The 56631-nt window shown below is 65.7% G+C and carries 49 protein-coding genes, 1 tRNA gene, 1 rRNA gene and 1 riboswitch (1 of these 52 only partly in view); of the genes, 29 read left to right on the forward strand and 22 right to left on the reverse strand.

The window, feature by feature from the left end; translation table 11 throughout:
* Positions 1-307 precede the first annotated feature (307 nt).
* The 3 genes from rrf to DXK94_RS05505 all read left to right on the forward strand — a co-directional run bounded on the left by rrf (position 308) and on the right by DXK94_RS05505 (position 2084).
* A 5S ribosomal RNA gene (gene rrf, locus DXK94_RS05495) occupies positions 308-424 on the forward strand.
* A gap of 329 nt (positions 425-753) precedes the next feature.
* On the forward strand, positions 754-1335 hold the full coding sequence (locus DXK94_RS05500; protein ID WP_115524178.1) for a dihydrofolate reductase family protein: 582 nt from the start codon (positions 754-756) through the stop codon (positions 1333-1335).
* Positions 1336-1559: 224 nt separating this feature from the next.
* On the forward strand, positions 1560-2084 hold the full coding sequence (locus DXK94_RS05505; RefSeq protein ID WP_115524179.1) for a hypothetical protein: 525 nt from the start codon (positions 1560-1562) through the stop codon (positions 2082-2084).
* Here DXK94_RS05505 and DXK94_RS05510 read toward each other — a convergent pair.
* Both DXK94_RS05510 and DXK94_RS05515 read right to left on the reverse strand, forming a co-directional pair.
* A complete protein-coding gene (locus DXK94_RS05510) occupies positions 2081-3130 on the reverse strand; it encodes a LacI family DNA-binding transcriptional regulator (RefSeq protein WP_115524180.1) in 1050 nt (349 codons plus the stop codon). The genes DXK94_RS05505 and DXK94_RS05510 overlap by 4 nt on opposite strands.
* 2 nt (positions 3131-3132) lie before the next feature.
* A complete protein-coding gene (locus DXK94_RS05515) occupies positions 3133-4878 on the reverse strand; it encodes a glycoside hydrolase family 13 protein (protein WP_115524181.1) in 1746 nt (581 codons plus the stop codon).
* A 184-nt stretch (positions 4879-5062) separates the two neighbouring features.
* Here DXK94_RS05515 and DXK94_RS05520 point away from each other — a divergent pair, with 184 nt between their 5' ends.
* The gene (locus DXK94_RS05520; protein WP_115524293.1) at positions 5063-6433 is read left to right on the forward strand and encodes an FAD-binding oxidoreductase; all 1371 of its coding nucleotides are present in this window, start codon (positions 5063-5065) and stop codon (positions 6431-6433) included.
* Between the two features lie 2 nt (positions 6434-6435).
* Here DXK94_RS05520 and DXK94_RS05525 read toward each other — a convergent pair whose 3' ends face one another.
* From DXK94_RS05525 to DXK94_RS05540, 4 genes are all read right to left on the reverse strand, one after another.
* Positions 6436-7854: a DUF4032 domain-containing protein gene (locus DXK94_RS05525; RefSeq protein ID WP_079597876.1), complete on the reverse strand. Its 1419-nt coding sequence runs from the start codon at positions 7852-7854 to the stop codon at positions 6436-6438.
* A gap of 166 nt (positions 7855-8020) precedes the next feature.
* Complete coding sequence (locus DXK94_RS05530) at positions 8021-9103, reverse strand: ABC transporter ATP-binding protein (protein WP_013599924.1); 1083 nt, start codon at positions 9101-9103, stop codon at positions 8021-8023.
* Between the two features lie 217 nt (positions 9104-9320).
* On the reverse strand, positions 9321-10154 hold the full coding sequence (gene otsB, locus DXK94_RS05535; protein ID WP_115524182.1) for a trehalose-phosphatase: 834 nt from the start codon (positions 10152-10154) through the stop codon (positions 9321-9323).
* Positions 10144-11646 (reverse strand): trehalose-6-phosphate synthase, encoded by a 1503-nt coding sequence (locus DXK94_RS05540; RefSeq protein ID WP_079597874.1) that lies wholly within the window; start codon positions 11644-11646, stop codon positions 10144-10146. Before DXK94_RS05540 ends, otsB begins: the two co-directional genes overlap by 11 nt.
* 180 nt (positions 11647-11826) lie before the next feature.
* Here DXK94_RS05540 and DXK94_RS05545 point away from each other — a divergent pair, with 180 nt between their 5' ends.
* The 5 genes from DXK94_RS05545 to DXK94_RS05565 all read left to right on the forward strand — a co-directional run bounded on the left by DXK94_RS05545 (position 11827) and on the right by DXK94_RS05565 (position 17062).
* Positions 11827-12702, forward strand: a complete 876-nt coding sequence (locus tag DXK94_RS05545; protein ID WP_079597873.1) for a thioredoxin domain-containing protein — start codon at positions 11827-11829, stop codon at positions 12700-12702.
* Between the two features lie 188 nt (positions 12703-12890).
* Positions 12891-12967 (forward strand) — tRNA-Thr (locus DXK94_RS05550).
* Between the two features lie 96 nt (positions 12968-13063).
* Positions 13064-13486, forward strand: a complete 423-nt coding sequence (locus tag DXK94_RS05555) for a ChaB family protein (protein WP_115524183.1) — start codon at positions 13064-13066, stop codon at positions 13484-13486.
* Positions 13487-13627: 141 nt separating this feature from the next.
* Positions 13628-15796, forward strand: a complete 2169-nt coding sequence (locus DXK94_RS05560; protein WP_115524184.1) for an elongation factor G-like protein EF-G2 — start codon at positions 13628-13630, stop codon at positions 15794-15796.
* 12 nt (positions 15797-15808) lie between these two features.
* Positions 15809-17062: an MFS transporter gene (locus DXK94_RS05565; RefSeq protein ID WP_115524185.1), complete on the forward strand. Its 1254-nt coding sequence runs from the start codon at positions 15809-15811 to the stop codon at positions 17060-17062.
* Positions 17063-17092: 30 nt separating this feature from the next.
* On the opposite strand, the gene DXK94_RS05570 is transcribed toward DXK94_RS05565, so the two are convergent.
* Positions 17093-17440, reverse strand: a complete 348-nt coding sequence (locus DXK94_RS05570; RefSeq protein ID WP_115524294.1) for a hypothetical protein — start codon at positions 17438-17440, stop codon at positions 17093-17095.
* A gap of 141 nt (positions 17441-17581) precedes the next feature.
* On the opposite strand from DXK94_RS05570, the gene DXK94_RS05575 reads away from it, so the two are divergent.
* From DXK94_RS05575 to DXK94_RS05585, 3 genes are all read left to right on the forward strand, one after another.
* Complete coding sequence (locus tag DXK94_RS05575; RefSeq protein ID WP_115524186.1) at positions 17582-17764, forward strand: hypothetical protein; 183 nt, start codon at positions 17582-17584, stop codon at positions 17762-17764.
* A gap of 113 nt (positions 17765-17877) precedes the next feature.
* Positions 17878-18180: a DUF4193 domain-containing protein gene (locus DXK94_RS05580; protein WP_079597890.1), complete on the forward strand. Its 303-nt coding sequence runs from the start codon at positions 17878-17880 to the stop codon at positions 18178-18180.
* A 273-nt stretch (positions 18181-18453) separates the two neighbouring features.
* Positions 18454-19005: a hypothetical protein gene (locus DXK94_RS05585; RefSeq protein WP_115524187.1), complete on the forward strand. Its 552-nt coding sequence runs from the start codon at positions 18454-18456 to the stop codon at positions 19003-19005.
* 107 nt (positions 19006-19112) lie between these two features.
* Here DXK94_RS05585 and DXK94_RS05590 read toward each other — a convergent pair whose 3' ends face one another.
* Positions 19113-20666, reverse strand: a complete 1554-nt coding sequence (locus tag DXK94_RS05590; RefSeq protein ID WP_115524188.1) for an APC family permease — start codon at positions 20664-20666, stop codon at positions 19113-19115.
* A 223-nt stretch (positions 20667-20889) separates the two neighbouring features.
* On the opposite strand from DXK94_RS05590, the gene DXK94_RS05595 reads away from it, so the two are divergent.
* On the forward strand, positions 20890-21369 hold the full coding sequence (locus DXK94_RS05595) for a Dps family protein (RefSeq protein ID WP_079597866.1): 480 nt from the start codon (positions 20890-20892) through the stop codon (positions 21367-21369).
* Positions 21370-21469: 100 nt separating this feature from the next.
* Here DXK94_RS05595 and DXK94_RS05600 read toward each other — a convergent pair whose 3' ends face one another.
* Complete coding sequence (locus tag DXK94_RS05600) at positions 21470-23035, reverse strand: MFS transporter (protein ID WP_079597865.1); 1566 nt, start codon at positions 23033-23035, stop codon at positions 21470-21472.
* A gap of 83 nt (positions 23036-23118) precedes the next feature.
* Here DXK94_RS05600 and DXK94_RS05605 point away from each other — a divergent pair, with 83 nt between their 5' ends.
* The 5 genes from DXK94_RS05605 to DXK94_RS05625 all read left to right on the forward strand — a co-directional run bounded on the left by DXK94_RS05605 (position 23119) and on the right by DXK94_RS05625 (position 30571).
* Positions 23119-23655 (forward strand): TetR/AcrR family transcriptional regulator, encoded by a 537-nt coding sequence (locus DXK94_RS05605; protein ID WP_115524189.1) that lies wholly within the window; start codon positions 23119-23121, stop codon positions 23653-23655.
* Between the two features lie 92 nt (positions 23656-23747).
* Positions 23748-23845: riboswitch (glycine riboswitch) on the forward strand.
* 184 nt (positions 23846-24029) lie between these two features.
* On the forward strand, positions 24030-26906 hold the full coding sequence (gcvP, locus tag DXK94_RS05610) for an aminomethyl-transferring glycine dehydrogenase (protein WP_115524190.1): 2877 nt from the start codon (positions 24030-24032) through the stop codon (positions 26904-26906).
* Between the two features lie 8 nt (positions 26907-26914).
* Positions 26915-28063, forward strand: coding sequence for a glycine cleavage system aminomethyltransferase GcvT (gcvT, locus tag DXK94_RS05615; RefSeq protein WP_115524191.1), 1149 nt, complete (start codon positions 26915-26917; stop codon positions 28061-28063).
* 591 nt (positions 28064-28654) lie between these two features.
* A complete protein-coding gene (gcvH, locus tag DXK94_RS05620) occupies positions 28655-29065 on the forward strand; it encodes a glycine cleavage system protein GcvH (RefSeq protein WP_115524192.1) in 411 nt (136 codons plus the stop codon).
* A gap of 63 nt (positions 29066-29128) precedes the next feature.
* Positions 29129-30571, forward strand: coding sequence for an L-serine ammonia-lyase (locus tag DXK94_RS05625; RefSeq protein WP_115524193.1), 1443 nt, complete (start codon positions 29129-29131; stop codon positions 30569-30571).
* 33 nt (positions 30572-30604) lie between these two features.
* On the opposite strand, the gene DXK94_RS05630 is transcribed toward DXK94_RS05625, so the two are convergent.
* Complete coding sequence (locus DXK94_RS05630) at positions 30605-31150, reverse strand: TspO/MBR family protein (protein WP_115524194.1); 546 nt, start codon at positions 31148-31150, stop codon at positions 30605-30607.
* Positions 31151-31275: 125 nt separating this feature from the next.
* Between DXK94_RS05630 and DXK94_RS05635 the strand changes: the two genes are divergently transcribed.
* From DXK94_RS05635 to DXK94_RS05645, 3 genes are all read left to right on the forward strand, one after another.
* Positions 31276-32409, forward strand: coding sequence for a peptidoglycan bridge formation glycyltransferase FemA/FemB family protein (locus DXK94_RS05635; protein ID WP_115524195.1), 1134 nt, complete (start codon positions 31276-31278; stop codon positions 32407-32409).
* Between the two features lie 123 nt (positions 32410-32532).
* Complete coding sequence (locus tag DXK94_RS05640) at positions 32533-33849, forward strand: peptidoglycan bridge formation glycyltransferase FemA/FemB family protein (protein ID WP_115524295.1); 1317 nt, start codon at positions 32533-32535, stop codon at positions 33847-33849.
* 67 nt (positions 33850-33916) lie between these two features.
* Entirely contained in the window at positions 33917-35419 is a 1503-nt protein-coding gene (locus DXK94_RS05645) for a threonine/serine exporter ThrE family protein (protein ID WP_115524196.1), read from the forward strand.
* 53 nt (positions 35420-35472) lie between these two features.
* Here DXK94_RS05645 and DXK94_RS05650 read toward each other — a convergent pair whose 3' ends face one another.
* Positions 35473-36312, reverse strand: coding sequence for a siderophore-interacting protein (locus DXK94_RS05650; RefSeq protein WP_115524197.1), 840 nt, complete (start codon positions 36310-36312; stop codon positions 35473-35475).
* 14 nt (positions 36313-36326) lie between these two features.
* Positions 36327-37097, reverse strand: a complete 771-nt coding sequence (locus DXK94_RS05655) for a uracil-DNA glycosylase (RefSeq protein WP_115524198.1) — start codon at positions 37095-37097, stop codon at positions 36327-36329.
* 140 nt (positions 37098-37237) lie between these two features.
* On the opposite strand from DXK94_RS05655, the gene DXK94_RS05660 reads away from it, so the two are divergent.
* From DXK94_RS05660 to groL, 5 genes are all read left to right on the forward strand, one after another.
* Entirely contained in the window at positions 37238-37579 is a 342-nt protein-coding gene (locus tag DXK94_RS05660; protein WP_079597854.1) for a DUF3263 domain-containing protein, read from the forward strand.
* Between the two features lie 47 nt (positions 37580-37626).
* Positions 37627-38286: a LytR C-terminal domain-containing protein gene (locus DXK94_RS05665; protein ID WP_115524199.1), complete on the forward strand. Its 660-nt coding sequence runs from the start codon at positions 37627-37629 to the stop codon at positions 38284-38286.
* A 170-nt stretch (positions 38287-38456) separates the two neighbouring features.
* Entirely contained in the window at positions 38457-38663 is a 207-nt protein-coding gene (locus tag DXK94_RS05670) for a cold-shock protein (protein WP_015936110.1), read from the forward strand.
* The gene (locus DXK94_RS05675; protein WP_115524200.1) at positions 38660-39931 is read left to right on the forward strand and encodes an ABC transporter substrate-binding protein; all 1272 of its coding nucleotides are present in this window, start codon (positions 38660-38662) and stop codon (positions 39929-39931) included. Before DXK94_RS05670 ends, DXK94_RS05675 begins: the two co-directional genes overlap by 4 nt.
* A gap of 288 nt (positions 39932-40219) precedes the next feature.
* Positions 40220-41848 (forward strand): chaperonin GroEL, encoded by a 1629-nt coding sequence (gene groL, locus DXK94_RS05680; protein ID WP_079597850.1) that lies wholly within the window; start codon positions 40220-40222, stop codon positions 41846-41848.
* 145 nt (positions 41849-41993) lie between these two features.
* On the opposite strand, the gene DXK94_RS05685 is transcribed toward groL, so the two are convergent.
* A complete protein-coding gene (locus tag DXK94_RS05685; RefSeq protein WP_115524201.1) occupies positions 41994-43313 on the reverse strand; it encodes an ABC transporter substrate-binding protein in 1320 nt (439 codons plus the stop codon).
* A gap of 247 nt (positions 43314-43560) precedes the next feature.
* Here DXK94_RS05685 and DXK94_RS05690 point away from each other — a divergent pair, with 247 nt between their 5' ends.
* Positions 43561-44628: a ribonuclease HI family protein gene (locus DXK94_RS05690; protein ID WP_115524202.1), complete on the forward strand. Its 1068-nt coding sequence runs from the start codon at positions 43561-43563 to the stop codon at positions 44626-44628.
* A 108-nt stretch (positions 44629-44736) separates the two neighbouring features.
* On the opposite strand, the gene DXK94_RS05695 is transcribed toward DXK94_RS05690, so the two are convergent.
* From DXK94_RS05695 to DXK94_RS05730, 8 genes are all read right to left on the reverse strand, one after another.
* Positions 44737-45024, reverse strand: a complete 288-nt coding sequence (locus DXK94_RS05695) for a WXG100 family type VII secretion target (protein WP_079597847.1) — start codon at positions 45022-45024, stop codon at positions 44737-44739.
* A 108-nt stretch (positions 45025-45132) separates the two neighbouring features.
* Complete coding sequence (locus tag DXK94_RS05700; protein ID WP_115524203.1) at positions 45133-46611, reverse strand: cell wall metabolism sensor histidine kinase WalK; 1479 nt, start codon at positions 46609-46611, stop codon at positions 45133-45135.
* Positions 46612-46613: 2 nt separating this feature from the next.
* Complete coding sequence (locus tag DXK94_RS05705) at positions 46614-47324, reverse strand: response regulator transcription factor (RefSeq protein WP_079597846.1); 711 nt, start codon at positions 47322-47324, stop codon at positions 46614-46616.
* Between the two features lie 187 nt (positions 47325-47511).
* A complete protein-coding gene (locus tag DXK94_RS05710) occupies positions 47512-49479 on the reverse strand; it encodes a collagen binding domain-containing protein (protein WP_147294356.1) in 1968 nt (655 codons plus the stop codon).
* A gap of 450 nt (positions 49480-49929) precedes the next feature.
* Positions 49930-50430 (reverse strand): DUF427 domain-containing protein, encoded by a 501-nt coding sequence (locus DXK94_RS05715; protein ID WP_115524205.1) that lies wholly within the window; start codon positions 50428-50430, stop codon positions 49930-49932.
* A 49-nt stretch (positions 50431-50479) separates the two neighbouring features.
* Positions 50480-52126 carry a DNA repair helicase XPB gene (locus DXK94_RS05720; protein WP_115524206.1) on the reverse strand — a complete coding sequence of 549 codons (1647 nt, stop codon included), beginning with the start codon at positions 52124-52126 and terminating at the stop codon, positions 50480-50482.
* Positions 52127-52139: 13 nt separating this feature from the next.
* Positions 52140-54638 carry a helicase-associated domain-containing protein gene (locus DXK94_RS05725; protein ID WP_115524207.1) on the reverse strand — a complete coding sequence of 833 codons (2499 nt, stop codon included), beginning with the start codon at positions 54636-54638 and terminating at the stop codon, positions 52140-52142.
* A gap of 10 nt (positions 54639-54648) precedes the next feature.
* The gene (locus tag DXK94_RS05730; RefSeq protein WP_079597841.1) at positions 54649-54882 is read right to left on the reverse strand and encodes a hypothetical protein; all 234 of its coding nucleotides are present in this window, start codon (positions 54880-54882) and stop codon (positions 54649-54651) included.
* Between the two features lie 207 nt (positions 54883-55089).
* Between DXK94_RS05730 and DXK94_RS05735 the strand changes: the two genes are divergently transcribed.
* Entirely contained in the window at positions 55090-55473 is a 384-nt protein-coding gene (locus DXK94_RS05735) for a cold-shock protein (protein ID WP_009358151.1), read from the forward strand.
* A gap of 6 nt (positions 55474-55479) precedes the next feature.
* Positions 55480-56136 (forward strand): DUF3027 domain-containing protein, encoded by a 657-nt coding sequence (locus DXK94_RS05740; RefSeq protein WP_115524208.1) that lies wholly within the window; start codon positions 55480-55482, stop codon positions 56134-56136.
* Between the two features lie 106 nt (positions 56137-56242).
* On the opposite strand, the gene serC is transcribed toward DXK94_RS05740, so the two are convergent.
* Positions 56243-56631: the end of a phosphoserine transaminase gene (gene serC, locus DXK94_RS05745; RefSeq protein WP_115524209.1), read on the reverse strand. 742 nt of this gene lie beyond the right edge of the window; only the last 389 of its 1131 coding nucleotides appear in the window; its start codon lies beyond the right edge, outside the window; the stop codon is at positions 56243-56245.

The raw sequence follows: 56631 nt of genomic DNA on the forward strand, positions 1-56631 counted from the left end.
AGACCACTGGGTTGATAGGCCGGATGTGGAAGCGAGGACTAACGACTCGTGAAGCTGACCGGTACTAATAGGCCAACAACTTACACCACACACCCACCCCGCAAACGAACTTCAAAAGCGTTTGCACCAAAGGGGTCGGGTAAAAAGATACACAAGACTGCTTGCGTCCACTATGTGGTTCCCAAACAACAAACCCGTTTGTTGCAAGGAACACCAACTGAATAACAACACCACACTGCTCTAACACGAGCACAAATTGTTGTAACCACCAGTTTTCCCACCCCCCACGGGGGTGTGGAGCAAGGGTTACGGCGGTCATAGCGTGGGGGAAACGCCCGGTCCCATTCCGAACCCGGAAGCTAAGACCCACAGCGCCGATGGTACTGCATCCGGGAGGGTGTGGGAGAGTAGGTCACCGCCGGACATAAATTACGTAGGGCCCTGACAAGGAATGTCAGGGCCCTACGACTTTAACCACCAACCCACAACACAAACCCCGACGCCCATCACCTCCCGCGGGGAAGTCGGTGACGCCCCATCACCTCCCGCGGGGAAGTCGGTGACGCGCCATCACCTCCCGCGGGGAAGTCGGTGACGCCCCATCAGTTCCTGCAGCACAACCCGGGACGCTCCATCAGCTCCTGCAGAAGAATCAGGGATGTTCCGTCTGGCCCATGCCGGCGGTTAATTTCTTACTACGCTGAGGGCTCACGGCACGCTAATGTGGGGGCACCCGAAGCAGAGGAGGGCCCGGTGGGCAAAGTGGTCATGTACAGCTCGGTGTCGCTGGACGGCTTCGTCGCGGACGAGAATGACCAGCCCGGACCCCTGTTCGACTGGTTGTCCAACGGTGACGTCCCGTTGGACGAGAGCGGCGAGGTGAAGGTGTCGCAGACGTCCTACGACTACACTCGGCCGTACTGGGACCAGATCGCGGTGACACTTGTCGGCCGCCACGTCTTCGACCTGACGGACGGCTGGGACGGGAAGCCTCCGAGCGGGATCGACCACGTGGTCGTCGTGACGCACCGGCCGCAGCCCGAGGGCTGGGACCCTGGGGCGCCGTTTCACTTCGTCGACGGCGTCGAGGCAGCCATGGCCAAGGCGCAAGAGCTTGCGGGTGACCGCATCGTCGAGGTTGCCGCTGGTGACGTCGGTGGCCAGATGCTTGCCGCGGGCTTGGTCGACGAGGTGCGCATGGACGTCGTACCCGTTGTGTTCGGCTCGGGCAAGCGCTACTTCGGGTCGGTCCAATCGCAGCACCTGTTGGAGGGGCCCGATACGGTGATCCAGGGCAACCGGGTGCTTCACCTGCGCTATCGGGTGCGACGTTGAACGCGTCCCCCGGGAACCCGCGACAACTGATGGGGCGTCGTCCGGCAACCCGCGACAAGTGATAGGGCGTCCCCCGGGAACTCGCGACAGGTGATGGGGCGTCACCCAGGTGAGAGAGCGTCGTCCGGAAATCTGCAGGATGTGAGAGAGCGTCTCCCGTCATCGGGCGCCGAAGCGACCGCAGCTGAGAGGGCACCAGCCCCGCGCGGGTAGAGTAGAGCACCATGAGCAGCCTCTTCAGCCACGGCCAGGACCCCTTCGGCAGCGACAGCCAGTCCGCTCCAGACCCCCTGGAGCCCGTGGTGGAGACGGTTGTTGTTCCCGGCAGCGTGGCCCATGCCTTCGCTGGCTTCACCGACCATACACACCTGTGGTGGCCCCTGGACTCGCACGGCGTCTACGGCGCTGGCTCCTACGTGGAGTTCGAAGAGAACCTCATCCTGGAAACCGCCGATGACGGACGCACCAGCATCTGGGGAACCCTCGATGACTGGCAGCCACCGCTGTCCTTCCATGCCACGTGGCACCCCGGCGCTACAGCCCTCTGGTCCACGGAACTGCTGGTCGTCTTCCGCGCGGTGGACGAAGGCGTGGAAGTGCGCGTCTTCCACGAGGGCTGGGAAGGTGCAGAGGATCCGGCCGCGGCCCGTGCGGAGTACGTCCAGGCCTGGCCGCAGATCCTTGCCAGGTACGCCCGCTTCATGGGGGCTCCTGCAGATGCGGACCGCGAGGGTAACCAGGCAGGCTAACCGTGAGCCGGCTCCGGCGGCACCGCGGTGCTCGTCCGGATCACAAACTCCGTGGGGTACTCCTGGTCGATGGCCGCCTGCGGTGCCGGAGCGCCGTCGGACTCATGTCGCGTCTCGCCCAGCAACTCAAGTGCGGTCCCGGCGGCGAGGCGCCCCTGCCCCCGGGGGTCCTGGCTGATGGTGGTCAAACCAAACGTTTCGCCCAGCTCGTGCCCGTCCATGCCCACCACTGAAAGATCATAAGGAACCTGCAGCCCGAATTCGCGGGCAGCCAGGATGGCGCCCACGGCCATCTCGTCCGAAGCCGCGAAAATGGCGGTAGGACGTTCACTTGCCGTCCCCAGCATACGGCGTGCGGCGGCATAGGCTCCCTGGATGGTGAAATCGGCGGCCACACGCCACTCCGGATGCACCGCCAGGCCCGAGGCCCTCATGGCGGCCTCATAGCCCCTTTGGCGGATGCCCGGGAGCTTAAAGTCGCGGTTCAGGTTTGCGTCCCCCGTCATGTGGGCGATCCGGGTGTGCCCAAGCCGGATCAGATGATCGGTGGCCAGCCGTGCCAGCCGCTCGTCATCGATCCTGATGGTGGATGCCCCGGGCAGTGCACCGCCAATACCAACAATCGGACGGTGGACGGCCAGCAGCTGCTGGATCTCGTCCTCGCCGAGCACCAGGGCAACGGCAATGACAGCGTCAAGCCGCTTCCGCAGCAGGAAGTCGCTGAGTACGCTGCGGCGCCGTTCCGGCTGGTCACCCACGTTGTACAGCGTGAGGTCGTAGCCCGCGTCCAGCAGTGCCTCGGATACGCCTTCCAGTACTGAGGAGAAGTACCAGCGGTTCACGGACGGGACCACCAGCCCGATGTTGTGGTTGCGGCCGGAGGCAAGGCTGGATGCGTGGTAGGACGGCACAAACCCCAGCTCCCGGGCGGCCTCCTGGGCCAGCTGCCGGCTCCTCGCGGAGACGTTCGCCTTGCCGCTGAGCGCCCGGGACACGGTGGCAACGGACAGGCCTGCCCTGCTCGCTACTTCTTTGATACCGGCCATGCTCAGTCTGCTGCGGCGTCCGGTCCAAGCTGGAGCCAGGCCGTCTCACCGGAAGCGAGGAAACGGCCGGCGCCTGACGGGTCGCTACGGAGGAGCACATGCCCGGCAGGCATCTCCAGGGGATCGTGGTTCAGGTTCATAAGCACCAGCGTAGTGCCGTTGACGTAGCCCAGGGAGGAACCGGTGCACCAGTCCTCCGCCCACGACAGCGAGCCCCGGCCGAGGTTCAGCCCGCGCCTGAGCCGGAGGATGTCCCGGTACAGCGCAAGGTGCGACGACGGCGAGGCGGCCTGGAGGTCCCGGGCCAGGGCTGCGAACGAGGAAGGAAAAGGCAGCCAAGGGTCTCTTCCGTGGCCAAAGCCAAGGTGGGTCTCGGCGGCCCGCCACGGGAGCGGGATGCGGCAGCCGTCACGGCCCAGGCGTTCCCCGCCAGTACGGGCGAAGGTGGGGTCCTGCCGCAGATGTTCCGGGATGTCGACGCCGTCGGGCAGGCCAAGTTCCTCGCCCTGGTACAGGTAGGCGGCACCGGGAAGCCCCAGCATGAAGAGGGAGGCAGCCGCCGCCCGACGTCGGCCCAGGGCGATATCCGGCTGGGGATCGGCGGGGCCGATGCCGTCCCCGTCGCGGGGACCCTGGCCGTTGTAGCCGAACCGGCTGGCGTGCCGGACCACGTCGTGGTTGGACAGCACCCAGGTGCTCGGTGCGCCGACGGCGTCCAGTGCCTCGAGCGAATCCGTGATCACCCCGCGCAGCCGGTACACGTCCAGCCCGGCATGAAGGTAGGGGAAATTGAAGGCCTGGTGCATCTGGTCCGGCCGGACCCAGTTGGCCAGCCGCGGCAGCGGATCCACATTGGCTTCCGCGCACAGGATGCGGTCCGGGCCGTACTGGTCCAGGATCCGGCGCCAGTTCCGGTAGATGTCGTGCAGGGCGGGCTGGCCGAACATGGGTGCTTCGTGGCCCGGGAACCCTTCGCTGCTGCCGCCGTCTGCGCGTCCGCCCCAGGCGGGCAGGCCGGGAGCTTTGACCAGGGCGTGGGCCACGTCCACCCGGAATCCGGACACGCCGCGGTCCAGCCAGAAGCGCAGCACGCGTTCGAACTCGGCGTGGACGGCCGGGTTGTCCCAGTTGAAGTCGGGCTGGGACGAATCGAAGAGGTGCAAGTACCACTGGTCCGGCTGACCGTCCGGGCGGGCCACCCTGGTCCAGGCCGGCCCGCCGAAGTGGGACTGCCAGTTGTTGGGCGGCTCGGAGCCGTCCGGGCCTGTTCCGTCCCGGAAGATGAACATGTCCCGCTCCGGGCTGCCGGCCGGCGCCGCGAGGGCGGCCTGGAAGGCTGCGTGCTGGTCCGAGCAGTGGTTCGGCACCAGGTCCACGATGACGCGCAGGCCCAGCCGGTGGGACTCCGCCATCATGACGTCGAAGTCGCCGAGTGTTCCGAAGATCGGGTCCACGTCGCAGTAGTCGCTGACGTCGTAGCCGGCGTCGCGCTGGGGGGACCGGTAGAAGGGGGACAGCCAGACCGCGTCCACGCCGAGGTCCGCCAGGTGCGGGAGTTCCTCGGTGATTCCCGCAAGATCGCCCACGCCGTCGCCGTTGAGGTCCCGGAAGGAACGTGGGTACACCTGGTAGATCACGGCAGAGCGCCACCAGCCGGGAGCGTTGTCCGCCTCGTGGATAAGCGTCAGCGGCCCGGCGTTCAGGGAAGTGTCGGGAGTCACAGTTTCGACAGACATGAGTGACAGCATAAGCGCGGTGGAGCATAAAAATGAAAACGCTTCCATGATTATTCTCGGTTCCCATGGCTCCCGCGGTACATAACTGCTGGTCAGGACTGGAAGCGCTTGCAGCAGCGGGACCGAAGGTTACGCAGGTCCAGTCCGGTCGCCGCCTAAACTGGGAGGACATGTCCGACGGCGGGTGGAGGCCTTGGTGGGAAGCGTTGTTGACGAGCTCGAGGGCATCCTTGCCGCGGGCCAGGTGGACGTGGCAGGGACGTCGCTGCACCGGTACGCGGTGGACCAGGCGCCGATCATCGACTTTCAGCTGCCCCTGGCGGTGGTGTTTCCCGAATCGGTAGCCGATGTGCAGTCGGTGGTGCGCGCCTGTGCGGACTACGGAGTGGCGGTGGTAGCCCGCGGTGCGGGAACCGGGGTATCCGGCGGCGCGCATGCCACGGAGAACTGCATCATCATGTCGCTCGAACGGATGGACCACATCCTTGCGCTCAACCCGGACGACGAGACGGCAGTGGTGGAGCCGGGAGTGGTAAACGCCGTGCTCAACGAGGCAGCTGCTGTGCACGGCCTGATGTACGCGCCGGACCCTGCCAGCTTCCGCACCTCGACCATTGGCGGCAATGTTGCCACCAATGCCGGCGGCTTGCGCTGCGCAAAGTACGGCGTTACCAGGGACTCCGTGCTTGCCCTCGACGTGGTGCTGGCGGACGGCTCGCTTCTCCACACCGGCCACCAGACCTTCAAGGGTGTGGCCGGCTATGACCTGACCGGGCTGTTCGTGGGATCTGAAGGAACGCTGGGCATCGTGGTGGGTGTTACCGTCCGCCTGAAGTACTTGCCGAAGGAGGTGCACACGGTGGCGGCCTTCTACCCTGACTTCCGCATGGCGGCGGCAGGAGTCCTGGCGGTAGGCAAGGCACGGGTCCAGCCGGCCATCATGGAACTGCTCGACGGCGGCACGCTTGCCCAGCTGGACGAGATCCACGGCTCGGACCTCACCGCCCGCGGACGCTCCCTGCTGCTGGTCCAGACGGACGGGTTCGGCGCCGCCGCCGAGGCGGAGGTTGTGCGGGAAGTCCTGCGGGCAGGAGGGGCTGCTGTCACCACTGAAGCCAGCGCCGAAGCTGAGCGCCTGGTGGAACTCCGGCGGCACAGCCGGGGCGTGGAGGTGGACGACGAATACCGCGTGGGGGAGGATGTGGCGGTGCCGCGCTCACGCCTGGTGGACTATGTCGCGGCCCTGGAAACCATGGCGGCACGCTACGAAGTGCACCTCAAGGTGGTGGCACACGCCGGGGACGGCAACCTCCACCCAACGTTCTGGATCGACAGGCAGGGCAGCACTGTAAATGCTGCGGCGTTGGCGCGGCTTCAGCAGGTCCTGGATGAATCCATCACCGTAGCCCTGGACATGGGCGGCACCATCACGGGCGAGCATGGTGTTGGCCAGTACAAGCTGCGGTGGCTGGGCCAGGAGCAGCCCGAACCGGTCCGGGAGCTGCAGCGCAGGATCAAGGAACTGTTTGATCCTGCCGGCATCCTGAACCCCGGCAAGGCGATCTAGCTTTAGTCGTCCGAGTCCGGATATTCGTCGATGGACTCGTCCTCGCCGTAGCGGGACTCCTCGGTCTCCACTTCAAGGATTTTCAGCAGGCCGGTGTCCGGGTTCAACATGATGGCGGCTTCGTCCCGGCGGTGCCGGAGGATGGAGTCGATGTAGGACTGCACGGCCTCGGCCAAGGGGATGTGCCGCTCCTGCTTTTCGGACATGTACCAGCGGTGCTCCAGGACCTCGTGCACCACCTCGGCGGGCTCCAGCTTCCCGGAAAGGTCCCGCGGGATGGACCTGACGATCGGCTCGAAGATCTGGCTGACCCAGAGATGGGCGCTGTATTCCTCGTCCATGTCCGGGTTGTTGTCCGCACGGAAGGAGTCCATGTCATTAAGCAGCCGCCGGGCCTGGTTTTCCTGCGCGTCGATACCCGTAAGCCGCAGGAGCCGCCGCTGGTGGTGTCCGGCGTCCACCACTTTTGGCTGCAGCTGGATGGTTGACCCGTTCTGGGTGGTCTTGATGGCGTACTCCTCGACGTCGAAGCCGAGTTCGTTGAGCCGGCGGATTCTGGCACTGACCCGCCACCGCTCACCGAGTTCGAAGGACTCCTTCTCCGTCAGCTCCGCCCAGAGACGCCGGTAGCTGTCCATGATCAGCTCGCTGGTGGCTACGGGATCCACCTTTTCCTCGATCAGCCCCCCGTCCAGCAGGTCCATAAGTTCCCCGGCGATGTTCACCCGGGCAATTTCGAGATCGTATTCACGCTGCCCGGTGGAGAGGTCCGGGTACAGCTCACCCGTTTCGGCGTCCACCAGGTAGGCGGCGAAAGCGCCCGCGTCGCGGCGGAACAGGGTGTTGGAGAGGGACACGTCGCCCCAGTAGAAGCCGATCAGGTGCAGCCGCACCATCAGCAGCGCCTGTGCGTCGATGAGACGCGTCAGGGTGTCCTTGCGGAGCATCTGGGAGAAGAGGGCGCGGTACGGCATGGAGAACTTCAGGTGCCGGGTGACCAGGACCGGGTTGAGCGGGCGCCCGTCCGGGGTGGTGCGGCCGGTAATCACCGCCACCGGTTCCACACAGGGGACGTCCAGCCGGGCGAGCTTGCGCAGCATGTGGTACTCGTGCCGGGCTACGTGCTCCGAGGTTTCCTTGATGGCGATGACCGATCCGCCAAGGTGGGCGAAGCGCACAATGTGGCGGGAGATGCCGCGGGGGAGGGCTGCCAGGTTCTCGGCAGGCCAATCCTCCAGGGCGATATGCCAGGGAAGGTCAAGGAGCTCCGGGTCGGCGGCCGCCGCGGTGATGTTCAGTGAGCTGGAGACCGAGGCGAGCTTGCCGTCGTCGGCACTGGCGGCCACAAACCGCGGCAGTTTTCCGATCTGCGCGTAGTCGGTGGGTTCATCGTGCCACTGGGCGCTGTATTCCTCGGTCATAACTCAATTCTTCCGTACTTGGGGAAGGCCAGCTAATCTTCCGCCGGCCAGTTAAAAGCCGACGGCGGCCCATCCGTCAGGAGGGCCGCCGTCAGTTGCGTGGGGTGGGCCCACGCCGGCAGGGTTCCCTAACCGAAGCGAAGCGAGGTTAGGGGGCCGGTGGGGACTAGTCGCCCAGGCGCAGGCCGGTCTTGGTGTCGAACAGGTGCACGTGGCCCGACTGCGGACGGACGTAGATGGACTCGCCCTTCATCGGGGGGCGGCGGCCGTCGACGCGTGCCACGATGTCGTGGTCCTTGCCGTCGAGCGTGGTGTGACCGTAGACGTAGGCGTCGGCGCCGAGTTCTTCGACGACGTCCACCTCAACCTTCAGGCCTTCACCGTGCGGAGCGGTTTCGAGGTCCTCGGGGCGGCTGCCCAGTGTCACGGTGGAGCCGTGTGCCTCTTCGAGGACGTCGCGCGGCACGGGGTAGACGGTGCCGCCGAACTGCACACCGCCGTCGACAACGGGCAGTTCCAGCAGGTTCATGGCGGGGGAGCCGATGAAGCCGGCAACGAACACGTTCTTGGGGCGGTCGTAGAGGTTGCGCGGGGTGTCAACCTGCTGCAGCAGGCCGTCCTTCAGCACGGCGACGCGGTCACCCATGGTCATGGCCTCAACCTGGTCGTGCGTCACGTAAACGGTGGTGACACCGAGGCGGCGGGTGAGGGATGCGATCTGCGTACGGGTCTGCACGCGGAGCTTGGCATCGAGGTTGGACAGCGGCTCATCCATGAGGAAGACCTGCGGGTTACGCACGATGGCGCGGCCCATGGCGACACGCTGGCGCTGGCCGCCGGACAGGGCCTTCGGCTTGCGGTCCAGGTACTGCTCGAGGTCAAGAAGCTTGGCTGCTTCCCGGACGCGCTCGGCGCGCTCTTCCTTGGAAACGCCGGCGATCTTCAGGGCGAAGCCCATGTTGTCGGCCACAGTCATGTGCGGGTACAGCGCGTAGTTCTGGAAAACCATCGCGATATCGCGGTCCTTGGGGGGAACATCGGTGACGTCGCGGTCGCCGATCAGGATGCGGCCTGCATTGACGTCCTCAAGGCCTGCGAGCATGCGCAGGGAGGTGGACTTACCGCAACCGGAGGGTCCAACGAGGACCAGGAATTCGCCATCGGCGATGTCGATGTTGAGCTTATCGACGGCGGGCTTATCTGTGCCCGGGTACAGACGCGTAGCGTTATCAAAAGTAACTGTAGCCACAGTTATCAATCCCTTCACCGGCAGGTACGTGCCGGACGATCCGTTGTGAATGGTTCATGTTTGTTCAGTTTTGTGTTGCAGGCTGCACCCCGGCGAAGCCAGAGTGCAAAGAGTGACGCCGCACGGTGTCTGTGCGCCACATCACAAGCAAGAGTATGTCAGATGCTTCGATTATTGTCGCAAATGTTACGGACGTCACACGTGGGCTTGCGCACGCCTAGCTTGGTGCGGCCTGCGGATCCTCTTCCGCCACGGCGACGCTCCGCTCCTGCAGGAGGGCTTCCAGCAGCTCCGCCACGTGGACCGGAGCCTCCACGCGGTACTGCGCCTGGGTGAAGTCCAGCCCCACCTTCACGCCCACGTCGCCCGGCTCGAGCCGTGCCAGGGCGTCTTCATCCGTGGTGTCATCACCGGCAAACAGCACAGCCGTGGCCCCGGTGATCTGCCGCAGGAACGTGACGCCCTCGCCTTTCGAGGCGTTGACCACCGAGGTTTCGAGGACCCGTTTCCCGTCCTTCAGGAAGACCCCCTTGCGGTCCTGGAGCAGCGAGCGTGCGGCTGCAACCGCGTCCTCAGCCACGTCGTCGGCGGCAAGGCGGGTGTGCAGCACCACGCCGGCAGGCTTGTCCTCCAGCATGGTCCCGGGGGCTTCCTCGACGATTTCCGCGAGGATGGCACGGACCTCGGCCAGCAGCGCCTTCTGCTCTTCGTCCAGGGTCAGCCCGGTTGAGCCCGGTCCCAGCCAGGCTTCGGCACCGTGGCTGCCAATCAGCAGCGAGTCCACCGGCGGCGACGCCACAGCGCGCAGGCTGGCGAGGGCGCGCCCTGAGATGAGCGCCGTCGTGGTGCGCGGCAGCACGGCGAGCCCTGCGAAGGCCGTGGCCGCGCGCGGGAGGGGGCGTGCGTCGTCGGCATGCCCCACGATGGGCGCCATGGTCCCGTCGAAATCCATGGCCACCAGCAGATGGTCGGTGCGGGCGATGCGCCGGACGGCCTCGCGGAGCTCCGGGGACAGTGCCAGCGGACTCTTGGAGCGGCCGTCAGGAGTCATCCCGCACCACCTTTTCGTTCAGTGCGGCCAGGAAGTCTGCGGACCAGTAGTCCACGTCGTGTTCCAGGATCTGCTTGCGCATGGCGCGCATCCGCCGGGCGGCGTCCCGCGGAGACATCTCAACCGCCCGCATGATGGCGCTCTTGAGCCCGTCAATATCGTGCGGGTTCATCAGCAGGGCCTGCTTGAGCTGGTCCGCGGCGCCGGCGAATTCGCTCAGCACCAGGGCGCCGTCGTTGTTGGTCCGGGCCGTGACGTATTCCTTGGCCACGAGGTTCATGCCGTCCCGCAGCGCGGTGACCAGCATGACGTCGGCGGCCAGGTACAGCGCCACCATCTCCTCCACGGGATAGCTGTGGTGCAGGTAGCGGACGGCGGTGTTCTCGATGGTGTCGTAGGTGCCGTTGATGTGGCCCACCGTGCCTTCCACCTCTTCCCGCAGCAGGCGGTACTGTTCAACGCGTTCGCGGCTGGGGGAGGCCACCTGGATCAGGGTGGCGTCTCCCACGGACAGTTTGCCGTCCGCCAGGAGTTCCTCGAACGCCTTCAGCCGGTGCCGGATGCCCTTGGTGTAGTCCAGGCGGTCCACGCCAAGCAGGATGGTCTTGGGGTTGCCCAGGTCCTGGCGGATCTGCCGGGCACGCTCGATGATTTCCGGTTTGGCGGCAAGCTCGCTGATCTGCTGGACATCGATGGAGATGGGGAAGGCCTGCGCCCGGGCGATGTGGGTAATTTCGCCGTCCTGGCCCTTGACGTGCACCTGCTGCTGCTTGACGCTGGCGCCGAGGAACCGGCGGGCCGAGCGCATGAAGTTTCCGGCATCGCTGGCCCGCTGGAAGCCCACCAGGTCGGCGCCGAGCAGGCCGTCGATAATGGCCTGGCGCCACGGCAGCTGGGCAAAGATTTCCGGCGGCGGGAACGGGATGTGGTTGAAGAAGCCGATCCGGAGATCGGGCCGGGCTTCGCGCACCAGCCGCGGCACCAGCTGCAGCTGGTAGTCCTGGATCCACACGGTTGCCTTGTGGTCCGCATGGCGAACGACGGCGTCGGCGAACCTTTGGTTGACCCTGCGGTAGGCGTCCCACCAGGTCCGGTGGAATTCCGGCGGCGCGATGACGTCGTGGTACAGCGGCCACAGTGTCGCGTTCGAGAAGCCTTCGTAATACAGCTCCACGTCATCGGTGCTGAGCTGGACGGGGACCAGGTCCATGCCGCCGTGGCTGAAGGGCTCCACTGTCTCGTCCGGCGCGCCGTGCCAGCCCACCCAGGCGCCGTCGGTCTTGGTCATCATGGGCGCGAGTGCCGTCACCAGGCCGCCGGGGGAACGGCGCCAGCCGGAGCCGTCGTCACCGTTCTCACCGGCGGCGACACGGTCAACGGGCAGTCGGTTGGAGACCACCATGAAGTCGTACTTGGTCTCACCGCCGTGGCCGGAGCCGGCGGCGCCGGGCGCAGCCTTGGCGGCTGGTTTTTCCTGGACAGGTGTTTGCATTGCGGCCCCCTGGGGTTGCTTGTGCCTCTCAGCCCACCCTAACGGGACGGAATCTTCCGTGCTATTCGTCCGTTGGTCAAGCCGGAGGAATACTTGAAAGCGCAAGCTCTCAGCTTTCTCCCCTAAAATGAGGTAGTTGCCACTGAGTGGTCCCCCCACGTCGATCGACCCAAGGAACACATGAGCCCCGCAAACGAAGTACGTAAGTCGAAAGCTGAGCGAACCGCGGAGGCGCGGGAAAAAGCGCGCCTGATCCGCGAAGCCCAGCTTAAGAAAGACAAGCGCAACAAGCTCTTGATCGGCTGGGGCATCGTGGTGGCCGTGGTGGCCATCCTGGCGGTCGTGGCCCTGGTGGTCACCACCAGCATCCGGCAGAACACCCCCATTGCAGACCAGGGACCCGTCCCCGCCAATGGCAACGTCAACGGCGGCGTCACGCTGCTCGCCAACACGGAGGTCAAGGCAACGGACGCCGCCACCGTGGACATCGCCAACGTGCCCGCCAAGCCTGAGACGCTGCCCAGCCCTGTGGTTGCCCCCGGTGCCGAGGCCGAAGAAGGGCAGCCGGTCAAGGTGGTGGCCTACATCGACTTCATCTGCCCCGTCTGCAAACGGTTCGAAGACACTTATAACGACGCCCTGACCGGTCTCCGCAACGAAGGCAAGATTTCCCTGGAATACCGGCCGCTGGGCTTCCTGGACCGCCAGTCAACCACCAACTACTCCTCCCGTGCAGCCAACGCCGCCGCGTGCGTAGCGGACAAGGCTCCCGGGAAGTACGCCGAATACGCCGATCTCCTGTTCACGAACCAGCCCGCCGAGGGCGGCGCCGGCCTTTCCGACGACAAGCTGAAGTCCCTGGCCAGCGACATTGGTGCGGACATCAACAGCTGCGTCGACGACAGGACCTTCCGTCCCTACGTCAAGTACTCCACGCAGCTGGCTTCCAATGTTGGAATCACCGGAACCCCCACCGTCTTCATCGACGGCAAGCAGTGGGACGGCAGCACCGACCTGAACGCCGAGATCCAGGCTGCCATCGACGCCAAGGCCTAGGACCGGCAGGACTTCCTGCTCAAGGCCCGTCCCGGATCTTCTTCCGGGGCGGGCCTTTTTCTGTGGCACCGGGGTGACTTGTTCCCGTCCGGGCTCCCCGCGGCAGCGGGCAGAAGGGCATTTTTACCAGCGGCGGGTGTTGGGCTACCCTTATCTAGCGCCGTTCAGGCGCCCGCCCGCAAGGGTGTGCCTCCTTAGCTCAGTTGGCCAGAGCACCGCTCTTGTAAAGCGGGGGTCGTCGGTTCGAATCCGACAGGGGGCTCCACTGCTTTCCGCACCCGTCCCGGGCGTATCCCTGAATCCGGCATTAAGCTGGTGTCATCCGAATGATCAGCCTGCTGATAAAAGGAGGACGGCTGCCATGCCCAAGACCGGCAAGAACGACCATGCCCGCAAGGATGAGCTTCCCTCGACCCTGCAGCGTTCCGAACAAAAAGCCCAGGATACGTTCGCCAAGACCTACGACTCCGCCCTCGAGTCCTACGATAACGACGAAGGCCGGGCCGCCCGGGCCGCGTACGCATCCCTGAAGCACAGCTACGAGAAGGTGGGCGACCACTGGGAGCCGAAGGAAAAGCGGGGCCCTTCGGACAAGCGTGCGGAGGAAGGCATTCAGTCCTCCGAACCCACCGCGGGCGGCGTCAACGCAAGTGCGTCCAAGGAGCACCTCTACAAGCTTGCCAAGGAGCTGGACGTCAAGGGCCGCTCGAAGATGGACAAGGACGAGCTGGTCAAGGCGCTCCAGAAGGCCAACGACTCCGCCACCCGCAAGGCAAGGAAGTAGCCCCGCCCGCAGTCGATCGCCCGGCAGGAAGGGAATGCCTGCGTCCAGGGCCGCCGGCGGTCTTGCCCTAATGCCGCCCAGGGTGTCGAATCAGAGGACACGTTAGGACGGGTTGCACGGCAAAGACGCCAGGAGGATCCCATGTCAGTAAAAGGCACCAAGGACTCAGCGAGGACACCCGGCGGCCGGAACGGAGCTGAGACACGCCGGGCGGATGCTTCTGCCGGGATCGCGGCCGAGGACCCCGCGCAGATCCGCAATATTGCGCTTGTAGGGCATTCCGGCGCGGGCAAAACCCTGCTGATCGAGGGCCTGTTGTCCGCCAACGGCATGATCACCCGCAAGGGATCCATCGCCGACGGGACCACCGTCAGCGATTCGGACCCCGCCGCGGTCCACCAGCAGCGGTCCGTGACGCTCTCGCTGGTGCCGCTGCTGATCGAAGACATCAAGGTCAACATCCTGGATACGCCGGGCTATCCCGATTTCATCGGCGAGATGCGTGCAGGGCTGCGGGCAGCGGACGCCGCCCTTTTTGTTGTCTCGGCCGTTGACGGGATCGACGCCACCACCACCGCCCTGTGGGGCGAGTGCGAGCAGGCGAGGCTGCCACGCGCCGTCGTGATCACCCGAATGGACCATCCGCGCGCAAATTACGACGTCGTCCTCGCCGAGTGCAGGAAAGCGTTCGGCGACGGCGTCCTGCCGCTCTACCTCCCGGTACGGTCCGGCGGGAACGTCACCAGCCTCCTGGGGCTGCTGTCCCGCACGGTCACCGACTACGCCTCCGGGGAGATTCCCGCCACGCGCGAGGGCACCGCCGACGAACTGGCGGCCGCGGAGGCAGCGCGCGGCGAGCTCATCGAGGGGATCATCGCCGAAAGCGAAGACGAGACGCTGATGGACCGTTACCTGGAAGGCGAGGACATCGATACCGGGGTCCTGGTTGACGACCTGGAAACCGCCGTCGCACGTGGGTCCTTCTTCCCTGTCATTCCGACGTCCGCGGTGACCGGCCTGGGTACGGCTGAGCTGCTGGAGGTGCTGGTGCGTGCGTTCCCGCCTCCCACCGAGGGGAGCCTGCCCGACGTGACGGACCTGGCGGGCAACCCGGTGGCATCGCTGGCCTGTGACCCGTCGGGACCGCTGGCGGCCGAGGTGGTGCGCACCTCCATCGACCCGTTCCTGGGCCGGATTTGCCTGGTCCGGGTGTTCTCCGGGACGCTGCGCGAGGACTCGCCGGTGCACGTTGGGGGCCACGGCCTGGCGGACCGCGGCCACCAGGACCACGACACCGACGAGCGCGTAACCCACATCTACTCCCCGCTCGGTGCCACCCTGCGGCCCGTGCCCTACTCCGTGGCCGGGGACATGTGTGCGCTGGCGAAACTGGGAAGCGCCGAGACGGGAGACACCATTTCATCGCGGGACAAGCCGCTCATGCTCACCACGTGGGAGATGCCCGAACCGCTGCTTCCGGTTGCTGTCGAAGCCGACTCCCGCAGCGACGAGGACGCACTTGCACGGAGCCTGGGCAAAATCGCGGCCGGCGATCCCACGCTGCGGGTGGAGAGGAACGCCGAAACGCACCAGCTGGTGCTGTGGTGCATGGGCGAGGCCCACGCTGACGTGGTGCTGGACAGGCTCCGGGAACAGGGCGTGAAGCTGCATACCGTGGAGGTGATAACTCCGCTTCGGGAAACATTCGCGGCACCGTCCGCCGGGCGTGGCCGCCACGTCAAGCAGTCCGGCGGCCACGGACAATATGCCGTCTGCGACATCGAAGTGGAACCACTGGACCGCGGCGCCGGTTTCGAGTTCGTGGACAAGACGGTGGGCGGCGTTATTCCGGGAACATTCATCCCGTCCGTGGAAAAGGGCGTCCGCGCGCAGATGGAGAAGGGCGTGTCCGCCGGATTCCCGGTGGTGGACGTCCGCGTGCGGCTGGTGGGCGGCAAGGCGCACAGCGTTGACTCGTCGGATGCAGCGTTCCAGGCGGCCGGGGCGCTGGCCCTGCGCGAGGCGGCGGCCGCAGGGAAAATCCAGCTGCTGGAACCGGTGTCGGAAGTGAGCATCACCGTGACGGACGAGCATGTGGGGTCTGTCATGAGCGACCTCTCCGGGCGCCGGGGCAGGCTTACCGGCACGAACTCGTCCGGGGACGGACTGACGGAAATCGCCGCAGAGGTGCCGGACCAGGAACTGCTGCGCTACGCCGTCGAACTTCGGGCACTGACCTCCGGAACAGGCCGGTTCACCCGCCGCTACCTGCGGCACGATCCTGTGCCCGCGAGCTACAGCCCGTCCTGAGCCGATAACGCCATGAACCCGGCGGCCCGGAAAATCGAGCGGGTCTACCTGACGCTGACGCTGGGCAACACCCTGGCGACATCGTTTATCTGGGGGATCAACACCCTCTTCCTGCTCGACGCCGGCCTCAGCAACCTGGAGGCCTTCGCCGCCAACGCCTTCTTCACCGCCGGCATGGTGCTCTTTGAGGTGCCCACGGGCGTGGTGGCCGACAGCTGGGGACGCCGCATCTCGTTCCTGCTGGGCACCATTACCCTGGCCGTTTCCACGTTCCTGTACTACCTGCTCTGGCAGATGTCGGCCCCGTTCCTGTGGTGGGCGGTGGTGTCCGTACTGCTCGGCCTGGGTTTCACCTTCTTTTCGGGGGCGGTGGAAGCCTGGCTGGTGGACGCCCTGCGGTTTTCCGGTTACGAAGGCGGGCTGGAAACGGTGCTCGGGCGCGGGCAGATGGTCAGCGGGGTGGCGATGCTCGCCGGTTCCGTGGCAGGCGGGGTGATCGCCCAGGCCACCAGCCTGGGCGTGCCGTTCCTGGTGCGCGTGGGCGTACTGGTGGCCATGTTCGCGGTGGCGTTCCTGCTGATGCGCGACGTCGGCTTCACGCCGGAGCGGTCACCGCACCCCCTGCGGGCCACCCGGACGGTCCTCAAAGCCTCGGTGGACGGCGGCCTGAAACATCCGCCCGTGCGGTACATCATGCTGGCCGCGCCGTTCACCGAAGGAGTGGGCTTCTACGTCTTTTACGCCCTGCAGCCGTACCTGCTGCAGCTCTTTGGGGATCCCCGGGCCTACGCTGTGGCTGGCCTGGCCGCTGCCATCGTGGCGGGAGCGGACATCGTGGGCGGATGGATGGCGCCGCGCATCCGAAAGCTGGTCCGGAAACGGACCACCGTGCTGATTGCCAGCAACGTGGTCAGCTCACTGATCCTGGTGGTGCTGCTGTTCACCAGCACGTTCTGGCTTGCCCTGGTGCTGCTGGCACTGTGGGCCGTGGTGGGCGCAGCAGGCACTCCCGTGCGGCAGGCCTACCTGAACGACATGATTGCCTCAAAACAGCGGGCAACCGTCCTCAGCTTCGACTCCCTGATGGGGTCAAGCGGCGGGGTAGTGGTGCAGCCGCTGCTCGGCCGCAGCGCAGACCTCTATGGCTATCCGGCGTCGCTCGCCGTGAGCGGTGTGGTGCAGGTGCTTGCCGCGCCGTTCATCCTGCTGAGCCGGCGGCAGCGCTCGCAGGCAGACACGGCATCTGACCTGACAGCAACACCCTAGTGGCTGCCTTGGTGCGGCGGTTGATGTGGTTCAGTCCGCGTCCATCAGCTCAAGCAGCTTCTTTGCTGCATCCCGGATGTCGTCGTGCCCGTACTGGGCAGCCCTGCTTTCCAAGGAGATGACGGCGCAGCGGTGGACTTTGCTGAAGTCGCCAAAGGGAAAGCTGACGCTGCCCTTGGTGCCGTCCGACTTTTCGTCGTCCCGCCCAAGGTGCCATTCCGCGAAGCTGCCAAAGCCGTGCTTGTCGATGAAGGCGTTTTCCTGGTCCGTGGAGGGAGCATGTTCGCTCCAGTCATCCCGGACATCACGTTCAACCTTGCCCGCCTTAATAAGCTCCCGGGCGTGGGCGAATGCAGTGCGGTTCAGCCGTGCCGCCATCATGGTTCCTTTCCTGCGGGTTCCGGCCGCCGGCAGCCGGAGGGCTTCCAGCGTAGGACCGCGCCGGGGAAACCGCCATGGTTAACGCCTGCGAGACCGCCGGGAAACGCGCCCACAACAATCACCGCATACCTTTCAGGGATGACAGCTGATTTCCTTGGCCGGCTCCGTGCATGGCTCACCGACACCTTCACCTATGAGTCCCCGGACGAGGCCGCCGATGCCATGGCCGACGCCATCCGCTGGGGCTGGCTTCCGGCCCTGAGCGGAGTGGCGGTCGGGGCGGGGCACGCCCGCGCGCACCATACTGGCCAGGAGCTCTAACCCCGCGTGCTGTCTGCTTGCACACACTCTTGCGTCCGTTACGGGATCATGCCCTAAACTGCTTCACTGAGGTGCCTGAGATGGCGCTGCGCAGCAACGAAAGTGAACACGCTATGGCTACCGATTACGATGCTCCACGCAAGCAGGAAGAAGAGACTCCGGCGGACTCGCTCGAGGCCCTTCAGGCATCACGTGGCGGCAACGCCCAGACCGCGGTCATTGACCTTGACGAGAATGACACTGCTGAAGGCATTGACCTGCCCGGCGCCGACCTTTCCAACGAGGAACTGACGGTCATCGTTGTTCCTGAGCAGTCCGATGAATTTACCTGCTCGTCATGCTTTTTGGTCCGCCACCGTTCCCAGGTTGCGCGGGAAAAGAACGGCATGAAGTACTGCCGCGACTGCGAAGGCTAGGCCTCCAGTACGAAGCCCGGCGCCGGCACCCTCCCAGGGTGGCCGGCGCTTCTTCGTCTCCCGCCGGCGTCGTTACCAGCGGTAACGGGCGGATGCAGAAAGGGCACCAAAAGGGTCAAGAAAGGCCGAAATCCGCCCCTCGTTTTATGGCGGCGTGATGCGCGCGGGAGCACCCTAACGGTTGCGCGCCGAAGCGGCCACAGCCCTCGTTTCGGGGCCTTGACGCTCCTAGGCTTGACCTATCCAATCGCTCCTTCCATGGGTGGCACCACAATGAAAAAACTCTCCATCTGGCTCACGGCTATCCTCATGGCCGTTGGGCTGGGACTCCTGGTTCCGGGGCCCGCCTCGGCAACCACATCGTATTGCGGGCTGGGCTGGGGATCCCTGGCTAAAACCAGTGAAAACCCCACCACCGCATCCGTCACCAACATCCGGACTGGGCAGCACTACTGCTTTGACCGGATGGTGGTGGACCTTAATGGCCCGGCCGCCGGGTACACCGTGCGTTACGTACCGCGGATTGTCCAGGACGGGTCCGGCTTTACCGTCCCGGTCCGTGGCGGCGCACGGCTGCAGGTCACTCTCACAGCGCCGGCCTACGACAACAACAGCGGCAGGCCCACGTATGAGCCCCGCAACCAGGCAGAACTTGCCAACGTTGCGGGTTACCAGACCTTCCGCCAGGTTGCCTGGGCCGGAAGCTTTGAAGGCTACACCAACGTTGGCCTGGGCGTCCGTGCCCGCCTGCCGTTCCGGGTTTTCACCCTGGACGGTCCGGGTGCCGGCTCCCGCCTTGTGATTGACGTAGCGCACTTCTGGTGACATCGGGCCGGCTGCCCAAGGCCGGCACACAACTGAAAGGTGCCGTGCCCCCGGATCGCGGGGGCACGGCACCGTTTGTGCGCGGGCAGTGCCGTGGAGGCCTTGGCCTACTCCGGAACTACAAGTGCGGGGGTGTCCCGCTTCAGGGTCTCGCCCCGGAAGAAGCCGGGCCGGACCCGGGCCATGATGAGCATGAACACGGCGCCAAGGGCCAGGATCCCGATGCCCAGGATAAAGACCAGCCCCACGCCGAACACCTCGGAACCGCTGCCGAACTCGGGGGCGAGGCTGTCCACGGCGGTCTGGCCGAACACCACGAACAGGCCTACTCCGCCGAGCACCGGGCACAGGAGCCGCAGGACGAAGTTGCGGACGCTGCTGAAGACGCTGTTCCGGAAGTACCAGGCGCAGGCCAGGGCGGTCAGCCCGTAGTAGAAGCAGATCATCAGGCCCAGGGCCAGGATGGTGTCATTGAGGACGTTTTCACTGACCACGTGCATCACTGCGTAGAACCCCGCCGACATGACGCCCGCCGCGATGGTGGCGAAGCCCGGCGTCGCGAACTTCCTGCTGACCCGGCTGAACGGCTCCGGCAGGGCACCGTAGTGGCCCATCGCCAGCAGGCTGCGCGACGGCGACATGAACGTGGACTGCAGGGACGCGGCGGAGCTGGACAGCACTGCAAGGGACATCAGGATGGCGAAGGGGCCCATGATGGGGGAGGCCAGGGCCGTGAAGATGTTCTCGTGGATTTCGGTATTGTTCAGGCCGTTGCCGGTATCGCCCACGCCGGCGAACATCATGGTGGCGATGCTGACCAGCAGGTAGATGGCCAGGACGATGACGGCGGTGAGGGTGCCGGCCAGGCCGGAGGTCTTCTTGCCGTTCGCCGTTTCCTCGTTCACGGTGAGGCAGACGTCCCAGCCCCAGTACACGAAGATGGACAACGAAATCCCAGCCGCAATCTGGCCGAAGGTTTCAATCTTGGTGACATCGAACCATTCCCAGCTGAAAGGGATGGCCGTTTCAGAGCTGGACCAGTTGGCGAACGCCATGGCCACGAACAGGCCCAGCACCAGCAGCTGGAACCCCACCAGGCCGTACTGCACCAGTTTGGTGGTATGCAGCCCGCGGTAGCTGACCCAGACGGCCAGGGCCACGAATACAAAGCAGGTCAGCACGTTCAAGGCTTTGTTGGCCGCCAGGTCTGCCAGTTCCGGGGCTCCGGTGAGCTGCGACAGGAAGAGGTAGAAGAAATCGACGGCAACGCCGGCAAGGTTGGACAGCACGATGATGTTGGCGGCCAGCAGGCCCCAGCCGCCCATCCAGCCCACCCAGGGTCCGAAGGCCTTGGTGACCCACGTGAACGTGGTCCCGCTGTCCGGGGAGTCGGCGTTGAGCTCCCGATAGGCGAGCGAGACCAGGATCATGGGAATGAAACCGATCAGGAAGATGACGGGCAGCTGGAGTCCGGCTTCGTTGACGGTGGGGCCCAGTGCGCTGGTGAGGGTGTAGGCCGGGGCAATGGTGGAAATGCCAAGGACGACGACGGCGAGGAGCCCGAGCTGCCCGCCTTTCAGTCCTTTGGCGGTGATGCCGGCGGCGGAATTGTTGCTGCTGGGGCCGGGGGAGGGCGTGCTGGTGCGGATTGTCTCTGTCATGGCACCACTTTCTGGGAAGACATTATGACGAAGGTCACTATATGAATGGCGTTCATTTAGTATGAGGGTGCGGAGCTGCCTGCGCAAGGGGAAATATGAATCCCGTTCGTTTATGTCCCTTCAGCGCAAATTAGTAAGCTCACTGAGAAACTGCCCCCGTCCCCGCCGCCGCGCTCTGCGGGGGCTGGTAGGTTCGGGATTACTGGACCAATGAGGAGGACGCATGAAAGCTTCACCGACACTGACCAACAATTTGCAGGCCGTGCTCACGGACCTGATCGAACTGCACCTCCAGGGCAAGCAGGCCCACTGGAACATTGTGGGTACCAACTTCCGGGACCTGCATCTTCAGCTGGATGAAATCGTGGACGCAGCGCGCCAGTTCGCCGATGACACGGCGGAGCGCATGCGTGCACTGCACGCGCTTCCGGACGGCCGCAGCTCCACGGTTGCCGAAGCCACCAGCCTGGCGCAGTTCCCCGAGGGCCTGATCAGCACCAAGGACGCCATTGAGCGGATCGTCGCAGCCCTTGAGGCTGCCGTGGGAACCATGCGAAAGGTCCACGACGAGGTGGATGAGGAAGATCCCACCAGTGCCGACCTGCTGCATGAGTTCATCGCCAAGCTGGAGCAGTTTGCCTGGATGGTGAACGCCGAAACAATGAAGCCCACCGCCAGCGTCACCGCCCCGGACGCCAAGTAGCCCCGCGGGATCAGGCAACAGTCAACAAGGCGCCCGGCGTCGGAGCAATGCTCCGGCGCCGGGCGCCTTTTCGCTGTCTGGTCTGATGTTGCGCGCCGCCTTAGACGGCCTTGGGCACTTTGCGGAGCACGACGGCGGCGAGCACTGCCGCGGTCGCCATCAGTACCAGCCCAATGGCGGCCGTGATGTGAACCCCCGAGTTGAAGGCTGCGGCCGCGGTGTCCCGGACGGCGTCCGCCAGGGGAGCGGGCAGTGCTGAGGCAACTTCCATGGCGCCGGCGAGCGTTTCGCCGGCGTTGTGCGCGGCGGAGGGCGGCGCGGCTTCCAGCAGTCCGGCCGGCAGCCGGAGGTTGTGCTGGTAGGAGGCTGTCAGGATGGAGCCCAGTACCGCCGTGCCCAGGAGCGAACCCACCTCGTAGCCCGTCTCGGAAATCGCTGCCGCCGCACCCGACTTCTCGGGCGGTGCAGCACCCAGGATGAGGTCGTTGGAAATGGTCTCGGCAGTGCCCACGCCCAGGGCAAGGATCAGGAGGGCCGCCAACAGGAGTGCCGGGCCGCCGCTGTGGTTGCCGAAGGTGACAAGGCTGTAGCCGGCGGCGCTGAAGGCCAGTCCTGTTCCCACCACGAATCCGGGCCGCACCCGCCGGACGAGCGGCACGACGACCAGGCCTGCCACTACCGTGGCCACCAGTGCCGGGATCATCGCAATCCCCGCAGAGGAGGGAGACATGCCCTCGAGGAGCTGCAGGTGCTGGGCCAGGAAGAGGATAAAGCCGTTGAACGAAAACAGGGCCAGGACGTTGGCCGCGATGGCCATGCTGAACACCCTGTTCCGGAACAGGGACATGTCCAGGAGCGGGTTCGCCAGCGTCAGCTGCCGGCGCACAAAGACGGCTGCCATCACCAGCCCGAACACCATGCTGCCCAGGCCTGCCGGTCCCGGCCCCTCGGTGGCAATGTCCTTGATTCCGTAAACCACCGGAACCATGACCAGCAGGGAGAGCAGGATGCTGGGAACGTCCACCTTCCCCGGCGACGGGTCCTTCGATTCCGGAATGAACACAGGTCCGAAGGCCAGAAGGGGCAGCATGAGGGGAACGGCGACGAGGAAGACCGCGCCCCACCAGAACTGCTCCACCAGCCAGCCGCCGAAGATTGGTCCCAGGGCGGCGCCCCCTGAGAACCCTGCAGCCCAGATGGCGACGGCCAGCCGGCGGCGGTTGGGCTCCGGGAAGATGTTGCGGATCAGCGACAGCGTGGAGGGCATCAGCATGGCGCCGAAGAATCCCAGGGATGCGCGGCCGGCGATCAGCCACTCCGGGCTCGGTGCGAAGGCGGTGGCGGCGGACAGTGCGGCAAAGCCGATGCTGCCGGTGATCAGCAGCTTCCTGCGGCCGATGCGGTCGCCCAGGCTTCCCATGGACACCAGCAGTCCTGCAAGGACCAGCGGATACGCATCCACGATCCACAGGAGCTGGACTCCGGAGGGGTCCAGTGAGCCTGCGATGGCTGGCAGGGCAAACGTCAGCGCGGTGTTGTCCACCGCGACCAGCAGCACCGGGAACATCAGCAGGCCCAGGGCAAGCCAGTCACGCCACGGCGCCCGGGAAAGCGGACTGCCGGAAGCAGATGCAGAGGTCCTGGTGGTGCCAGCGGAAATGGTCATGCCATAACTGTACCGTCTGGACGGTATAGTTACGAACCGCTGGGTTTGAGGAATGATGCATGGAGGAAGGCATGATTAGAGGCATGCCCCGCAAGCCCGTAGCCCGCGACGCCGTACTTGACGCCTTTGAAACCCTTCTGATCGACGTGGGGGAGCGTGCAGCCACCCTTGACGCCGTCGCGGCGAAGGCCGGGGTTTCCAAGGGCGGCCTGCTCTACCACTTTCCAAACAAGGAAGCCCTGATCCAGGTGCTGCTGGACCGGCTGGACGAACTGGCCGGAGCCGACGCCGATGCCATGGCCAAGGCGGAGGAGGGGGCCGCGGCATACTTCATCAGGTCCTCCGTCTGGGCTGACACCCCGCTGGACCGGGCAATCGTCGCCGCGACCCGGCTCGCAGAAGTGGCGCACGAGGAAACGCGCCGCCGCTTCGCCGCCATCCAGCAGCGCTGGCTGGACGAGATCGCCGCCGATGTGGGCCCGGCACTGGCCAAAGCAGTGCTCTACATGGGGGACGGGCTCTACTTCAATGCCATGTTGGCCGTCGGCCCCGTTCCGGAAGGCGGAGCCGCCGCGGATGTGGACAATCTCCTTGCTGCCCTGGAGCGCCTGCGCAGGTAGGCCGCCATTTGCCCCAGGGGCTGCGGCGTAGGACAATTGGAGGCTGTGAAGGCCCTCACCGGCCGTTCTCAGCAATCCAAATGAATAGCCTTTGATCTGCGGCGGGAGAGTTCTGCCGAAAGTACAAGCAGGCGCCGTAGGAGCAAACCCTCCCCAGGAATCTCACAGGCCCATGTACCGCCGCGGCGAGGCACCTCTGGAAAGCAGCAGGCAGTCCGCCTGGGCCGTCCCGGCTACGGGAGACCAAGGACTGTTGTGCTCACCGACGGTGCAAGCGGGGCCATGCGCAAGCACGGCAACGCGGAAACTCTCAGGTCCAATACAGAGCGGGGAGGAACCCGAATCGATGTGGCGTACCCTGCGCCACCTGAATTATGGAGTTCCTCGTGACCGTATCTCCGGCCTCCGCCTCCCTGGCCTCAGCTGCCACCTTCGTTGACCGTCATATTGGCGCACGGCGCCAGGCCGACGTCGACGCCATGTTGAAAGCCGTCGGCTTCGACACCGTGGACGCCCTGGTTGATACGGCGGTCCCCAAGGACATCCGTCAGGAAACCCCGCTGAAACTGTCCGCGGCCCTGAGCGAGGTGGAAGCGCTCGCCGAACTGCGCAAGCTGGCAGCCAAGAACAGGACGGCCGTGCAGATGATCGGCCAGGGCTACTTCGACACGGTGACCCCGCCCGTGATCCGCCGCAACATCCTGGAATCCCCGGCCTGGTACACGGCCTACACCCCGTACCAGCCTGAAATTTCGCAGGGCCGGCTTGAGGCGCTGCTGAACTTCCAAACCATGGTCCAGGACCTCGTTGGCCTGCCCATCGCCAACGCGTCCCTGCTCGATGAAGCCACCGCCGTGGCCGAAGCGGTACTCATGATGCGCCGCGCGAACAAGAACAAGGACGCCAGGGATGGCAAGACCGTCCTGGACGCGGACTGCCTGCCGCAGACCATCGCGATCGTGAAGGGCCGCGCTGAGGCGCTCGGCTTCGAGGTTGAAATTGCCGACCTGTCCGCGGGCCTGCCGGACGGTGCCATCAACGGCGTCGTGCTGCAGCAGCCCGGCGTTTCGGGCCGCGTCTTCGACCACTCCGCCGTTATCGCTGAGGCCAAGGAACGCGGCGCGCTCGTGACCGTCGCGGCTGACCTCTTGGCGCTGACCCTGATCACCCCGCCGGGGGAGCAGGGCGCCGATATCGCCGTCGGCTCGGCCCAGCGTTTTGGCGTCCCGCTGTTCTTCGGCGGCCCGCACGCCGCGTACATGGCGGTCCAGAAGGGGCTCGAGCGCTCCATGCCCGGCCGCCTGGTGGGCGTGTCCAAGGACGACGCCGGTGTCCCCGCCTACCGGCTTGCGCTGCAGACCCGCGAACAGCACATCCGGCGCGAGAAGGCGACGTCGAACATTTGCACCGCGCAGGCCCTGCTGGCCATTGTTGCGTCGATGTACGCCGTTTACCACGGCCCCGAGGGGCTGAAGGCGATCGCCCAGACCGCCAACCGCCATGCCCGCACGCTGGCTGCTTCCCTGAAGGCTGCCGGGGCAGAGGTTCTGCACACCTCCTTCTTTGACACCGTCACCGTCCGCGTGCCCGGCAGGGCTGCCGAAATCGTTGCGGCCGCCGAGGCCAAGGGCATCAACCTGCGGGGCATCGACGCCGACACCGTGGGCATCTCCGTTGATGAAACCACCACGACGGCGGTCGTCGCCGATGTCGTTTCCGTCTTCGGCGCCGAAGCGGTCGGATCCACAGGCAGTTTTGCGCTGGACCCCGCCGTCGAACGCTCCAGCGGCTACCTGCAGCACCCGGTGTTCAACACGCACCGCTCCGAGACCCAGCTGCTGCGTTACATCCGGAAGCTGTCCGACCGGGACCTGGCGCTGGACCGCACCATGATCCCGCTGGGTTCGTGCACCATGAAGCTAAACGCCACCGCGGAGATGGAAGCCATTTCCTGGCCGGAGTTCGCCTCGATCCACCCGTTCGCCCCGGACTCGCAGACCGAGGGCTGGCGTGAACTGATTGCTGACCTCGAGGCGCAGCTGACCGAGATCACCGGCTACGACCAGGTGTCCATCCAGCCCAACGCCGGATCCCAGGGTGAACTCGCAGGCCTGCTCGCGATCCGCGGCTACCACCTGTCACGCGGTGACGAGCAGCGCAATGTCTGCCTGATCCCGGCCTCCGCGCACGGCACCAACGCTGCCTCCGCCGTCCTGGCCGGCATGAAGGTTGTGGTGGTGGCCACCGCCGCCGACGGAACTATCGACCACGCGGACCTGTACGCCAAGATCGACGCGCACAAGGACGCCCTTTCGGCGATCATGATCACCTACCCCTCCACCCACGGTGTGTACGACGCAGACGTCCGCGAGGTCTGCGACGCCATCCACGCGGCCGGCGGCCAGGTCTACATCGACGGTGCCAACCTCAACGCCCTGGTCGGGCTGGCCCAACCCGGCAAGTTCGGCGGCGACGTATCACACCTGAACCTGCACAAGACCTTCTGCATCCCGCACGGCGGCGGCGGCCCCGGCGTCGGACCGGTCGCAGCAAAAGCACACCTCGCACCCTTCATGCCCGGCGACGCGGCGTCGTGGACCGAAGGCAACGACGTACCGATTTCCGCGTCCCGCTTCGGCTCCGCAGGCGTGCTGCCGATTTCGTGGGCATATGTGAAGCTGATGGGCGGCGAGGGCCTGACCGAGGCCACGAAGTCCGCGCTGCTGGCCGCAAACTACATCGCCTCCCGCCTCAACGAACACTTCCCCGTCCTCTACACCGGTGAAGGCGGACTTGTGGCGCACGAGTGCATCCTTGACCTCCGCGAGCTCACTGCGAAGACCGGCGTCACGGCCGAGGATGTGGCCAAGCGCCTCATCGACTTCGGCTTCCACGCCCCCACCCTCGCGTTCCCTGTCGCCGGCACCCTGATGGTGGAACCCACCGAGTCCGAGGACCTCGCCGAGATGGACCGCTTCATCGAAGCCATGATCACCATCCGGCACGAAATCGACCAGGTGGCGAACGGCGACTTCACCGTCGCCGATTCGCCGCTGCGCCGCGCACCCCACACGGCAGCCGCCGTCGTATCTTCCGACTGGGACCGCGCCTACCCGCGGGAACAGGCCGCCTTCCCGGTCCACCACCTCAAGCAGGACAAGTACTTCCCGCCTGTGGGCAGGATCGACGGCGCAGCCGGGGACCGCAACCTCATCTGCTCCTGCCCGCCGCTTGAAGACTTCGAGAACTAAGGACCAGCATGCCTGAGAAGTACACCGCTCTCTACGACGAGCACAAAAAACTGGGTGCATCCTTCACGGACTTCGGCGGCTGGCAGATGCCGCTTAAATACAGCTCAGAACTGGCTGAACACCACGCCGTCCGCAAGAGCGCGGGGCTGTTCGACCTGTCCCACATGGGTGAGGTCTGGGTGACCGGCCCCGATGCGGCCGCGTTCCTGGACTACGCCCTGGTGGGCAGGATCTCCGCCATGCCGGTGGGCAAAGCCAAGTACTCGCTGATCTGCAACGAGGACGGCGGCATCATCGACGACCTCATCACCTACCGGCGCCCGGCAGCACCGGACGGGACCGACGTGTTCCTGGTGGTCCCCAACGCCGGCAACGCAGCAGTGGTGGCCGCGGCGCTGGCAGAACGGGCCGCCAGCTTCGATGTCGAGGTCCGGGATGCCTCCGCAGCGACATCTCTGATCGCAGTCCAGGGCCCGAAAGCACAGGAGCTGCTGCTCCGGCTGGTGCCCGCCGCGAACCACAGCGCCGTCACGGAGCTGAAGTACTACGCCGCCGTGGAGGTGCCGTTCCTGGTGGCCGGCACAGGGCAAGAACTCCTGCTGGCCCGCACCGGGTACACCGGCGAGGACGGGTTCGAGATCTTCGTGGCCAACGACGCCGCGGCCGCCCTCTGGCAGGCACTCATCGCCATCGCCGACGAAGGTGAGCTCAGTCCCGCCGGGCTGGCATGCCGGGACTCCCTGCGCCTTGAAGCCGGGATGCCGCTGTACGGCAACGAACTGTCCCAGCAGGGTGACCCGTTCGCCGCCGGGCTGGGCCCGGTCGTCGCGCTCTCCAAGGAAGGCGACTTCGTGGGCAAGGCAGCCCTGGCAGCCAAGAAGGAAGCCGGCGCCGGCACCACCACCGGCCGCCGCCTGGTAGGACTCAAGGGCCTGGGCCGCCGCGCCGGCCGCGCCCACTACCCGGTCCTCAAAGACGGTGTCACCGTCGGCGAGGTGACCTCCGGCCAGCCCTCACCCACCCTCGGCTACCCCGTCGCCATGGCCTACGTCGACGTCGAACACACCGCACCCGGCACGGCCCTGGACATCGACCTCCGCGGCAAGGCAGAGCCCTTCGAAGTCGTCGAACTGCCGTTCTACAAGCGCTCAAAGTAGCCGCGCGTCCTGGCCCGGTCCGGGCTGCCAGGCCGGACTTTTCACGCGTGCTGCTCCTTCGTCGCTTTGACGCACGCTTTCGAAAAGCCCGGCCAGCCAGCCCTCGGAGGCAGGTTCCCCACTGCAGGGGCCCACGCCGTCAGGGTTCCCTGGCCGAGCTTGCGAGGTTAGGGAGACGGTGGGGAGCACGCTGCCGGAGGCCGCACCCGAAGGGGCCCCTGAACGTCACCTTGGGCTTTTGCGTGCGTGCTTTGTTGGCGCTGGGTGAACCGCTAAGTTCTGGGGATGGGCCGAGTCCTCTGCGGCCCTGGGTGGAGGACTGCCCAATTTTTTAGGAAGTCCCGCCTGCCGTTGGTTCATTCGTTCTTCCGGACCACCCGCCTCGACACGGATTGAAGATGTGCGGTTGGGCAGGGTGTTGTTGCCTTGGAACTGTTGCGCTCTCAAAGGTGACCTGATGTGGGAGGGGCCGCGGTATCCGGCAGCGTGCGTCAAAGCGACGAAGGAGCAGCATGCAGAGGATGCCGGGGCCACTCCACCCAACCCAGCCACCAAAGAGTTTCGCCAGACAAATTACGTAAGGAAAAAGAGATGCCCAAAGTAGCCGCTGAACTTCAGTATTCCGACGAGCATGAGTGGGTGGCCCGGGAGGGTGGGAACGTTGTGGCTGTGGGGATTTCCGCCGTCGCGACGGATGCCCTCGGCGACATCGTGTACGTGGACCTGCCCGAGATTGGTTCCATGGTGACCGCGGGGGAGACCTGCGGCGAGGTGGAATCCACGAAGTCCGTCTCTGATTTGTACGCCCCGGTATCCGGCGAAGTTGTGGAAACCAACCCGGCCGTCGTGGACGATCCTGCCCTGATCAACAACGATCCCTACGGCGCAGGCTGGCTCTTCAAAGTGGCAGCGGAGTCCGAAGGCCCGTTGCTGTCCGCGCAGGAATACGCGTCGAAAAACGGCGGCGACCTGGACGGCGCCGACGGGGTTGCAAGCGCGTAGCGTTGAACCGGAAGAACAGTCAGCTACCTCCCCAATCGCAGTGTTTTAGTAAGGATTTCCGTCATGGCTGTTGGTGTTTTTGATCTCTTTTCGATTGGGATCGGGCCTTCGAGTTCCCATACTGTGGGTCCGATGCGGGCTGCTGCTGTGTTTGCGGAGGAGTTGAAGGCTTCCGGGGTGCTGGCGGAGGTGGCGGGGTTGCGGGTGGATCTGTATGGGTCTTTGGCTGCGACCGGTCATGGGCATGGGACGATGACCGCGATTTTGTTGGGGTTGGAGGGGTTCCATCCGGAGTTGATTCTGCCTGATGAGGTGGAGGCCCGGCTGGCTGGGATAGCGGAGACCGGTGTGCTGCAGCTTGCCGGGGCGGTGGCGTTGCCGTACGGGGTGAAGGACATGGTGTTGCGGCCGTTGACTGTGCTGCCGCGGCACACGAACGGGATGACGTTCACCGTGACCGGTGCCGAGGGCACGGTGCTGCATTCGGCGACGTTTTTCTCGGTCGGTGGCGGGTTCATCGTGCGTGAGGGTGAGGAGGACGCGGCGCAGCAGGAGCTGGAGGAGTCGAAGAAGGAACTGCCGCTGCCGTTCCGCACCGCCGCCGAGCTCCTGGAGCACTGCCGGGAAACCGGGCTGGGCATCAGCGATGTCATGCTGGTCAACGAGAAGGCCTCCCGTCCGGAGGAGGAGATCCGCGCCGGGCTGCTGCATATCTGGTCCGTGATGGAGGACTGCGTGGCGACGTCGTTGAAGCGTGAGGGGGTGCTGCCGGGCGGGCTGAAGGTCCGACGGCGGGCCCCGGACTGGTACGAGCGGCTGAAGAAGGAAAGCTCACGCCTGGAACCTGGCACCCCGGACAGTGACGGCCAGACCCAGGACTTCCATGACCCGAAGTACTGGCAGGAGTGGGTGAACCTGATCGCGCTGGCCGTGAACGAGGAGAACGCCTCGGGCGGGCGGGTGGTGACCGCGCCGACCAACGGCGCGGCCGGGATCATCCCGGCGGTGCTGTTCTATGCGCTGCATTTCGCCCCGGGCATGGACCAGGCCGGCCAGCAGGACCGCGACGACGTCGTGGTGCGGTTCCTGCTGGCGGCCGGGGCCGTGGGGGTGCTGTACAAGGAACAGGCGTCGATCTCGGGGGCGGAGGTGGGCTGCCAGGGCGAGGTGGGGTCGGCGTCGTCGATGGCGGCCGCGGGCCTGGCCGAGGTGATGGGCGGGTCCCCGGCGCAGGTGGAAAACGCCGCTGAAATCGCGATGGAGCACAACCTGGGCCTGACGTGTGACCCGATCGGCGGGCTGGTCCAGGTCCCGTGCATCGAACGGAACGCGATCGCCGCCGCGAAAGCGATCAACGCCGCGAAAATGGCGCTCTGGGGCGACGGAACCCACCGCGTCTCCCTCGACGAGGTCATCATCACCATGCGCGAAACCGGCAAGGATATGTCCTCCAAATACAAGGAAACCGCCATGGGCGGCCTCGCCGTCAACGTCGTCGAATGCTAGCCCCAAGGGCCGCAGTCCGTTGTGGACCGCTCGCTAATTGTGGGCGGCGGCCCACCAGTTCAGCGTGGTGGCGAAAACCAGCCACGCCACGTACGGCAGCAGGAGCAGGCCGGCCGTCCTGCTGATGGGGCCGAACTGCAGGACGGTGAGGGTGACGGCGGCGATCAGGGCCAGGATGATGGCCAGCGCCAGCCACAGTGCTGCGGGGCCAAGCGTGGGATACAGGCCGAAGAAGACCGGAGTCCAGGCAAGGTTGAGGCCCAGCTGGATGCCATAAACAGTCAGCGCGGCCTTTGTCCTGCTGGTCCGTTTCCGCCACACCAGCCACGCAGCAACCGCCATTGCCGTGTACAGCACGGTCCACACCGGTCCAAAGACGCCGTTGGGCGGCGACCAGGGCGCTTTATCCGCTGTGGCATACCAGCCGTCCACGTTGTTGACGGTGGCCAGTCCACCCAGGGCGGCAACCAGGAAGGACGCCGCCAGGAAGGCGGCCAGGGCTGCCACCTGGACTCCGGCGCTGTACGCCCGGGCGCTTCCTTCAGGCAGCGGCACCAACTGTTCCCGGTTTGGCTGCATCCTCCCACCCTTGCGAACGCCCCTGCCGGAGTCAAGGCGTGGGCCCTACGGAAACATCGCCGCAGGCTGCACATCCGCCTGCGGCGGAAAGCCGGGACCGCCGCAGGCTTTAGACTTGAGGCTGCATGTCCGCACGCAGCTACGAGTACCGAAACCGCGCATCAACCCGATTGGACACGGCCCCCTTGCGAGAATTCACCGCACGTTTTGCCACAGCCGAGGAAATTGAAAACTGGGACAAGCACGTCACGGCCAATCCGAACGGCGGCAATATGCTGCAGTCGGCGGCCTACGCGTCGGTGAAGAACGGCAGCGGCTGGAAAGTCCGGTTCCTCGTGCTTGAAAGCCCGGGAACCGCCAGTTACAACCTGGTGCTGGAAAAGAAGTTCCCCGTGCTCGGCCGGCTGTGGTATCTCATCAAGGGCCCCGACCTCGCGGCGGCAGACGACCTGAAAGCAGCCCTCGACGCCTGTGCCGCGTTTGCCCGCAGCCGCAAACTGAACATCTTCACCATCAAGGTGGAACCGGACATCATTGACTCCAGCGATGCCCAGGCAAAGATTGCCGCCGCCGGACTGGTCAAGGCACCCAACATCCAGTCCAACGATTCCACCGCACTGCTGGACATCTCCCAGCCTGAAGAAGCCGTCTTCAAAGCCATCTCCTCCCGCGCCCGCAACGCCATCCGGCGTGCGGAACGGGAAGGCTGCGAGGTGGTCCGCAAGGAACATGGCCCTGAAACGTACCGGGCACTCTACGACCTGATGGCGGACACTGTTAAGGCCAAGGGGTCCATGCCGCTGCGCAGCTACGACTACTACGCCGCGTTCTGGGATGAGTTCTGCGACCGCGGCCAGGGGCACTTCTTCTTTGCCTACGAGGACGGGAAACCCAGCGTCGGCGCCTTCGTGATCAACTACGGCGCCAAGGCAACCTATAAGGACGGCGGGTCCACGCAGAACCGCAAGCAATACGGCGATTCACACCTGGTGCAGTGGACGGCCATCCGCCGCATGCAGGAACTGGGCTGCACCGAATACGACTTCTGCGGCACACCGCCGTCCTCCCGCATCAAGGACAAGAGCCACACGCTTTACGGCATGGGGATGTTCAAGACCAGCTTCACCAAAACGGTGACCGACTTTGTGGGGTGCCACGACTACGTCCTGGCTCCCCTCCGGCACAGGCTGTGGGTCAAGGGCGCTGAACGGGTGTTCCGCCGGATTGAAATGGCACGGACCGGCCAGCAGTTCTACTGACCACACGCCGAACCCCAGGCCGTCCTGGAGATCAGCCACACCGCGGCTGCGCCGCCGCCCGAACACCGTCCCGCCCCGCGACTGCCCTGCAGGCCGGAAAGAGATATGAAGAAGGTAATTCCCTTGACTCCAGTTCCTACCGCCACAGACCTTGAATTCGCGGTCCTCAGCGATGCCGACTTTGAGGCCTTCGCCCTGAAGCATCCGCAGAACAGCTTCCTGCAGTCCGTCGACTTTGCCCGGTTCCAGCGCGCCCGCGGGCAGCAGGTGGAACTCTTCGGAGTCCGGCGCGACGGCGAACTGGTGGCGGCCGGGAAGCTGAACTTCACTACCACCCGCCTGGGATACACGGTGTGTGAATGCGCCAAGGGCCCCCTGATGGACTACGACGACCCCGAACTGGTGCGCGCCGTCGTCGAACTTCTCCGCAAGCGGGCCGGCGAACGCAAGGCCGCGGAACTGCGGATCTCGCCGAACCTCAAATACATTGCCCGTGACGAGGACGGCGCGGAACACCCCGAGGTGGAAGACAACCGGCCCCTGGTGGCCCGGCTCGAAGGGCTCGGGTTCCAGCACCAGGGCCTGGACATGAACTTCGTCAACGTGAACTGGATGTTTATCAAGAGCCTCGAAGGCATTCAGGACGCGGAGGAGCTCATCATGGGCACCAGCTACCGCACCCGTAAAGCCATCCGCAAGGCAGAGAAGAATGGCGTGTTCCTGGAACAGGCCACTCTGGACGCCCTTGATGATTTCTACGGTGCCCTCAGCCACGCCGGCGACGAAAAGGGTTTCGTGTACCGCGAACGCGCGTACTACGAGCACCTGCTGCGCACCACATCACCCGAGTTCACCAAACTCATGATGGCCAAAATCGACATCCCGGCCTACCGCAAGTCCATCACAGACCGCCTGGCCGCCGAGTCAGCCACGGCCGCGGACCTCCGCCGCGAGGTGGAGGAGACGGGCAGCAAGAAGAAGGCCAACCGGCTCAAGGTGGTCCAGGACCTCGTGGACAGCTACGAACGCAGCCTGAAGGACATCGAACGCTTCCCCGACTCGGTGGGTGTGGCCACCGTGGCAGCCATCCACTTCGTCTGCTACGGCGACGAGGTGGTGTGCGTCATCGGCGGCACCGTCCAGGACTACATCTACTTCAACGGCGCCACCTCGCTGTACTGGGGCATGATGCTGCACGCCCTCGAAAAGGGGTATCCGCGCTACAACTTCTACGGGACATTCGGGATCTCCGGGCAGGACCAGGAAGGCCACGGCGGCTACGCCTTCAAAAAGGGCTTCGGCGGCGAGGTGGTCCAACTGGTGGGCGACTTCGTGCTGCCCGTCCGGCCCGCCGTCTTCCACGCCAACCGGCTGGCCCGCGCGGCCGCCGCAGCGGCCCGCACATTGCTGGGCAAGCTGCCCGGAAGGCGCTCCGCCTGACCGGCTGCCTGCACCAGCCCACTGATCACACAACCGAACAGTTCACCTGCATTGGGAGGAGGGAACCATGACAGACCTGCCCGAACACCCCGGGGCCGGGTACCCCAAAGGCAGGCCGCACACTGACGGCCTGCCCAAGACGGAGCCGCTGACTCCCGCCCAGCTGAGGCAGAACGCCGCCGCCAAGAGGATGCTGCGCCGGCTGGTCCAGAGCGAGAACCCTCCGACGGCGCCGTTGAGCATCGTGGACCGCCTCGCCGGCAGCCCCTACGCCAACCCCACCATCCAGGTGGGCGGTGTGGACACGTCCGCCCGCAAGACCCTGGACTTCGCCCTGCACCTCGCCGAAACCATGTTCCGGTACGGGGCCGGTGCCCTCGAGGTGGAGACCAGCATCATCGCCGTCACGGCCGCGCTGGGACTGAAGAACATCGAGGTGGACATCACCAACCAGTCCGTGGGCATCAACTATGCGCCCAAGGACCAGACGCCGATTGCGCTGCTGCGGGTCGTCCGCTCCTGGACCAACAACTATGCCGGACTGGCCAAAGTGCACCAGCTGGTGACCGACATCGTGGCCGGGGGAGTGGGCCGCGATGAGGCCATCCGGCGGCTTAACGAGGCCATTACCAGCCCCAAACCGTTTCCCCGCTGGATGGTCACGGTGGCCTTCGGCATTTTCGCTGCCGTGTTCGTGGGCGTCCTTGGAGGCGGGCCGGTGTCGTCGGCCATTGCGTTTGCGGCCAACATCGGCGTGAGCCTGCTGGCCCGGCAGCTGGGGCGGTGGCGGGTGCCGGACTTCTTCATCACGGCCAGCTGCTCCTTCGTGGTGACCCAGCTGGCACTGCTCCTCTGGCAGTTCGGGCTGACCACGTCGCCGGCCATCGTGGTGGTGGGCGGCATCCTGCTGCTCCTGCCCACGGGCCGCCTCGTTTCCTCCGTCCAGGACGCCATCAACGGCTTCCCGGTCACGGCGGCCGGGCGGTTCCTTTCGACGCTGCTGACGTTCGGCGCCATCGTGGCGGGCATCGCCGTGGCCTTTGTGGTGGGCGAACTGACCGGCATGGAGCGGATCGATGTCACCCAGACCTTCCCGCCCGCCTACGACCTGTGGGTGCTGATCATCTTCGTGGCCGTGGCCGTGATGGCCATCGGCATTACCGAACAGACCAGCTGGCAGCTCCTGCTGCCCACGGCAGCCGTGGGCGTCGCAGGCTACCTCGTCCTGCTCGGCGGCGGCCTGCTGGGCATCGGGGACCGGTTCTCGCCCGCTCTCGCCGCCGTGGTCATCGGGCTGCTGGCGCGCGTCGTGGCGCTTCGGATGGGTGCACCCCAGCTGGTGGTTGCGGTGCCCGCCGCGCTGATCCTGCTGCCGGGCCTCACCATCTTCCGGTCCATGTACGTGCTCACGGTTGAAGAGTCGGAAATCCTGGTTGGTGCCGGGAACATGCTGAGCGCCGGTGCGATCGTCCTGGGCACGGCGGCAGGCATCGTCCTCGGCGACACGCTCGCCCGGCCGCTGACCAGGAGCCTGGCCAGCAACGAGCGGCGCCGCGCCCGCCGCCGCTAGTCATACTTCGGCGGCGCTGTCGCACCGCCGTGGCCAGTCCCGTGGGGGACGCGTCAGATCTGCCCGACCGGCAGTTTCTTCTCGGCCTGGAAGGCGTCCTCCACCCGGTCCTGCGCCCAGTAGCCGGACAGCGACACCTGCCGGCGCTCCAGGCCCCGCTGCGTGAAGAACACGTCCCGCAGTGCCTTCATGTAGCCGCGCTCACCGTGGGCGAAAACGTCCACCGTTCCGCCGGGCCATTCGGCATCCGCTACCGCCTTGACCAGCAGGTCACTGGAACCTGCCGGGACGCCGTTGCGGGCCAGCCAGGTGATCTGCACCCCGGCCGGCGCGGCAATCAGCTGGATGTCGGCGTCGGAATCCACCTCCAGGAACGCCAGGCCGGTGGCCTCCGGCGGCAGGGCTTCCAAGGACGCCGCGATGGCCGGCAGTGCCGCCTCGTCGCCGGCAAACAGGTACCAGTCGGCGTCCGGGTTGGGGTTGTAGGCGCCGCCCGGGCCGGTGAAGGTCAGTGCGTCGCCTGGCTGGGCCTTGGCCGCCCAGGGGCCTGCCAGCCCTTCATCGCCGTGGACCACAAAGTCGATGGCCAGTTCGCGGGCCGCCGGATCAACCCAGCGGAGGGTGTAGGTGCGGGTATAGGGCCACTGTTCGCGCGGCATGGTCTCCCGGATGGTCCACAGGTCCAGGGGCGCGGGGTATTCCACTCCGGGCTGCGGAAAAACGATCTTGACGTACCGGTCCACGAAGCCGTTGTTGACGAAGTCCCCAAAGCCTTCCCCGCCTGCGACGATCCGGACCATGTGCGGAGAAAGCTCTTCCCTGCGCACTACTTCGAGGTTGATCTGCGGACGGGTCTTCTTGCTGGCGCTGGTTGCTGCGGGAACAATGCTCATAAGGCAAGCCTAAGCTAAGGGGCCGGCGGCAGTTCCCAGGTTACGTCCAGGGCGCCCTGCTCCCGCAACAGTTGATTCACCCGGCTGAAGGGGCGGGAGCCGAAGAAGCCGCGGGAAGCGGACAGCGGGCTCGGATGGGCGCTGGACACAATGGGTGTGCGGCCCAGGAGCGGGCGGACCGACTCGGCTTCCTTCCCCCACAGCAGCGCAACCAGGGGCACGGGCGACCCGTCCGGAGAGCGGCGGCCGGCAACAGCGGCGACGGCCGCCGTCGTAATTTTCTCCCAGCCTTTGCCGCGGTGGGAACCTGCCGACCCGGCACGCACCGTCATCACCCGGTTCAGCAGCAGCACCCCCTGCTCCGCCCACGCGGACAGGTCGCCGTGGACCCGCGCCGGAATGCCGAGGTCATCCTCCAGCTCCCGGTAGATGTTGGCCAGGCTGCGGGGGATGGGCCGGGTGCGCTTGTCCACGGAAAAGGAAAGGCCCACGGCGTGACCCGGCGTGGGGTAGGGATCCTGCCCCACCACGAGGACTTTCACGCCGGCCAAGGGCTGGCGGAAGGCGCGCAGGACGTTCGACGGCGACGGCAGGACCTGGTGCCCCGCCGCGACTTCTGCGGCCAGGAAGGAAAGGACCTCCCGCAGGTCACCTTCCACGCCGGCCAGCGCGTCAGCCCAGTCTGGCGCCACGAGGTCTGCCAGCGGACGCTGCGCAAGCCCGGCAAAACCGATGGCGTCGGCTGGTTCACGCTCCAGTTCGAACAAGGCGTCTGATTCAAACATCGTCCCATTCTTGCAGGGGAACGCCGCCGGGATGGTTGTCGCGTTGCTTCCTTGCCTGGACCCGGGCGCAAATGACAACGCTGTTATTCGTCCGTAGCATGGGGGTAAGACATTTGCCCCTACCAGCGGAGGAGTGTGCCGTGGCGGAACCGGCCCGGGAACACATGCCCGGACATGTGCCGGAGCAGGAGCCGCGGAACCAGCTCCTGGCCGATTTCACCCTTCGGGACTCGCCGCTGGGTGAGCGCGAGCAGCAGATGCTTGCCCTCGAGCGGCAGTGGTGGAAGTACGCCGGAGCCAAGGAACAGGCCATCCGCGAGCTCTTCGACCTCTCCGCGACCCACTATTACCAGCTGCTCAACGCGCTGATCGACAGTGAGGATGCCCTGGCGCACGATCCCATGCTGGTCAAGAGATTGCGTAGACTACGTACGTCTCGCCACCGTGCACGCACCGCACGGCGCCTGGGGTCCGACGCCTAGGACGCCCCACGCCCTTCAGCAGCAATCACCAAGGATGTCCTTCCACCATGACCAAATACGCCCGCGATGAATTCGACAAGGTCCCCGAGAACTCGTCGCGCCAAGGTGTCCACCGCACGGCTTCCGCCCCGACCCGGGTGCGGCTGTGGCCCATCCTGGCGGTGGGTCTCGTGGCCCTGGCCATTGGTGTGGTGTCCTTCCTGATCCTTCCCAAGATGGGCTTCGGCGGTACCGGCAGCCAGGCGTCAAGCCTGGCCGCCAGCCCGCTGGCGGACACCGGCGCAACGCAACCCGCCGCCCAGGAAAGCCCGGCAGAGCCCTCCGCCAACACAACACCCTCCGCCGAAGCTGTGCCGTCCGCCTCGAACGAGCCCTCGCCCAGCGCCGAGGCCGAAGCTGAGCCCACTCCCTCGGCCGATGCACCGGTTTTCCTGGACAGGACCCAGCCGGTAGCCGTCTACAACGCGGCTGGGACGGCGGGATTGGCAAGCCGCGTGGGCGGTACGGTCCAGGCGGACGGCTGGACGCTTGGACAGGTGGGCAACTGGACCGGTGCGCCGCAGCAGGGCTCCACCATCTTCTACTCGGGTGCCGGCCAGCTGGCGAATGCCCAGGCGCTGGCGGAACTGCTGGGAGTGCCCACCCTGGTGAGCAGCACGGAGTTCCAGGTGCCGCTGGTTGTGGTGCTGGGTCCGGGCTACCGGTAGGGGCATTTTCTGTGGCGCCGGTCACGCCTCAGTAACGTTTGCCGCCCCTGCTCCACGCTGACTGCGGCGCCGTCCCGGCATTGGCTAGAGTGAAATTCAGGCTTCGTTCCGGGGCCAGGCAGCAGACAGCGGCGCGGTTTCCCCGGTCTCAACGGAAAGAGTTGGTCATCATGGCATTGGGAACCGTCAAGTGGTTCAACGCGGAGAAGGGCTACGGCTTCATCACCGTGGACGGGTCCGGGGACGACATTTTTGTCCACTGGTCCGCCATCCAGGGTGAGGGCTACCGTGCACTCGACGAGGGCCAGCGGGTGGAGCTCGAAGTCGGCGAAGGCGAGAAAGGCCCCCAGGCCGAAAGCGTCCGGCCAGCCGAGTGAAGCCGCTGTTCCGCCCCGCCGCCCGGATCCGTCCGGCGCTTGCCCTCTCCCTGTGCGCCCTCCTGGCCGCGACGGCGTGTTCCGGCGTGACCGGCAATGCGCGCGTCGAAGCAGCGGAGGCGTCCGGGGACGGCATCCTGCGCGTGGGCCTGGTCCTGGACAACACCGGTGACAGCAGCTTCCTCAACGCACCCCAGCTGGCAGCGGCCAGGCTCGCAGTCAAGGACATCAACGACGCAGGCGGCCACAAGGGCCGGCCCGTGGAGCTCCTCCCCGTCGCCACGGACCAGGACGCGGCAGCCCAGGCGCACGCCCTGGTAGCCGGAAAGGCCGACGTGGTGATCGGGCCCACCGATTCCAGCAACGCCGAAGCAACCATCGACGTCCTGTCCAGGGCACGCACGCCGCTGATCTCACCGGCCAACACTGCGGCGGGCCTCACCGGCACCGACTCCGGCGGCTACTACTTCCGGACAGCGGCCGCGGACGTGGCCCAGGCTCCCGTCCTGGTCAAACTCGCCAAGGATGCCGGCGCCGCCACTGTCACCGTGCTGTACCAGGAGGGCTCCTACGGCAAGGACGTTTCGACGGCTGTTTCCGACGCCGCTGAGCAGTCCGGACTCAACGTTGCGGCGACGGAGGGGTTCACGCCGGGGGAGGCCGGCGGAGCCGCCGGTGAGGCAGCGAAAGCCGCATCCGATGCGGTGATCCTGATTGCACGCGAGGGTGCGCAGGGCGCGTTGGCAGAACTGAACAATGCCGGAGTAGCCGGGGACCGCATCATCATCAGCGACGGCGCCTTCGCCCGGTACGGGTCCACGCTGGGCGCCAGGGCACTCGACGGCGCCCGCGCGGTGGTTCCGGGGCAGCTTCCCTCCGCGGGATTCCAGGAGCGGCTGCTGGCCGTCGACGGAAAACTGAAGGACGTATCGTTCGCGGCCGAGACATACGACGCCGTTACCCTTGCTGCCCTGGCCGCCGCCAGGGCGGAGGATGATGCAGGCCGCTCCGTCACGGCGAACCTGATCAGCGTGTCCGGGGGAGTGGCTGGGGCGCAGGCCCCCGCGGCTGCTGCCTGCGCCTCTTACAAGGAATGCCTGGCCGGACTGGCATCGGCGGGCGTCATAAATTACGACGGCGAATCCGGCCCGGTCGCGTTTGACGACAACGGAGACATCACCACGGCCAACTTCATGGTGTTTACATACGGGGCCGACAACATTCCCGCGCCCAGCGGCCGGGAGACAGCGGGCCGCGCCGCGAGCTGATCGCCCTCGGCGAATACCAGGGCGGACTGCCGGTTGGGGGCCTCTTTCGCTTGCACTCTCACGTGGGGAGTGCTAATTATTGAGTTAGCACTCTGACGTACCGACTGCTAAAGCAAGGCCTGGTTCCGCCGGGCGGCGCACGGCAGCGGTCGAGGAGCGAAGAAACACCTAACTGGAGTGAGATCCCCACCCGGAGGCGTACAGAGGCCACCGGCAAAGGATCGTCCGTCGCGGGCACTGCAGCGAAGGTTCAATCTTAACGACTGTCCCGAAAGGACTACTGCCGTTATGGCCAAGATCATTGCATTTGATGAAGAGGCACGCCGCGGCCTTGAGCGGGGCCTGAACACCCTCGCCGACGCCGTTAAGGTCACCCTCGGCCCGCGTGGACGCAACGTCGTCCTCGAAAAGAAGTGGGGCGCCCCCACGATCACCAACGATGGTGTTTCCATCGCCAAGGAGATCGAGCTGGACGATCCCTACGAGAAGATCGGCGCCGAGCTGGTCAAGGAAGTTGCCAAGAAGACGGATGACGTCGCAGGCGACGGCACCACCACGGCTACCGTGCTGGCACAGGCCCTGGTCAAGGAAGGCCTGCGCAACGTTGCTGCCGGCGCCGACCCGCTGTCCCTCAAGCGCGGCATCGAGAAGGCCGTTGAGGCCGTCACCGCCGAGCTGCTGAACTCCGCCAAGGAAATCGAAACCAAGGAAGAGATCGCCGCTACGGCCTCGATCTCCGCAGGTGACGACGAAATCGGTGCCCTCATTGCCGAAGCCCTGGACAAGGTTGGCAAGGAAGGCGTCATCACGGTCGAGGAATCCAACACCTTCGGCCTGGAGCTGGAACTCACCGAAGGCATGCGCTTCGACAAGGGCTATATCTCCGCCTACTTCGTCACGGACGCAGAGCGCCAGGAAACGGTCCTCGAGGACCCGTACATCCTGATCGTCAACTCCAAGATCTCCAACGTCAAGGAACTGGTTGCTGTCCTGGAAAAGGTCATGCAGTCCAACAAGCCGCTGCTGATCATCGCCGAGGACATCGAGGGCGAGGCCCTGGCCACCCTGATCGTCAACAAGATCCGCGGCACCTTCAAGTCCGTGGCCGTCAAGGCCCCCGGCTTCGGTGACCGCCGCAAGGCACAGCTCGCCGACATCGCCGTCCTCACCGGCGGCCAGGTCATTTCCGAGGAAGTCGGCCTGAAGCTGGAGAACGCCGGCCTCGAACTCCTGGGCAAGGCACGCAAGGTTGTTGTCACCAAGGACGAGACCACCATCGTCGAGGGTGCAGGCGACGCCGACCAGATCGCCGGCCGCGTTTCCCAGATCCGCGCCGAGATCGAGAACTCCGACTCCGACTACGACCGCGAGAAGCTGCAGGAGCGCCTGGCCAAGCTGGCCGGCGGCGTTGCAGTCATCAAGGCCGGTGCCGCCACCGAGGTTGAGCTCAAAGAGCGCAAGCACCGCATCGAGGACGCAGTGCGCAACGCAAAGGCCGCTGTTGAAGAAGGCATCGTCGCGGGTGGCGGCGTGGCCCTCATCCAGGCCGGCGCCAAGGCATTCGCCAACCTGCAGCTGTCCGGTGATGAAGCAACCGGCGCCAACATCGTCCGTGTTGCCATCGACGCTCCGCTGAAGCAGATCGCCTTCAACGCCGGCCTCGAGCCGGGCGTTGTTGTTGACAAGGTTCGCGGCCTGCCCGCAGGCCACGGCCTGAACGCAGCCACCGGCGAATACGTCGACCTGCTGGCTGCCGGCGTCAACGATCCCGTCAAGGTGACCCGCTCTGCCCTGCAGAACGCGGCCTCCATTGCCGGCCTGTTCCTCACCACTGAGGCAGTTGTGGCCGACAAGCCCGAGAAGAACGCCGCTCCCGTTGGCGGCGGCGACGACATGGGCGGCATGGGCGGCTTCTAGCCTTCCTGCCGGGACCTGTCCCGCTGATACGACAAATGCGGCCCCCTCTGCGGAGGGGGCCGCATTTGTCTTTTATGCGGTCAGCGGTTGCCGTACGGTGTGGTGGTCCGGCACTGCCTGGTGGTCCGGTGGTGCAGTGCCTTTGCTACTTCCTGGCGCTGGACAGCATCCCCTCGACTTCCTTCTTGAAGGCCTCCGCCGCAGCCTGCGGGGTGAGGCGGTCGTACAGCACTTCATCCGTGTAGCGCTTGATCACGTTTTGCACGCTGCCGGCCCCTACCGGCGGAACCGGCGGTGCTTCCTGGATGTCAGGTGAAATGTCCTTGAGGAAGGACACGACGGTGGTGTCCGCAGGCTTCAGCGCAGGAGTAATGCTGTCAACGATCTCCGGGTTGGTGGGCACGCCGCGGTCCGTCATCAGGATGCTGCCGGCCTCCGGGCTGTTGGTGAGGTAGTTGATGAAGGTCGCAGCCTCCTCGGGGTGCTTTGAGCGCGACGAGGCGGACCAGAACATGGTGGGCTTGTAGTACATGCCGTTCTTCGCGGCCGAGCCGTCGACACTTGGTGCGCGGAGCATCTTGATGCTGCTGCCGGTGGTGGCTTCCAGCGAGCCGAGCTGGTTGGTCCACCACCAGGCCATGCCCACCCGGTTGGTTCCGAACAGGCTTTCCTCCAGGCCGGCCCCCGAGTCCTCAGTGGCCACCGTTGCCGGCGGGCTGGCCTTCGAGTCCCGCTGCTCCTTCAGCCGCTCCCAGAAGGATGCCGCCGTCGCGGTATCAAAGTCCAGCTTGCCGTCGCTGGAGTACAGGTCCTCGCCGTGCTGCCGCAGCCAGATGATCAAGTCAGCTTCGTTGCTGCCGTAGGCGGCGCCGTAGTTCTTTCCGTCACCGGCAGCGCTGATCTTCGACGCCGTTTCCATGAACTCGTCCCAGGTCCAGGTGGTGTCATCCGGGACAGGTACGTTCGCTGCCTCGAAGACCTTCGTGTTGGCCATAATGACGTAGGCGTTCTGGCCCGTGCTGAGCCCGTACTGCGCGCCGTCGTACTGCCCTGAAGCCAAGGCCTCCTTGTCCAGCTTGGAGGTGTCGATGCCGTCCTGCTTGGACAGATCCAGCAGCGCCCCCCGGCCGCCGTACTCGGCGATGTACTTCTGGTCCATCTGGATCACGTCGGGAGCATCGTTGGCGGCCGTTTTCGTGGCCAGCTTGTCCCAGTAGCTGCCCCATTCGCCGGGCTCGGATTCGATGTTGATGTTGGGGTGCTCCGCCTCGAAGGCTGCGATGACCTTTTCGGTCTGCGCGTTGAGGTACTCGTTGCCCCACCAGGCGAACCGCAGGGTGACCTGCTGATTGCCGCCTGACCCGCCGGTTCCGCCGGAGGCGCCACAGCCGGTAGCGAGGATGGAGAGGGCCAGGGCCGCTGCGCCGAGCTGGAACTTGCGCCGGCTTACAGTCCGAATCGTCATTGATGTGCCTTCCTGGTACCGCCTCCCGGCAGGCCGGCATCCGTACCGCCGCCTGAGAAAGCGTTTTCTCATTTCAATAAGAGCGATTGTTCCCTGATCCTTTCCTTCCGTCAAGAACTTTCGGTAACCGCTTTCCCGGTTATTGGGCATAGGCGAGGGCAGGACCAGCCCGGGCGCCTCCCGTGGGGCTGCGGGCGATCTGGCAGCAAAGGCCCGCATTGTGGTCCAGGTCTGGCAGGATGGACCGGTGACGATTACTGCAGCGGCTGACGGTTCGGCCTTGGGAAACCCGGGCCCGGCCGGCTGGGCCTGGTACGTAAATGATGATTGCTGGCGCGCCGGCGGGTGGCCCCACGGGACCAACAACCAGGGCGAACTGATGGCTGTCCTGGACCTGTTCCGGGCCACCGCCCACCTCCCGCAGGAGGACTTGCGCATCCTGTGCGACAGCCAGTACGTCATCAACTCGATCACCAAGTGGATGCCGGGGTGGAAGCGCAAGGGCTGGCGCAAGGCTGACGGGAAGCCGGTCCTGAATGTGGAGCTCCTGAAGGAACTGGACCGGGAGCTTGCCGGCCGGAAGTACACCTTCGAGTGGGTTAAGGGGCACGCCGGCCATGAACTGAACGAAGCGGCGGACGAGCGCGCCCGGGCTGCGGCCACCGCCTACCAACAAGGCGTTGCCGCGCGGTCCGGCCCCGGGTTTCCAGGCTCCCATCTGGTTGCGGCGGCTGGCCATGATGCACGTGGAGTGCCCGCTGCTGCCGCTGCTGCAACACAGCGGGCGGCAGAAATGCCCCAGGCACCAGCCGTCAGGGCAACAACCCCTGGAACAGCCACCCGGACAACCGCCACCCGGACAACCGCCACCCGGACCGCAGACATCCCGCCCGCCGCAGGTCCGGACGAGCTTGACCTGTTCAGCCAGCTGGAAACCGACCCCTTCGACGTCGCGGACGCGCAGAAGCAGGCCCCCTCGCCTGAAGCCCTGGTGGAGGAGCTGGAGCGCGAACTCCTGGGGCCGCTGGTGCGCGGCGACATCGGGCGGACAGCTGTTCTGCTGCACCCCGACTTCATGGAGATCGGCAGCTCAGGGCGCGTCTGGACGCGTGACGCCATGATGATGGCACTGGAAGAGGATCCCGGGGAACGGACAGACATTGAAATCCTGGGGGTGGACCGCATCGGCACGGGTGCCGTCCTGCTGACATACCGGAGCTTTGCCCGGTCCGGCACCACCCTCCGCAGCTCCCTGTGGGTCCTTGACGGCAACCGGTGGCGGCTGAGGTTCCACCAGGGAACACCCGAAGCGTAGCCGGCCCGCGCTCCGGCCCGGGCATCGCCGCCGCTGTCCTGCGCCGCCACTGTCCTGTGCCGCCGCTGTCCTATGCCGCCGCTGAGGATGGTGCGGGCCGGCAGCCCCTCAGCTGAAGCGTTGGGTGTTGCCCTGCTCCGCCTGCACGTAGGTTGCGGCGGCCGATGCCAGCGCCGCGTTGATGGAAGCCAAAGATGCCTCCACCCTGCCCTGGGTGAGGGTCCACTCGGCGATCAAAGCCTGGAAGGTGGTGGCTGCCGAACCCCGCCAGGAGCCCTGCAGTTCGTCCAGGCCGTACTTCATGGCCTGGACATCGGCGCTGATCCTGTCCACTGTTGCCTGCACGTTCGCGGACTTCAGCTGAAGCAGTTCGGTATCGACGGAAATAATGCTCATGGCAGTGCCTTTCGCTGAGATGGGCAGCGGTGCGCTTCCCTGCCCGGCTGTTCCGGGCTGCTGCAACGAGCCTATGGATGCGCCTGTTGCCCCTGCCACGCGCGGAGGCTATATGTGGATAACCTCGCCGTCGCTGCCTTGGGCGTCCGCCCGCTCCGGCGGGTCGCCGCGGTAGGGGAGGCTGACCACAAGGGTGGCGCCGCCGCCGTCGGTGGTTTCCACCCGCACGGAACCACCGTGGGATCCCACGATCGCAGCCACAATGGCCAGGCCCAGTCCGCTGCCGCCCGTTTCCCGGGTCCGGGAGGTGTCTGCCCGGTAGAAACGCTCAAAGACCTTGGACGCATCCTCATCGGAAATGCCCGGCCCGTGGTCGCGTACTTCGATGATGGAGCGGGCTTCCCCGTCCACGGTCCGCACCCCCACCGCAAGTTCAATGGGCGAGCCCTCGGGGGTGTAACGCAAGGCATTGCCCACGAGGTTGCCCACCACCTGGCGGAGCTTGGCTTCGTCGCCCAGGACCGGGGCCGGAGTGGCAGTCCCGCCGTCGAGCCCGGTCAACGAAATCACCCGCGAGCGGGCGCCCGCCTTGGTGTCCACCACAGCATCGTGGGCAACCAGCTGCAGGTCCACGGGCTTCTGCTGGAGCGGGCGCTGCTCATCAAGCCGGGCCAGAAGCAGCAGATCCTCCACCATGGATCCCATGCGCTTGGCTTCACTTTCGATCCGGCCCATGGCGGTTGCCACATCCTCGTCCGTGGTCAATGCCCCGTGGCGGTACAGCTCGGAGAAGCCGCGGATGGTCACCAGCGGGGTGCGCAGTTCGTGGGAAGCATCGGCGGCGAAACGGCGCATCCTTGCCTCGGAAGCGGTGCGCGCCGCGAAGGCGGTTTCGATGTGGGCGAGCATGGCGTTCAACGAACTGCTGAGCCGGCCGAGCTCGGTAGCCGGGTTTTCCACCTCCACCCGCCGGGACAAGTCGCCGGCAGCAATGGCGGCCGCCGTTTTCTCCACCCGCGCCAGGGGCCGGAAGGACCGGGAGACAGTCCAGCTCGCAATCAACGAGGCCAACAGGAGCGTGAGCAGGCCCACCCCGATGACCACCAGCGTGGCGTGCTTGAGGACGTCATCCACGCTTTGGAGCGGCAGCCCAATAACCACGACGGCGGGACGGTTGTTGGCGAGGACCGTTACCGCAACCACCCGCCAGTTCTCGCCGTCAGTGCCCCTCACCTGGTAAGGCATTTCGTCGCGCGACTGGGCCTGCTCCACCGACATGGAGCTGATATCGGGACCGCCCCCGTCGGTGTCCCGGCTGAGGGGGAAGGGCTCCTCGTCGGGCACAAAAAGCGTCAGCGAATAGTCGGTGGGAACCCTCGGGCTGGGCGCCTGCAGCTGGGTGAAGGAACCCTGCTCTTCGGCGAGGCGCACCGCGGCATTCAGCTTGTCATCGACCTGTCCCTGCAGGAAGCTGTGCAGCAGCGCCAGGGTGCCCGCACCGGTCACCGTCAGCGCCACGATCAGCAGGGCCATGATCATGGCCACCAGCTGCGTCCTGAGGGAGGACGACTTCCACCGCTCCAGCAAGGTCAGCGCTTTTCTGCCGTCCGCAGCACGTAGCCCACGCCGCGCTTGGTCTGGATAAGTGCCGGGGCCTCGGGATCGATGTCCACCTTCCGGCGCAGGTAGGAAATGTAGGACTCCACAATGGACGCATCGCCGTTGAAGTCGTACTCCCACACGTGGTCCAGGATCTGGGACTTGGACAGCACACGGTTGGGGTTCAGCATGAGGTAGCGCAGCAGTTTGAACTCGGTGGGGGAGAGCTCGATGACGGTGCCGCCGCGGCGGACCTCGTGGGCGTCGTCGTCGAGTTCCAGGTCGCCGACGCGGATGACGGCGTCGTCGTCCAGCAGGGGCTGGGTGCGCCGCAGGACAGCGCGGATCCGGGCCACCACTTCGTCGAGGCTGAAGGGTTTGGTGACATAGTCATCCCCGCCCACCGTGAGGCCGGTGACCTTGTCCTCGGTGTCATCCTTGGCGGTCAGGAACAGCACCGGGAAGTGCTTGCCCGATGCGCGGAGCTTGCGGGTGACGGTGAACCCGTCCATGTCCGGAAGCATGACGTCCAGCACGGCCAGGTCGGGGGTGTGCGTATCCGCAGCCGCCAGGGCATCCCGGCCGTTGGCCGCCGAAACCACCTCGAACCCTGCGAACCGCAGCGAGGTGGACAGCAGCTCGCGGATGTTGGGTTCGTCGTCGACAACGAGGAGCTTCGCTTCTGGGCCGTTCTTGTTCATGCTCCCATCATGCTCCCAGTCTCTGGGAGTTGTCTGGATGCAGGATGAATGTTTTATGGACGACGACGAACAGGGGACGTGCCGCGCACAAGGCAGGATCCGCGGCCAATACGCCGCGGACCCTGGCCTGTCAGTACTGCATTCGTGATGGGTCGAGCCCGGGGCTTGACCCATCGTCACAATGCATCTATTGAGGGATGTTCACATTCGAATCGTGATTACCGTAGCTCTTGTCGCCATAGGTGGCTCCACCCAAGGCGCACAGCTGAGCGGAGGTAAGCCCCGATGGGGACGTACCCAGTGAGGTCTTGTCCTCACCGTCCACGGTCACTGTGCTTGAGTACAACGAGTTGTCGGCTTCCTTGCAGACCAGCACGATGATCTTGAAGTCGCGCGGATCTACGAACGTGAGGGACACAGTCCCGCCGGCGCCCACAGTCGCAAGTTGAGCAGTTGCGGTGTCATGCCCTGCAGGAGTCGTCGTTTCAACCACCCAGTAACTGCCCTGGACAATGTTCAGGAACGAGCAGGTGCCCGCGTCCGTCGTCGTGCAGGTGAATGCCGTTGCCGCGTCTTCGGCGCCAGGCCCTGTACCACCGGTAGGTGCGGCATCGGCGTACAGCGTGAAGACAGCACCGGCGAGCGGAACGCCGGGAGTGTCGTCATCGGTCTTCAATACATTGATGCGTCCCCTCTGGCTGTTCGTGAACGTGCACTTGACCGTCTCACCGGCCGCTGCGACGAACGTGGCCGTCCGTGTTGCCACATTGCCGGTGCTGTTGGAGTCGTCGCAAGCGATTCCTGTGAGATCGAACCCCGGCGCCGGGTCGGTTTCCGTCGCCGTGTACGTGCCGGGCAGGATGCCTGCTGCTGTCAACGTTTGACCGTCACTGATGGATCCGTTCAGCCCGGCAACATCACTCGTAAAGGCGAACGTTCCTGCCGTCCCGTCAGGAACAGTCTGCTTCTCCACGATGATGGTTGCGCGGGCGGTGTTCGTGTAAGTGCAGTCGACGCTGCCCTGGAAGCCGAGCGTGATGTTGATGGTTGCGCTGGTGCCTGATTGTGCCGCAGAGGTCCCCGTGCCCGTCACCGTACAACTGATACTCGTCAGATCCCACCCTGCAGGAAGGCTGTTTTCGGTGATGGTGTAGGAACCGGGCTGGAGGGCCGAGCCGTAGTCGCGAAGGCCGCCGCTGCTGAGGGTGAAGGTGGCGGGAGTCAAACCGCCGGTAGTGGTGTAACCGAAAGTTCCATCGCCGCCCACTGTAGCCTTACGGATCTTGATGGAGCCGCACTTGGAGAAGTTGAGCGGTACAGGGGCGATGAAGTCTTTCAGCGCTGCGGTGAAAGAGTCCGAGGAACGGCTCTTCAGATATGCACCGCTGAACGTTTCACAGGTATTCGCCGGGATGATGTTGGAATCAGTCAGGTTGATGGCTGCCTCGCCGAAAGTGCGCACGCTGAGGCTGCGGGGAGCGTCAGGGTTGATCGGATCTACCACCGCTTCCGTGTTGATGGACGCTTCGAAGTTCCCGTCGAGGGGTTGGACTTTGCCCCAGCAAGGAACAGTATTCGACGCTTCACAAACCGAAGCCGGGGCGCCCGTAGTCGTCCACAGATGGTAGCCGAGCACGGGAGTAACGCCGCCCTGGGCAAGATCATACTTAATCAGGACATCACCGTCACTGCGGACAGGGGTGACGCCATTGGCGGAAACAGCGGCGGACTTATTGAACTCGAAGTCCATGTTGGTGGTGCCGTTGGGCTCCTGGACCCGCTCCCAGGCCAAGTAGGCGTAATCCTTGCCGTTGGCTTCGGTCTTCAGTTTCGAATAAAAGCGCGTCAAATCGCTCTTGTTGTTTGGGACCTGGCCTGAGACGACAGTCGGCACGGGGGTGTCTTCCTTGGTTCCCTGTCCGAACGAGTTGTCCTGTTGGCCTGTGGGCAGGTCCAGGCCGCAACCAACAATTGTGCCGGTGCAGCTGATCGCCGCATTGGCCCAGTCGTCCTCAACGCCATTCACCAACAGGTTTCCGTCACCGGCGTCGAAGGGGCTACCGGGCAGGTTTGCCTGTGCCGATGTAACGCCGGAAAGGATTAAAGCCAGACAAGCGATTCCTGCACCCCAACGGGCGCGCGTAATGTTTTTCATGGGTGTGTGCTCACTTCAGAGTGGCGAATGATGTTTCGGAACAGGCAGGTGACCTGCGCCGGCGAAATCCCCAGCATCTCCCCAATATTTGATCGGCCGTGACCCGCGCAGAGGGGCCCGGCCGGACTACTCCTGTCGTCGCTTCCTGACATAACGGAGTCGGTTGGGCAGCACGAAGCCAGCGGTCATTGCTGGTTGTGGGCCGGGGCAAAGGATGGTCGATCTGCGCATGTGAAGCCGTGTTCTACGAAACGGACCAGGCCGTCAGCCAAGCCCTAAAGTCCCGATCTGAGTTCGGGACCTGTTACCTATATGTAACCCAGCGCTCTGACCGTACTGCCGGGAAAGTGCACGAACAATGTCGTCATCAACTCTTTGCGGTTTCCCGCAGTCTGCGCCTTTTCCCAAGTCGTTATGCTGCACGGACACGGCAGGTAGGAGTCCGCGGGTTCACCAGCCCATGGTCCCCGGCTCTCCCTTGAACGGACCCACCACCCGGTCTGTGATCCAGCCGCCGTAGAAGCCGCCGGCCTGCGGACGCACGCGCTCGCCGTCCACCTCGCAGGAGTCCATCCTGCCGGGGTAGACCGCCACACGGTCTGCCAGGTCCCCGTATCCCCCGACGGGCTCGGGGTAGAACCAGGCCGCCCTTTCCGCTACCGCGCTGCCGCCCCGGACAGTGAGGTAGCGGGCTGAACCTTTGAACTCGCAGAAGCTGCTTCCGGGCGCAGGCCCCAGGGCTCCCGGGATGAACGAGGAACGGGGCACGTAGTAGACGGGAGGATGGCTTGTCTCAAGGACACGGAGGGAATCCGTGGTGTCCAGGATCAGTTCCCCGCCCAGAATGATCCTGATCCGTTCCCGGCTCGGCTCGACGCGCGGCGGACGGGGGTAGTCCCAGACCGACTCCTGGCCTGGCAACGGAATGACCGGACGAATTTTCGGACGCATGCCTCCCAGTGTGCACCCATGGCGTGGCCGATGGGGCCGCGGTGCACACTTAGCCGGGCTGGCCCACGTCCTTGGCATCCATGATCCGGTACGCGTAGCCCTGCTCGGCAAGGAATCGCTGGCGCTTCGCGGCGAATTCCTGGTCCAGGGTGTCTCTGGCCACCAGGGAGTAGAAGCGGGCCGCCCGCCCGTCCTTCTTGGGCCGCAGCAGCCTGCCCAGCCGCTGCGCCTCCTCCTGCCGTGATCCAAAGGAACCGGACACCTGGATGGCAACCGAGGCCTCCGGCAGGTCAATGGAAAAGTTGGCAACCTTGGACACCACCAGCGTCTGGATCTCGCCGGCCCGGAAGGCATCGAAGAGCTTCTGGCGCACCTTCACCGACGTGTCACCCTTGATCACCGGTGCCTGCAGCCGCGCGCCGAGGTCGTCCAGCTGGTCGATGTACTGCCCGATCACCAGCAGCTGTTCACCCGCATGCCTGGCCACGAGCTCCTCCACCACCAGGGTCTTGGATTCGGAGGTGGAACACAGCCTGTACTTGTCAGCGTCCTCAGCCATGGCGTAGGCAACCCGCTCGTCCTTCGGCAGGTCCACCCGGACCTCCACGCAGTCGGCCGGGGCGATGTACCCCTGGGACTCGATGTCCTTCCACGGCGCGTCATAGCGCTTGGGTCCGATCAGGCTGAACACCTCGCCCTCCCGGCCGTCCTCCCTGACCAGGGTGGCGGTGAGCCCCAGCCGGCGCCGGGCCTGCAGGTCCGCTGTCATCCGGAAAATCGGCGCCGGCAGGAGATGGACTTCGTCGTAGATGATCAGGCCCCAGTCATGGCCGTCCACCAGCTCCAGGTGCGGATACAACCCGCCGCGCTTGGTGGTGAGGACCTGGTACGTCGCGATGGTCACCGGACGGACTTCCTTCACCGCCCCGGAATACTCGCCGATCTCGTCGTCCGTCAGGGTGGTGCGCTTCAGCAGTTCGTCCTTCCACTGCCGGGCTGCCACGGTGTTCGTGACCAGGATCAGGGTGGTGGTTGATCCCGTGGCCATCGCCGCTGCCCCCACCAGCGTTTTGCCGGCTCCGCAGGGAAGCACCACCACGCCGCTGCCACCGGCCCAGAAATTCTCGCTGGCCAGTTGCTGGTAGGGCCGCAGCTTCCAGCCGTCCTCGTTCAGGGCGATCAGGTGCGGGGTGCCGTCCACGTAGCCCGCCAGGTCCTCAGCGGGCCAGCCGATCTTGAGCAGGAGCTGCTTGAGCTGTCCGCGCTGGGAGGCGTGCACCACCACGGTTTCCCCGTCGATCCGGGGCCCCAGCAGGGGCTGGATCTTCTTGGCCCGGATCACTTCCTCGAGGACCGGATAGTCGTCCGTCCGCATGACCAGACCGTGCTGGGGGTCTTTTTCCAGGCGCAACCGGCCGTACCGCGACATCGTCTCCTCGACGTCGATCAGCAGCGAATGCGGCACCGGGAACCGCGAGTACTTCAACAGCGTGTCGAGGACCCTCTCCGCGTCGAGGCCGGCGGCGCGGGCATTCCACAGTCCGAGCGGCGTCAGCCGGTAGCTGTGCATGTGTTCGGGGGCCCGTTCCAGCTCGGCGAACGGGGCAATGGCGTGCCGCGCCTCGGTGGCCAGCTCATGGTCCACCTCCAGGAGGATGGTTTTATCGCTCTGGACAATCAGGGGTCCGTCGTTCACGCGGGGGAGTCCTTCACTGGTGCAGTTCTTCTGCAGCCTCAATGTCGATAATGCGGTGGATGGACAGGACGCGTTCCGTTTCCTTCGCGGGGTCGAACACCCGCACGCGTCCGCCGCTCACCGATAAGGGAACAACGATTTCCAGGTTGGCATTCCCCAGGCTGTCCACCACGTTCATGCTGATCCGCTGCTTCAGCCTGATGGCACGCTGCAGGGCCTCAAGCCCCAGCTGGGTGGCCGCTTCGCCTGAGTGGTCCCCTGACGGGGCCTGGCCGCCGTGGGCATGGCGTCCGACGGCGGGAGCGGCGTGCCGCAGCACGGCCAGTTGGGCGTCCACGTCCTCGGCTGCCGGCGCAGTGCGCGGTGCCGTGTAGACCGGCCGAAGGCTTTCCTGGGCGGCAGGAGTTTTGCGGAGCCGGACTGCGGGGTCTTCTGTTCCTTCGACCGTGGGGGAGAGGCCCAGGCTCCGCAGGACCTGGGCTGCCTCCCTCGGCGGCGCAGTGGATATCACAACAGTGGGCGCGATGCGGACCAGGCCCAGCCGGGCGGCTTTGGGCCCGGACAGGAGCTCGGCAAGGGCTGATTCGTCGTCGCTCTGGATGAAGCTGGCGGCCGCACCTACCCGCAGCCTGCCGTGCCGCGACGCGGTGTCCTCCACGAGGTATTCAAGCGGCTGGGGAACGGCGGTGGCGGAGTGTTCCCGCAGGAAGTCCAACAGGCCGGCGGCGTCGTAGCCGGCGTCGAGGGCGCGCCGGATGGAGTTGTCCGAGAACCGGTAGATGGTGGCGGGGCCCTGGCCTTCGGCATCGGCCATCACCAGAAGCTTTTCGGTCAGTTCAGGGGCCAGGTAGCCCGGCGCGACGGCGGTCAGGTCGGCCTGCAGGAGGACGTGGTTCAGCGCGGCAGGCAGGTGCTCGCCCAGGATGTCGAGGGCGGCATCGGGCCGGTCTTCGGCGAAGGCGCTGCCCAGCTGGCTCAGGGCGCCGGATCCCACCAGGCCGAGCAGTTCGGCTTCGGCGAGGACGCCCCGGATCAACGAACTGAACCGCCGCGCCATGCGTGGCTGGGCCCACTCGGCACGCTGGAGGACCGCGGCGGCGTCGAGCACCGGCGCCGTGCCGTCCGGCGCTGCCGCTTCGGTGGTGAGCTGGTGCAGGATTTCCAGGATGCGCTTGCGGATCACGGGAGCGTCGGGGCGCTGGGGCTCGGCGGACAACGCCACGATGGTGCTGCCGGAGGCCGTGCGGTGCCCTCCAGCCCCCTGGGCCCCATTGACGGGCTGGCCTACCAGCGACGGGACGCGTTCGCTGGCCAGCCAGGCGTTCACCAGCCACAGCCACTGTTCCTGGCGGGGGAGGACAAGCCACTCAAGCTGCGGGGGCTGGACCCAGGAGGAGGAATCGACATCGAGCCGGATCAGGCCCGCAAGTCCGCACAGTTCCAGCAGCAGCCCCACGCGTGCCTGGTCCACCCGGAGCTCGTCGGCGAGCCGGCGCATCTCCCGGACCCCCACCCCGCCGCTGCGCAGCGTGGCGAGCGGCTGCTCCCGTACGGCATGCAGCAGCTCACCCACCAGCCGCAGGGTTTCCGAGATGGCACTCATCGCCGCGTTCCTGCGCAGCAGTGCGGTGGTCCGGCCCAGTTCCGGGATGGGCGGTGAGAGCGTGAAATCGTTGATGATGGCTCCGCCACGCAGGGACACCCCTACGCTGTGCGGCAGCTCGACGTGTGCAGCATCCAGCGGCACCAGCAGGCCGCGGGCCAGAAGCCAGTCAACGGGCCCGACGTCGGACCCCTCCGTGGTGATGGAGGCTTTGCGCTGCGCCTGGGGGACGGCACCCATGGCCCAGTTGCGGAACCTGGCGAGCAACGCCGTCGTCCGCTCAGGGGCTCCGGCGAGGATCTCCTGCAGCGCCTCGGGGGAAGAGGTCCAGTGCTGGAGGGCGAGGGCTGCCTCCATGGGGGTAGTGGCGTCGTGGATCGCGACGCCGCTGCGGTGCAGTTCGGAGACCAGCTGGACCGCCCGCTGCGCGAACGCCGGCTGGAGGCGGACCAGCTCGGTGTAGCTCCTGCCCAGGCCTGCCGGGTAAAGGCCCACCACGTCCTTGAGGCAGCCCACCGGAAGGTAGAAGCGCTGCCTGGCGGCGGAGGACGGAGTTCCGTGCGGCGGCGATGCCCGGTGTACCAGGGCCAGTTCCTGCAGCGTTGCCAGGATCCGTTCAACTGCGGCGAGCGTGGCGCCGGAGATCATTTTCCTGAGACCGGCCGCCGAGGCGCTGTGCTCAGTGTCCGTGTTGGTGCACAAATGGAGGGTTTCGAGGACCTGCATCTGCGGCCGGTTGAGCCGTTCGAGGGCCCGTTGGACGCTGACCCGTGCACTTGCCCGTGCGGCGAGGGCGGAAAAATCCGGAACAGTGGGGGAGATGAGGTCCGGCCGCGCGGCGAACAGCGCCCGCAACGAGTCATCGCTGCGTGCCTCAAGGTCCTTGCTGAGCGCGCGAATAAGGGACATCAGTCCAACGTTACCGCTGGTCAGGCTTTCCTGCCCGGCGGCGCCCGGCAACACTGTCCAGAACAAGGAAAAGCATAAGGAGGAACGCCACAGGCAAACCGTACAGTGCGGAATAGGTGACCCACGCCGGCGCCACCGAGCCGGCGAAGGCAAGCGCCATGACGGCTCCCACGGCGGCCAGGGAGAGCACGGCAATGACTGCGGCGACGATCATGATGGGCCGCCGGTAGCGCGAGGGTGTCATGGACGTAACGCTACAGCGCCTGCGGCGGCGGGCGTGAACGGCGTTACCTGACGCCGTTGAAAGCAGGATTCGGGCACCGGGCAGGATAACCTTGAAAGATACAGACCAACACGGTTTGCAGCTGCCATACCTTGAACCCGCACAACACTGCGGATGCGGTGGCGGCCGGCCGTGTCTCACGACAGCAGAACGAAGAAGGTTGATTACGTGCCTACCGGCAAGGTCAAGTGGTATGACAAGGACAAGGGCTTCGGGTTCCTCGCAGGCGAGGACGGCCAGGAGGTTTTCCTGCCCAAATCGTCGCTGCCCGAGGGTGTAACGGAGCTCAAGGCCGGCACTCGCGTGGAGTTCGGCGTTGCCGACGGCCGGAAAGGTGCGCAGGCCCTGGGCCTGCGTGTCCTGGACAAGACGCCGTCCATCGCCAAGGCCAAGCGGCCCAGCGCAAGGGACCTTGCACCGCTGGTTCAGGACCTGGTGAGCGTGCTGGACAACCTGTCCGGCACCCTGTCCAAAGGCAAATACCCGGAAGGCAACAAGGGCAAGGCCATCGCCGCTGCCCTGCGTAAGGTTGCCGACGAGCTGGACGTTTAGGCACCGATGAGTCCGGAAGCTGAACAGCCGGCGGCACAGGCACAGGACCAGGCAGGTCCCACTCCGGGGGAGGCCGGGACCGCAGCCCCCGCAGGTGCGAAAAGCATTGCAAAGCGCCCGCCGGCAGGTGTGCCGGTGTGGCGGACCGGCAAGCCTGATGCCTTCCTGGCTGCCGCCGTCGACACCGCCCGCGCCGCCCTGGAGGGCATCACCGCCGCCTCCGACATCGGGCCCCACCTCGCGGCCAAGAGCGAGGGCGACCGCCTGGTGACGCACCTGTTCGAGTCGAAGCTTGCCGGCTACGGAGGGTGGCAGTGGTACGCGGTTCTTACCCGTAACTCCCGTTCGAAAGTAGTTACCGTCAGCGAGCTGGGCCTGCTGCCGTCCGAGAATTCCATCCTGGCCCCGGAGTGGGTGCCGTGGGCGGAGCGGGTCCGGCCTGAGGACGCGCAGGACCAGGAAGCGGAGGCTTCGGAACAGGAGACGGCGCCGGCGGACGCCGCCGGACCGGTTTTGGACGGGGTACCGTCAGGGCATGAGGGTACCGGCCAGGACGTGGAGCCTACGGAGGTGGAGGCCACGGATCTCGAGGCAACGGACTCTGATCCAGCGGACACTGATTTTGGGGAGCAGTCTGCCGGGGACGACGCCGGCACACCGTAAGTGCCGACGTCGCCCAACGGGAGACATGCAAAGCGGGGACCTACAAACGGCGCCGCCCGGGCAGGACCCGGGCGGCGCCGTCGAACGTTAAAGGTGTCCCTGCGGCCTACTTCCGCAGCTCGCCCACCACATAGTCGATGCTTGCCAGCAACGCGGAAACATCAGCGGGCTCGATGGCAACGAATGTTGCGATGCGCAGCTGGTTGCGGCCAAGCTTCCGGTACGGCTCGGTGTCCACAATGCCGTTGGCGCGCAGGACCTTGGCCACCACGGCGGCGTCCACGGACTCGTCAAAGTCGATGGTGGCGATGACGTTGGAGCGTTCATCCGGGTTGGCGACGAACGGGGTGGCGAATTCCGAAGCCTCAGCCCATGAATAGATGCGGCCAGCAGAGTCCGCCGTGCGCTTGGCCGCGAATTCGAGGCCGCCGTTCGAGTTCAGCCACTGCACCTGGGCATCCAGGGTCACCAGGGTGGACAGCGACGGGGTGTTGT

Source organism: Arthrobacter sp. RT-1 (genome assembly GCF_003367205.1).
Classification (GTDB): Bacteria; Actinomycetota; Actinomycetes; order Actinomycetales; family Micrococcaceae; genus Arthrobacter.

Excerpts from the sequence above, each read along its gene's own strand:
- DXK94_RS05725 (WP_115524207.1), bottom strand. The coding sequence starts at position 54,638 with ATGTCCCTTATTCGCGCGCTCAGCAAGGACCTTGAGGCACGCAGCGAT.
- DXK94_RS05555 (WP_115524183.1), top strand. The coding sequence starts at position 13,064 with ATGCCCAAGACCGGCAAGAACGACCATGCCCGCAAGGATGAGCTTCCC.
- DXK94_RS05665 (WP_115524199.1), top strand. The coding sequence starts at position 37,627 with ATGACCAAATACGCCCGCGATGAATTCGACAAGGTCCCCGAGAACTCG.
- DXK94_RS05560 (WP_115524184.1), top strand. The coding sequence starts at position 13,628 with ATGTCAGTAAAAGGCACCAAGGACTCAGCGAGGACACCCGGCGGCCGG.
- DXK94_RS05705 (WP_079597846.1), bottom strand. The coding sequence starts at position 47,324 with ATGAACAAGAACGGCCCAGAAGCGAAGCTCCTCGTTGTCGACGACGAA.
- DXK94_RS05740 (WP_115524208.1), top strand. The coding sequence starts at position 55,480 with ATGAGTCCGGAAGCTGAACAGCCGGCGGCACAGGCACAGGACCAGGCA.
- DXK94_RS05565 (WP_115524185.1), top strand. The coding sequence starts at position 15,809 with ATGAACCCGGCGGCCCGGAAAATCGAGCGGGTCTACCTGACGCTGACG.
- DXK94_RS05605 (WP_115524189.1), top strand. The coding sequence starts at position 23,119 with ATGCCCCGCAAGCCCGTAGCCCGCGACGCCGTACTTGACGCCTTTGAA.
- DXK94_RS05655 (WP_115524198.1), bottom strand. The coding sequence starts at position 37,097 with ATGTTTGAATCAGACGCCTTGTTCGAACTGGAGCGTGAACCAGCCGAC.
- DXK94_RS05600 (WP_079597865.1), bottom strand. The coding sequence starts at position 23,035 with ATGACCATTTCCGCTGGCACCACCAGGACCTCTGCATCTGCTTCCGGC.
- groL (WP_079597850.1), top strand. The coding sequence starts at position 40,220 with ATGGCCAAGATCATTGCATTTGATGAAGAGGCACGCCGCGGCCTTGAG.
- DXK94_RS05630 (WP_115524194.1), bottom strand. The coding sequence starts at position 31,150 with ATGCAGCCAAACCGGGAACAGTTGGTGCCGCTGCCTGAAGGAAGCGCC.
- DXK94_RS05505 (WP_115524179.1), top strand. The coding sequence starts at position 1,560 with ATGAGCAGCCTCTTCAGCCACGGCCAGGACCCCTTCGGCAGCGACAGC.
- DXK94_RS05710 (WP_147294356.1), bottom strand. The coding sequence starts at position 49,479 with ATGAAAAACATTACGCGCGCCCGTTGGGGTGCAGGAATCGCTTGTCTG.
- DXK94_RS05685 (WP_115524201.1), bottom strand. The coding sequence starts at position 43,313 with ATGACGATTCGGACTGTAAGCCGGCGCAAGTTCCAGCTCGGCGCAGCG.
- DXK94_RS05575 (WP_115524186.1), top strand. The coding sequence starts at position 17,582 with ATGACAGCTGATTTCCTTGGCCGGCTCCGTGCATGGCTCACCGACACC.
- DXK94_RS05650 (WP_115524197.1), bottom strand. The coding sequence starts at position 36,312 with ATGAGCATTGTTCCCGCAGCAACCAGCGCCAGCAAGAAGACCCGTCCG.
- DXK94_RS05540 (WP_079597874.1), bottom strand. The coding sequence starts at position 11,646 with ATGCAAACACCTGTCCAGGAAAAACCAGCCGCCAAGGCTGCGCCCGGC.
- gcvP (WP_115524190.1), top strand. The coding sequence starts at position 24,030 with ATGGAGTTCCTCGTGACCGTATCTCCGGCCTCCGCCTCCCTGGCCTCA.
- DXK94_RS05590 (WP_115524188.1), bottom strand. The coding sequence starts at position 20,666 with ATGACAGAGACAATCCGCACCAGCACGCCCTCCCCCGGCCCCAGCAGC.
- DXK94_RS05570 (WP_115524294.1), bottom strand. The coding sequence starts at position 17,440 with ATGGCGGCACGGCTGAACCGCACTGCATTCGCCCACGCCCGGGAGCTT.
- gcvT (WP_115524191.1), top strand. The coding sequence starts at position 26,915 with ATGCCTGAGAAGTACACCGCTCTCTACGACGAGCACAAAAAACTGGGT.
- DXK94_RS05670 (WP_015936110.1), top strand. The coding sequence starts at position 38,457 with ATGGCATTGGGAACCGTCAAGTGGTTCAACGCGGAGAAGGGCTACGGC.
- DXK94_RS05595 (WP_079597866.1), top strand. The coding sequence starts at position 20,890 with ATGAAAGCTTCACCGACACTGACCAACAATTTGCAGGCCGTGCTCACG.
- DXK94_RS05625 (WP_115524193.1), top strand. The coding sequence starts at position 29,129 with ATGGCTGTTGGTGTTTTTGATCTCTTTTCGATTGGGATCGGGCCTTCG.
- DXK94_RS05730 (WP_079597841.1), bottom strand. The coding sequence starts at position 54,882 with ATGACACCCTCGCGCTACCGGCGGCCCATCATGATCGTCGCCGCAGTC.
- otsB (WP_115524182.1), bottom strand. The coding sequence starts at position 10,154 with ATGACTCCTGACGGCCGCTCCAAGAGTCCGCTGGCACTGTCCCCGGAG.
- DXK94_RS05525 (WP_079597876.1), bottom strand. The coding sequence starts at position 7,854 with ATGACCGAGGAATACAGCGCCCAGTGGCACGATGAACCCACCGACTAC.
- DXK94_RS05695 (WP_079597847.1), bottom strand. The coding sequence starts at position 45,024 with ATGAGCATTATTTCCGTCGATACCGAACTGCTTCAGCTGAAGTCCGCG.
- DXK94_RS05515 (WP_115524181.1), bottom strand. The coding sequence starts at position 4,878 with ATGCTGTCACTCATGTCTGTCGAAACTGTGACTCCCGACACTTCCCTG.
- gcvH (WP_115524192.1), top strand. The coding sequence starts at position 28,655 with ATGCCCAAAGTAGCCGCTGAACTTCAGTATTCCGACGAGCATGAGTGG.
- DXK94_RS05715 (WP_115524205.1), bottom strand. The coding sequence starts at position 50,430 with ATGCGTCCGAAAATTCGTCCGGTCATTCCGTTGCCAGGCCAGGAGTCG.
- DXK94_RS05580 (WP_079597890.1), top strand. The coding sequence starts at position 17,878 with ATGGCTACCGATTACGATGCTCCACGCAAGCAGGAAGAAGAGACTCCG.
- DXK94_RS05635 (WP_115524195.1), top strand. The coding sequence starts at position 31,276 with ATGTCCGCACGCAGCTACGAGTACCGAAACCGCGCATCAACCCGATTG.
- DXK94_RS05585 (WP_115524187.1), top strand. The coding sequence starts at position 18,454 with ATGAAAAAACTCTCCATCTGGCTCACGGCTATCCTCATGGCCGTTGGG.
- DXK94_RS05510 (WP_115524180.1), bottom strand. The coding sequence starts at position 3,130 with ATGGCCGGTATCAAAGAAGTAGCGAGCAGGGCAGGCCTGTCCGTTGCC.
- DXK94_RS05545 (WP_079597873.1), top strand. The coding sequence starts at position 11,827 with ATGAGCCCCGCAAACGAAGTACGTAAGTCGAAAGCTGAGCGAACCGCG.
- DXK94_RS05645 (WP_115524196.1), top strand. The coding sequence starts at position 33,917 with ATGACAGACCTGCCCGAACACCCCGGGGCCGGGTACCCCAAAGGCAGG.